Origin of the sequence: Pseudomonas sp. CCI1.1 (genome assembly GCF_034348165.1) — a bacterium.
GTDB classification, from domain to species: Bacteria; Pseudomonadota; Gammaproteobacteria; order Pseudomonadales; family Pseudomonadaceae; genus Aquipseudomonas; species Aquipseudomonas paracarnis.
Genome location: NZ_CP133780.1, coordinates 749006 through 806676, shown reverse-complemented (window position 1 = coordinate 806676; position 57671 = coordinate 749006). Strand labels below are relative to the sequence as shown.

Sequence of the window (57671 nt, the reverse complement as noted above, 5' to 3'; positions counted from 1 at the left end):
GGTTCCAGTCGTAAGCAGATAAGGTTGGCTGGGCTATAGCGGCTGAGGTAGTTGGCATCGAAGGTGATTCTTCATGGCTTTTGGAAGGGGCGGCACAGCCTTGGATGAGTGCAGCACACACGGCTACAAGAAGAATTTTTTGTTTCATGGGTCACTCTGTCAGCTTTGATGAGTGCGGGCGTTATCTTGCGCTGGCAGGATAAGCGCGCGGCTAAACCGGCATGAGGAGGTCGCTTGAGGCCTTACTGAGCGTAGACCCAATGCGCGCTTGGCGGACCTCTTCCTTGGCCGATAGCAATCGGACATCATTTGCTTCGATCAGTTTCACGCATGACGCGCCGTTATCAACCCACGGCTGCCCTTGATGTATGTGTGTTGTCGCCCTATGTTATTGGCATTCATGGAGGATTCTGACTGATGCCACGCGTGGGATTGATACTGACACCCGGTTTTTCGGACTGGGAATACGCTTTCATTGCTGGAACTGCGTCTCCGTATTACGGGATCGACGTCAGGTTTTTCGCTTCTGCTACGGGGCAATTTCGCTCGCAGGGTGGATTGGCGGTAACGGTCGATAGCAGTTTGCAACAATGTCTGGACTGGAAGCCGGACGTTGTAGCCGTGATTGGAGGAATGGTCTGGGAGCGTGCAGAAGCACCCGATATTCGAGCGTTTCTTCATGCTAGTCGTTCAAGTGGAGCGACAATTGCCGGTATCTGTGGAGGAACGCTGGCACTCGCCAGGGCCAGCCTTCTCGACACCGTTCCTCATACATCGAACAGCGCTGACTTCCTGCAACAGAATGCCGTGGGTTATAAGGGGGGCACGCTTTATCGAAGCAGTCCAGTGGCTGTGGTTGCAGACCGCATCATAACTGCTCCAGGCCCTGCACCCGTTAGCTTCACCTGCGCAGTGTTCGAAGCTGCCGGGCTATCTTGCGAGACCACTTCTCAATTCAGATCAATGTTGGCAGCGGAACATCGGTGACTGCGTCGTCCTACAAAACAGCCGGTTAGGTGATGTGTTCGAGTCGCCGCCCATGGACGATTTTTGCCTATTGTGAACGACTGAAATCGCCATTCAATGAACCGGATTCCGAGAACGTTATCCAGGAATACTGGAAGGATTTAGGCTCGACTTGATGGCTCCGCCGCCGATAGCTGCCCAGATCAGCGCTGTGGCAATAAGTACAATGTTCGAGCACCTGAATCTGTTCAATACTCACACCGCTCGCCACCAAGTGGCGCAGCGCATATTTTCGTAGATCAAACCAGGCTTCATTATGTGTGATCTCAGGTTCGACCCAAGGCACACTCGCCGGTGGCACGCGATAGGGGGTCCACGGCGCAGAATCGTTTTGCCAAAGATGGCTGTCGACATGTTCAATACCTTCGACAAACTTCCTGCTCACCTCATAACAACAGGGGCCGATAGATGGGCCTATCGCTATTCTCAATCCCGCAAGAGAAGCACCTTCTTTCTCTAGCCGGCCGATTGAATGACCGAGAATACCTGCTTTCAAACCCTGCCATCCGGCGTGGATTGCCGCTACAAGTGGTTGATCAACCGAAGCAACCAGAACAGGCAAGCAATCGGCAGTAATGACCGCTATCGCACCCTGGACTCCTCTTGAGAATAGTGCATCGGCGACAGGACGTTCATCTCGTCCTTTCCCGTCAGCATCGACGATGTGCGTACCGTGAACCTGAGCACAGTAAAGTGTTCCTTCCGGCAGCGTTAAATTTCCCGAAGTCTCGAAACCGTGGTCCACGCCGGGGATTTCGAGCAGCAACGAAGACAGGTAGGTCATAGAGCAGATCCTATCGACGGCAACCCGGGTACCGGCATATCATCCGTAAGAGGGATGGGTCAAGTTCGCTTAGAACTCTATGTTTCGGATGAGGTGAGCCCACGTTTAACGGCGTCTCAAATTTGCTGAAAAAAGGCAGGGTTACGCAAGCGATCCGGAAAATTGCGGAAGCGATGACTAAATCGCAGGCATTAAAAAACCCCGTAGACGCTAATCTACGGGGTTTCTAAGAGTGGAGGCCGAGGTCGGAATCGAACCGGCGTAGGCGGATTTGCAATCCGCTGCATAACCATTTTGCTACTCGGCCTCAAACGATCAATGCCCTTGTTGCTGACATTCACCGCATACAAACTTGAGTGGGCTACGTGATGCCTGCCTCTACTCTAAACCATTGAATACATTGAAGTTTTTAATGCTTCATTGCGTTCGATGGGCGCCATTATGTACTCATTTGCCTAGGCCTGCAACCCCTTGATTTCAAAAAATATTCTGCCTTGGCATCAAGGGGTTGCGCGTCTGCCCTACTCCTTCACTGTTTGGATTTGGTAGTGCGGGTCGGCCTTGATCTGGGCTTCGGTGAAGGGCAACGGGTGCAGTTTTTTCTCGGAGAAGGCTTGGGTCTGGTCCTTTGAATAAGCGGACGCCGGGTTGCTGGACTCGGAGAATGCCAGGACGCCGACTGCGTTGGGGCCTTTGTCGTCGAAGCTGACGATTTGCAGGTAGCTGGTGCCGCTGACGACTTCGCGTTTGCCGTCGGCGCGGGGCACGGTTTGCATGGCGTTGTAGATGCCCACTTCTTGCGGGCCGCCGTGGATGGGGGTTTGGCCGGAGACTTGGATATCGCCCCAGCGGGTCTGCCCCAGTTTGCTGACCTCAGCGCTGGAGGCCAGCATGGCTTCCAGCAGGGCCTTGGCGACAGGGGCGCGGTCAATGGCGAGGCCGCTTGGGGTGGTCAGTGGATGGGCCGGGTCGAAGGCCACGCGCCAGGCATCGGGGATTTGCTGCAGGTGTTGCATCAGGTTAATGAAGTGCACTAGGCCCACGCCGCTGTCGAGGTTGGCGCGCTGGTCCCAGTTTTTCAGGCTGGTGCACAGCGGTTGCAGTGCAGCGGCATCGGCCCCGAGGTTTTTGGCGCAGAACGCCAGCAGGTCGGGCATGACTTGGCCCGCCAGGTACACCTCGTTGTCCATGACCATGTCTTGCAGATCAGTGACGGTGATCGGCTGCTGCTCAAGGGTTTGCAGGCGCTGGAGCGCGAAGCGCGCGCGCGGGCCGAGGCCGATGTTGTCCTGGCTGATCACCGGCGAGAAGCCTCTCAGCGGCGCCTTGGGGTTGGCCATCCAGGCAGAATCATTGGAGTGCTGCACGTAGTCAGTGCGTTGCAGTTGGGGCAACTGGTCGGCCGGAAAGATACCGGGCTGGGCCGCGCGCGGGTCGATATCCCAGGCGCAGGCGCTGTGGGCGCCGTCAAGCATGATCATTTGCAGGCCGGCCCGTGGGTCGCTGCATGTTGCCAGTTTAGCGGCGCTGACGTTGGGCACCACCGACAGGTTCATGTACAGGCTCTGGCCCTGGTCATCGGCGGCCAGGGTGTTGACCCAGGGGATGCCTTGCAGGGTATGCACCGAGCTTTGCAGTTCCTTGAGGCTGCTGGCGCGGTTCATGGCGTACCACTGTTGCAGCACCCGGTCGTTGCCCAGGTTGGCGTCGCGCAGGCTGAAGGCGTAGTGGCTGTCCCAGTCGAGCTTGCCCGGCCATTGCACCACGGGGCCGAACTGCGAACTGTAGACGTTGTGGGACACGGCCTTGAGGCTGCCGTCAGCTTGCTTGACCTGGACTGTTACGGCCGTTTTTTCCAGTGGGATGGACTTGCCGTCCAGCAGATAACGGGTGGCGTCCTTGGGGTCGAGGGTCAAGCGGTACAGGGTGAAGTGTTTGGAGGTGTCGACGGTGTGGGTCCACGCCACATGCTGGTTGAAACCGATGTTCACCACGGGCAGCCCTGGCAATGCGGCGCCCATCACATCCAGCTGGCCAGGGATGGTCAGGTGCATCTGGTAAAAACGCATGCCGCCCAGCCAAGGAAAATGCGGGTTGGCCAGCAGCATGCCACGGCCATTGAATGAGCGGTCACGGCCCACGGCGACGGCATTGCTGCCTCGGTCCAGCGTGAAGCGTTGCTGGTTGGCCGCGGCCAGTGCAAAGCCTTTGGCGTCGGATTGGACATCGGCGGTGGCTTGGGGTGGTGTTGCCCCGACCAGGGCTTCGGCGAATTGGCCGACGCCCCCTTCCACCAATAGCCTGCGGGTCAACTTGACCAGGTCTTGCACTACCAAGGGCCGTACCCACGCGGCCTGGCAATGCGCGGGTGCGCCCTGCTCCTTGAGGTAACGGTTGTAGCCGGCCACGTACCCTTCGAGGCGCTGTTGCATCTGCGGGGTCTGCGCTTTCCAGAATGCCGCCACGGCCTCGGGGGTATTCAACCAATTGAAGAACACATCGCTGGCGAGGTTGTTGCGCTCTTGCAGGGTCGCTTGGTCCGGCCCGAAAAACTTGGCGCGCTCGCCATTGACCGTGACCACTTCATTGGCCAGCAAGCACAGGTTGTCCTGGGCATAGGCGTACCCCATACCCACCCCCAGGCCACGCTCGTCAAAGGCGCGAATATGCGGCACGCCATAACTGGTACGCCGGATATCCACCGACGCCTGCGTTACCTGTTCCCGTGCCGATACGGCCAGGCTCAACCCCAGCAACAGCCCTGCCACGCCCACTCTGGACAACCCGTAGGAAATAATCACGCCGACTCCACAGTCAAATTGAACACCCTCACAAGGGATGGTTACCCCACCGTAAGAACGCAAATCGACCGGAATAATTTAGCCGCACAAGGCTGTATATCGTCAGCGCTTGAAAGGTGACAAATCTGATACCGACAAATTTTCTACATTCATCGTTTCATGATTTGCCTCACTCGTTCGTCTTATTACTCAAGAGCACCATCTTTTCCTGATCAGGCTCTGAAAAGAAAAGGAGTTTTTGCATGTATAACCCGCAAGTGCCCACGGATGGACATTCAAAGGCCACCGATACTCACTTTGGCAACGATACACAGGCGTTCGGCAACGCGCCCGAACAGCAAGGCAACCAGCGCATACGCCACTTACTCAAGTGTTTCGGTTTGCGCACCAGCCTGATTCGACTGAAGGTCATCGACGCCCTCCTCACCGCTGCCGCCAACCAGCGCACCCTCGGGGTACGCGGCGTGCACAGCCACCTGCTGGAGCTGGGCATTCCGTTGTCGTTTCTCAGCGTGCGCGAGGTACTCAAGCGTCTGTGCAGCGAGGGTGTGATCACCCTGAACGCCGACAAGAGCTACAGCCTCCATGAAGAGGCTGCCAAGGTACTCGAAGGTCGTGCCTGACTGACACGCGTCAGAAGTTAGGCTTGACCTTGCGGCGCATGATGCCGTTGATCACCACGACGACCACGGCGATCGCGATGGCCAGGTACTGGAAGGTTTTCTCGCTGATCACGCCAGTGTTCTGCAGATAAGACAGGCCGAACATCGCGCCCAGTACAGCCAGGGCAATCAGAAGCGAGTATTTCAAGCGTTGCTTTTGGGTCATGACGAATTCCTGGACCTGAAGGATGTATCCACTGTGTATCGCCGCGCATGCCAAGCACATACCCAACTACGGGGATGGCACGGCGTCGGCGGGGTCTTATGTTACAGGCGATGAACAGATTTGGCTTGTCCTACGCCTGACAGACCTTTGAAGCCCCTTGGAGAATTGTGAAATGCTTCGACGACTCATCCTGCTGGTTCCCTTGATGATCATGCTGAGCCTGGGCGGTTGTTTCTTCTTCCCGCGCGGCGGTGGCTGGCATGATCGCCACGATGATGGCGGCCGAGTTTACGAACGTCGCTGATCCCCTCGGGAGTACTCCGCCCTAACGAGCTGCCCCTGCGTGCTCACTGTGTGCAGCAAGCCCACTTTCCCCGTGTTGCTGCACCGACGCGTTACATATTCGTTAATAACATTTCCCCGGGCGCCTTCGGAACCTTCCGACGCTCTCATCCCAATCATTCGAGGCCCAAACAAGGAAGAATCATCCCTCGGATTATCATCAGGACGCGTGGGCCAATGCCATTGGAATAACTCACTTGATTTCAGGTATCGCCCACCATCGCCTGCGCCGAAACGTCTCCAGCGATGAAATCGCCGCTCCTGCCCACACCCGTCCGATGCCAGGGACGGTCCAGACGATAGCCGTTCCGGACGTGGATGCGATCACGCCGGTCAGTGCGATTCGTTCTGACCTGATCAAGGGCCTTCAAATAACTGATCAACGCTTGTTGCTCAATCAATACCAACAACTCAACCAGGACATCCAGGCACTGCTGCTGCGCCAGCCGACGCTCAGCAGTGTTATCGAGCAGCAATTGAATCGCAGCTTCGGTACTACACCGCCTGTAGACGCCTCGTCACTGTATGTGCATCGCTATCACACTGATGAACACGGCCAACGCACATTAATCTCGGTGCAGAGCATCACCGAAGCCCTGTTCAACGCACTGCGCCAGCTCAAGGCACCTCCCGGCGCCCAGGCCTCGACCAGTACTGCCAGCACGGAAGTCGGCTTCTACACCAGCGCCTCGCCAAGCGAAAGCAGCCAGCAATTGCACGCTCGCGACACCCTCCTTTCGATTGCACAAACCATCGAAAAAGAACTGCCCCTGAGCCTTTCCCGATTCTGGACCGAGCCACGCACGGGCGAACCCAACCCCGAGTCACCCCAGAACGAATTGCTCAGTATCCACCGAGAGATGCTGTCCACCCTCGCCGCCTTGGGCGTGGAAGACGGTGCGTTAACGCCCGCCGCCAAATCATTGATCGACAAGGCGCTTGAGTATCCAACCCTGCAGGCTCGGGAAAGCGCGATGAGGGATGGCGAAAGGCCCGGTGTCTACCCGCTCAAATTGGATACCCCAAGCCCAGAGGGAAGCCTGCTGGCAGGGGCCTTCCTGATCACCAGCAGCGATGGATCGTCGGCGACACGCCCATTCAGTAGCGCACAGACAGACCGCACCTTACTTCCTGGCCAACAGCAAGGCCTGACGGTGCTCTACACACCTCGCGATGGCTACGAAACCTTCGACAGCCCGGCCAAGGCACTTGCGACCTTGCGTCAACGCATTAATGACGACCCCGAAGCCGCAGCGCAGCTACTGCAGAGTTTGCCGGTGGAGGTTCAAAACGGCTTGAAGGATGACTGGAAAAACCACTTGAGCCAGGACCTCTCCCCAGTGACCGGCGACGTCATTGCCACAGGCGTGCCGCAGTTGCTGGAGCGCCAGCGGCATCAGGTGAGTAACGCACTGCAAGCGTTGTATGAGTCGAACAACGTTGAGCCGACGCTTGTCGACCCGTGGGGGCATCTTCTGACTGAGACGGGCCTGCCTGAGGCTGCCGACCTGGGACCGCATTTCGACGGCAACAGCGCCCTGTTGGCGCGTGCGCAATGGCTGGACGAGCGCGCGAACAGCATCGACGCGCGCCAGGTATTGGATCAACGCCTGGGTGATCAGAAAAACTGGCGATACCTTGCGCAAAAACTCAACGAGTCTGCCCAGGCCTTGCCGCAAAGCCCAACAGAACGTGAGGTGTCGGCCCTGCTGAAAAATACGCCGATGAATATCGCGCCAGACTCAGCCCATTACCAAGCCTACATACGGACACCTGGCATGTCCGTAAGCCTCGAAGCCTTCCTGCTTGAAAACGGCGTGCCATTGCCCAAGACCGTGGTCGACTTGCTGGCCTTGGCGCAAAGCGCAAAAGCACGCGCACAGCAACACCCCTTGGGCAACTTCGCAGGGGGCCTGTCCTGGCCGATCCCCTTGGATGTCAGCCAACAAGACACGCTGCGCACGGCCGCCGTCGAACATGCCAACAGCGATCCCGACTTACCGCAGGGGAATCCCAAGCGCGGCGTACTGGAACATCTGGGTAGAAACCTGAGTTTCTCCGAGCAGGCACTGGCGGACCCGGTCAAGGTGCTCGAAACCCTGATCAGCTCCAAGGATGGCCAGGCTCTCGGCCAAGCCATGCAAACCAAAATGAATGGTATCGCCACCGACACCAGCGCAAACGACTATGCCCTGGCGGCGATCCAATTGATGCTGGACCCCGAGTCGTTGACGGCGCCTGTGCGAAACCATGTGGCGGGTTTCGACCTGGCGCAGAAAAGTCATTGGGGCAAACCGCTTTCGACTATCACCAACAGCCTGCGCCAACACTTGATTGACACGGGGCGCGAATCCCCTGAGCTCGCTGGCGCGGCCGCACATCTGTTACTCAGACGCACTGCGCCGCAATTGCTGGTCAAGGACATTCCTGATTCGGTAGTTTACGGCAGCGCCGCGTGGGCGAACCTTTGCATTGCAGTAGCCGCCATTGAAGCCAAGACTCCAGGCCGCGTGGCCGCCCTGTCTTATGCCGAAGTGATGATCACCGCCGACACTGCTGGCGCCGTGCCCGCCTCTGCGCAAGCCGCAGTGATGTTGGATTGGGCTGTGGCCAATGACATTCTTCCAGCGAAAGACGATGCCCTGTATCAGCCAGCCGACCTGGAAAAAGCCCAGGCGCTGTTCAAAGCACAACTCGATACGCTGATAGAAGCCTCATCGCTCATCGGTGGGAGTTTTCCAAGCCGTAAACACATGGCGCTGGACCTGCTCGTGAAGACATTCGGCCCCGGCATGGACTTCGAGCTCAAGATGTTCTCCAGATACAATGGCGATACGCCCAGCGCGCCGCGCTCACTGGTGGAAATCGTCATGGAAGAACGGGTCATGGAGGGTCGCTGGGTACTCACGAAAGAAAATACCGGCGTGGACCTTGATGCCGTTATTGCCTTCACCCACAGCGCGCCATTCAATATTCAACGAGCGTTTGAGGATGCCTTTTCTACCGCCTTGGACAATCATAAGACCGTTAAAAAAACAGCTCTCCTCAACGCGCTCAGCAACCTGCTGCCCGAAGACAGAAAAAACTTGACCCAGGGCAAGCTCAATTATTTTCAAGAAAAAAGTTACAAGGTGGGCATGATCCCTTTCGAAGGTGACACCTTGTTTCACACCAGCCCTACGGTACTGGTCACCGCGCAAAAAAATGGACAAACCACCACCTATGAGTTCGATACGGTAAACGGCGTTATCCGAAGCCGGGGCAACCGAAAAACACCGGCGGCCCCTGTCAAGTTCTCCAACGAGATAATCAGGGAAGAGCCATTTTATCCGGACAGAGACAACGTCAAGATCGTTGACAGCGGGCAATCGATTCTCGCAAGTATCCCGGCCAACCCTGTGCCGATTTCATGGTTTGACCTGGGTGATTTGAAGGAAAGCAAGCTGGATCGCGAACAGCCCTCCACGGCACCCCAGCCGTATATGTTCCTGAACCCACGCACTCACCATATCGCCGACTCCGTGCTCAAGGCGTTGGACCTGGACAATCCCGCCATCAAGAAAGCCGCTGCGGGGACCACGACCTTTGAGCGTAATCATGAAAAGCTGACGAACTTCAAAGAGTTTTTGCTCGACCTTATTCCCTTCCGTTCCGCAATCGTCAATTTCATGGACGGCAACTACGGCGAGGGGATCACTGACGTCACCCTGGATATTTTCGGTTTGGTCACCGCCGGCATCGGCTTGGCGGCCAAACTCGGAAAAGTACTGGGTACGGCTGGGTCAGCAGTGAGCAAGGCGCTCAAGGCAACGAAAATCATGGTGCCAGCCCTGCTCAAGGAGTTGAACCCGTTAAACGGCGTGGGTGATCTGCTAAAGGGCTCGGGTAAATTCATTTACGAAAGCGTTGAAGCGATAGCTGGTGCGGTGCCATCCCTGAAGGGAAGCGCAAGCCACGAAGCGCTGATCAGCGCCGCAAGCCGCTACGAGGCAGCGGCAACCGGGACCTTCAAGGTGGGCAACCAGCGGGTTCATGGCTCTGCCGTCAAACACAACGGTAAATGGTACCCCTACGATGTGCATAAGCAGGAGGCTTACGGTGCGCCTCAAGCTTTTGATCCTGCACATACGCTGATGCCACCCTCACCCCATGCTGACTTTTCCCCTCGGGGGCACATGAACGCTCGGCAAAACACGCGATTTCAACCCTACAAAAGACCCACCCCAAAAGCGCCGAACATCAATGGACACACGCCGACGATCGTAAACAAAACCGATCATCTGGACGCCATCAAAGACGAATACGTAAAACATATTAAAGGCGCCCCCAACGAAGGCCACTTCACACCCAGCCGAAGGCAACCGACACAAGAGCGGTTCAACGCAGAAATGGAAGCTTTCCATCAAAAACTGGACCCGTTGAACCCACAAAATCGCCCCATAATTCCAGAAACGAAACCTTACGAGACAGTGCCCGACCTGATCGAAAAAGCCTTGGACAATTCCGACGTGGTGGTATTCGGCGAGAGTCACCAGCATTTGGCCATGTTCCGCGAAATTGACGCAAGCATCGACCTGTTCAAGCGCAAAAATGTAAAGGTGGTCGGCATTGAAGGTGTCGTCTATGACAACAATGGACTACTCAAGGACGATGGCATGGGCCATACCGGCCACGGTTTGCGACCCGCCCACCCTCAATTCAATCTGCAGACACTGATCAGAAAATTCAAGGATGCCGGAATAGAAGTCGTGCCCCTTGACCACTTTTATCTGACACGCCACCGGCATGACCGTAAGGCCTACACGACGCTAAGCGAAACCGAACGAAACCTGAAAAGACTCAAAGAGTTCAACTACTACGCCGCACGCGTCATTGAACAACACAAGCATAAGGGTAAAGTGATCGCCTTGGTGGGCCGCCAGCACATCAACTCCACTCAAGGCGTCACCGGCTTGGCTGAGGCGACCGGAGGCATTGGCATCGGTGTTTACGAACGAACAGGCATGAAGGTGGGCTACGGCACGAACTCCACGGATGCCAAACCGGGCCCGCTGGGTACCCTGAACGCTGACAACGATCTGGCGGGAGATCTGCAAATCTTTTCGCCAGCAACCTGATAACACGCTAAATAGTTGCCTGCGTAGCACGCAGGCAACGTTCGAGCCCATCAGCCGCCATGCACCCACCGCTGGTGCAACCAACGCGCTAACGCATCCAGCGCAAACCCCAGCACCCCAATCACCACCACCATCGCCATCAACTCCGAATACGCCAGGCGATCACGCGTATCGAGGATGTAATACCCCAGTCCCGCACTGACCCCAAGCATTTCGCAGGGCACCAGTACGATCCACAGGATGCCGATGGCCAGGCGCACGCCGGTCAGCACATGGCCGACGACGCCAGGAATGATCACCCGACGCAATGTCTCCCAACGCGTCGCGCTCAAGCTCTTGCTCAACTGCAACCAGCGCGGGTCGAGCTGACGCACGCCCGCTGCGGTGTTGAGCATGATCGGCCAGACAGCGGCAAAGGCCAGAAGGAAGTAGATAGGCTGATCGCCCACACCCATCAGCATCACCACGATCGGCATCCAGGACAGTGGTGAAATCATCCGCAGAAACTGGAACGCCGGCGTGGTCGCCGCCTCTAGGTTACGCGAACTGCCCACCAGCAACCCGAGGGGTACGCCTACCAACAACGCGATAAACAGCCCGACGAAAATACGCTTCAGGCTCACGGCGATATGCAGGTACAACTCACCCCGCCCGAGCAATTCCCACAAGCTGCTGGCGGTGGCCTCCAGGGAAAAGCGCGCCGATAGGCCATCAGCCTCGCCGAACACGTTCACGCCCAGCCACCACAGCACCAACAAACCCGCCAAGCCAATCAGCCCCAGCCACCAGCCGGGGATTCTGCTGTTGTTCAAACGCCGATCTCCTCGTGCCGCTCATAACCATCCGGCAAACCGAAGGTCTGCATGCCACCCACGGCTTCGATCGCGTTGCGCACGAAGCGGTCGTCCACCAGGTCCTTGGCCACGAAGGCAGGGTCCAGGCCTGCGAGAAACTTCTTGTCGCCTTCGATCAAGGTGTCCTTCAAGCGCCGCACCAGTTCTTCGGTGTAGCTGGGGAACGGGTACGGTTGGAAGTCGATGCGGTGCTCGTCCCAGTTGGCGTGCTGGATCGCGCCGTCGGCCACGTAGGAGGCGCGGTCGCTGGCCGCCGGCGCCAGGACTTTGCTCAACACCGGCTCGGCATGGGGCGTGTAACGGTTCGGGCCATCCTTGGACAGCAGCTTCACTGCCTCTTCACGGTTGTCGCGGGTCCACACCTGGGCCTTGACGATGGCGTTCACCACCTTCTGCGACCACTCCGGACGGTTGGCCAGGTCGTGCTCGTGCATGAACACCACGCAGCAGGCATGGTTTCGCCACACGTCACCCGTGAAGCGTTGCACGCGACCGACCTTGAGGTTTTCTGCCAAGGCATTGAACGGCTCGGCGACGATGTAGCCGTCGATGCGTTTGCTCGCCAAAGCCGGAGGCATGTCCGAGGGCGGCAACACGATCAGGTTGACCTCATTGGCAGCAATCGAACTGCCGGTGGCACGGGTGACCGGCGTGAGGCCGTTATCGCGGAACAGTTGCTGCACCACCACGTTATGGATCGAGTACCAGAACGGAATCGCCACCGACTTACCGCCCAGTTGCTTCACGTCGGTAATGCCTGGGGATACGGTCAAGCCCGAACCGCCCACATGGTTCCATGCCACGACTTTGGCCGGGACCTTACTGCCGTAGCGCGCCCATACGGTCATTGGCGACAGCAGGTGTATCACGTTGACCTGGCCGGAGATAAACGCCTCGATCACCTGGGCCCAGCTACGCAACAACACCGGGCGCTCGGCCTTGATGCCTTCGGCTTCGAACAGGCCGTTGTTGTGGGCAACCAGCAGTGGCGTGGCGTCAGTGATGGGCAAGTAGCCGATGCGGACCGGCGCGTCGGGCTCATTGGCGGCGCGCGCCTCCAGGCTGCTCAACAGGGGCAAGGCGCCCGCGGCACTGAGCACGGCAGAGAGCTTGAGAAAGTCACGGCGCGAGTGGGTCAGGTCATCCAGACACATGGGTAAACTCCTGTTGTTCAAGGGGGTTGGGTTGAGGGCGGCTCGCCTGCCGTAAGGTTTTCAAAATCTCGATACGCAGCGCGCCAATGGCCTCGACCTGCTCTTCCCGAGGGTGCGGCAGGTCGATAGCCCACTCGCCCAACGTCCGCGCCGGGCGGTTACCCAGTAGCAGGATGCGGTCCGACAGCAACAGCGCTTCGTCGATGTCGTGGGTGATCAATACGGCCGCCGAGCCTTGCTCACGATTGACCTTGAGCAACAGGTGCTGCATATCGGCGCGAGTCACTTCATCGAGCGCGCCGAAGGGCTCGTCGAGCAGTAACACTTGTGGCTGACGCGCCAGGCAGCGGGCCAGTGCCGTGCGCTGTGCCATGCCACCGGACAATTGCGCCGGGAACTGCTGACGCGCAGGCTCCAGCCCCACCGCTGCAATGGCGTGGTCAACACGACGGCGGCGTTCTTCACCACTCAAGTGCGGTTGGCGAGCGAAATCCAGGCCGAAGGCAACGTTTTTTTCCAGGGTCAGCCAAGGCAACAGGCTCGGGTCTTGAAAAGCCACCACCACGCGCGGATGCGGGCCGCTCAACGGCTCGCCCAATACCTGCACGCGGCCAGCCTGAGGTGCCTGCAAGCCGGCTAGCACGCGCAGCAGGCTGGATTTGCCCACGCCGCTCGGGCCCAGGATCGACACCACTTCACCCGGTTGCAAGTGCAAGTCGAAGCCTTGCAACACCGGCCCGCTGCCATACCCCAGGCAAATGCCCTGGGCCGTCAATACCGCCTGGCTCATAGATTGGCCTGGCGGTGTAGCTCGGTACGCAGTTGCACCAGGCTGGGCGTTACGATCGGTACAAAGGCCGACTCCCGCCAGCGCCGGGCAAAGCCGCTGCCGTGGGCGGTCAGGTAGGCCTTGCCACCGCTGGCTTGCAGTTCAAGCTGCACAGCGCTGGCGGCGGTTTCGGCCAGCGCGATACGCAGCTTGAACAGCGGTATCGGCTCGGCGGTAAAGCGCCCGGCCAACAGCCCGCTTTTAAGCTCGCTGACCAGATGATCCAGGGTCACGCGCAGGGCTTCCAACTCGTCGCGCAACACGGTGCGACTGGCGCCCAAATGGTGGGCTACTTCAGCCAGGGAACGCCGCGCCAAACCAATCGACATGCCGCACTGCAAGCCTAGAAACGCCGGGCGTACCGCCGGTAAAAACTTGCGCGCATCCTCGTGCAGCAACCATTCGCGACTCAGCTCCACGCCTTCCAGGCCAAGCGCTGCGGTGTTGCTCGATTGCAGCCCGAGCAGCTCCAGGTCGCGGGAGCGCTGCAACCCGGCCACCGAATCCGGAATCGCCAGGATAAATGGCGCGCCGCCCCCTGCATGCTCGATGGCCGCCGCAGCGACAAAGCCATTCTTGCGCAAGTTGGTCACCCAGTGCAGGCGACCGTTGAGGGTCCAACCGTGGTCGTTGGGCTCGGCGCTGATCTGCAACGACTCGATACCCGACAGAAACTTCATCGCATTCGACAGCCCGGTGGCCCCAGCCAACTTGCCGCTGAGCAGGTCAGGCATCAGTTGCTCGCGCAGACGCTGATTGGGACTCTGCAGCAAGTACTCGATAAACGAGCGCTGGCCCCAGCACACAAACGCCGCCGCCAGGGAATGGCTGGCTACATTGGCGATGGCCTCGACCGCACCCGCCACGTCACCGCCCAGGCCGCCCAACTGGGTGGGTACACCGATTTTCAGAATATTGGCTTCTGCCAGCCGCGGCAGCACTTCCTGTGGATCGCAACTGCCCACGTCCAGGGCCTGCGCTTGAACATCGAGCCAACGGCTCAAGATTGGGTCAAGCATTCATGTTTCTCCTTTTACAGCGGGTGGGCCAACGCCAAATCAGTTGGCCGGTTTTTCCCAACGGTATTGCGCCAGCTCCGGGTTCAGCGGGGTACGGGCAAACACGTTGGCGAAGTTGCACAGGGTTGCCAGGCTGACCCCCAGGATGACTTCCAGCGCGTGGCCGTCGGTGTAGCCGGCGGCGCGGAACGCCTCAAAGCCCGCGTCACTCACATCCCCACGGGTGGCGATCACCTCACGCGTAAAGGCGGCGAGTGTCTCATAGCGTGCGTCAGGCAACTCACCCCGGCGGCGCAAGGCCTCGATCACCTCCTCGGGCAGCTTCGCTTTGTTGCGGGCAACCGCGGTGTGGCCAGCGACACAGAAATCACAACCGTGGCTGGTGGCGGCAATCAATTGCACCACTTCACGGTCGGCCAGGCTCAGTTCTGCCTTGGCATTCAAGCCGGAGACGGTGATGTAGGTTTCCAGCGCGGCCGGTGCGTTGGCCAGTACGCCCAGCAGGTTAGGAATAAAACCCGAGGCTTTGAGCGCGTTTTCCAGGAAGGGTTTGGCGGCTTCCGGTGCGGTTTCAGGCGTGAGCAACGGTACACGGGACATGAAGTGGACTCCTGTTGGGTTTCAATGCCCCAGTCTGTTGGTTCTAAAAAAAGCGCTCAATAGGCTAAAGTAGCGATTACTTGCTCTTGAGTCTTTCCATTAGATGAATTCGTCCGATGTACTTGTCGATTGGTTATTAGATAGCCTCGAACTCAACACCAGTTTGTTTCACGTCGGCCGTTATTGCGGTGACTGGCACGCGAGCACCCACGGCCTGGCACAGGCAAGCTTCCATTTGATTGTGCAAGGCGAATGCTGGCTGCATATCGACGGCGATCCAATGCCCCACCACCTGAATAATGGTGACGCGGTGTTTCTGCTGCGTGACTTTGCTTTTCGCCTGTCCGGCCAAGCCACGGCAGCCGGTGCCCAGGAGTGCCCACGCCGTGCGATGCTGCCCCTCGACAACACGGCCACCGACGGTGTGGGATTAGTCTGCGGTTTCTTTCACTTTCAATCCGGCTTGTCGACACTGATCGTCGACACCCTGCCCAGCTGGATCATCCTGCGCGCCGGCGACCCGTCGCTGACGGCCGCACGCAGCCTGTTCGAGTTGATCCTGCACGAATGCGCACGCACGCCAGCGCCCTCTTCCGCGCTGCTGGAGCGCCTGTGCCACCTGCTGTTCTTGTATGTATTGCGCCAGCAAGTACTCGACAACACCGAGCTTGGCGGCTTGGCGGCGCTGGGCCGGGCACCGGCGTTTGCGCATTTGCTGGAACAATTGATCGCCCGCCCGGCCGAGCCCTGGAGCCTGGAAAGCATGGCGGCCTGTACCGGGTTGTCGCGCTCGGCGTTTTTCAAGCGCTTCAGCGAATTGTGCGGGCAGTCACCCGGGCAAGTACTGCTGATGATCCGCATGCGCCACGCCTGTGGGTTGCTCAAGGCGGACCAGACCGTGGCCGAGGTTTCGCTGGCAGCCGGGTATCAATCGGTGGCGGCGTTTACCCGAGCCTTTCATAAAGTTACCGGGCAACAGCCTGGCGCCTATCGCAGGGCGCAAGCCTAGCCTTGTAAACCGGTGCCGGGCCGGGCGCACAACTGCACCAGCCAATCGACGAACACCCGCACCCGCTGCGACAATTGCCGATGGGGCGGGTACAACGCAGTCAGCGCCATCTTCGGCACGGCCACATCAGGGAGCACCTGCACCAGGGTGCCCTCGGCCAGTTGGCGCAGGGCGTGATAACGAGGTGCCTGGATCAGCCCGTAGCCGGCTTCGCACGCAGCGAAGTAACCCGCGGAGCTGTTCACGGCAACCACTTTCGGCAGGTTGATCGGATGCAACTCGCTGCCCAGCAGAAATTCCAGGCCAAACCGTTTACCGCTGGCACGGGAAACATACTCGACCATTTGGTGACCCGCCAACTGCTCCAGGCAGGTGGGCGTGCCCATGCGTTCAAGGTACGCGGGGCTGGCCAGCGTCAGTTGTTCCATCATCGCCAAGGGCCGCGCCACCAGCGATTCGTCCAAGGCCGGACCGCCCCGCAACACACAATCGACGCCTTCGCGAATCAAATCCACTGGCCGATCATTGAGGCCGATCTCCAACTCGATCTGTGGGTACAACGCGGTAAACGTTGGCAAAGCCGGAATGACAATCAAGCTCCCAATGCCTGAGGGCATATCGATGCTCAAGATGCCCCGAGGGTTCTGGCGCCGCGTGGAGAACACCGCCTCGGTTTCCTCAAGATCGGTCAGCAACTGCACGCAACGTTGATAGTACGCCGCGCCATCCAGGGTCGGGCTGACGTGGCGCGTGGTGCGCTGCAGCAGTTGCACGCCGAGATGGGCCTCCAGTTGCTTGATCAGAATTGTCACGGAGGCGCGTGGCAATTGCAGGCTGTCGGCGGCCTTGGCAAACCCGCCCAACTCGACAATCCGAGTGAACACGCGCATGGCGTTAAAACGATCCAAGAGAATGCTCCTGTGGGAGATTGTTTAGATATTACGAACAGTGATAGCATTTTTAGCGGGTTTATCTGCATTTTTTCAAGGGTAACAATGGGCTCCTCATCACCAGGAGCTTCCCTATGCACACTCGACAACTCGGTAAAAACGGCCCGCATGTATCTGCCATTGGCCTTGGCTGCATGGGCATGACCGACTTCTACACGCCCGGCAGCGATACCACCGAAGCCACCGCAACCTTGCACCGCGCCCTAGAGCTGGGCGTCAATTTTCTAGATACCGCGGACATGTACGGCCCGCACACCAATGAGCAACTGATCGGCAAGGCTATTGCCGGCAAGCGCGACCAGGTGTTCCTGGCCAGTAAATTCGGGATTGTGCGCGACCCTGCCAACCCCATAGTGCGCGGGGTGAATGGCCGGCCCGAGTATATCCGCAACGCCATCGACGGCACCTTGCAACGCCTGGGGGTGGATACGCTGGACCTGTACTACCAGCACCGTATCGACCCCGACGTGGCCATCGAAGAAACCGTGGGTGCCATGGCCGACCTGGTAAAACAGGGCAAGGTGCGCTATCTGGGCCTGAGCGAGGCGTCCGCCGCTACTCTGGAACGGGCGCATAAGGTCCATCCCATCAGCGCCCTGCAAAGTGAATATTCGCTATGGAGCCGCGACCAGCAAGACAATGGCTGCCTCGCGGCCTGCCAGCGCCTGGGCATCGCGTTTGTGCCGTACAGCCCACTGGGCCGAGGCTTTCTCACCGGCGCCTTGAAGAGCCCGGATGATTTCGGCGCCGATGATTACCGACGCTTCAGCCCGCGCTTTCAGGGTGAGAACTTTGCGAAAAACCTGCGGCTGGTAGAACAGGTCAAGACGCTGGCGGCAGACAAAGGTGTGACGGCCGGGCAACTGGCGCTGGCCTGGGTCTTGGCTCAAGGCGATTACATCATCCCGATTCCCGGCACCAAGCGGCGCACCTATCTGCAAGAGAATGTGGAGGCGCTGTCGATTTCTCTCAGCGCGGACGAACTGGCTGCGCTGGATGCGATCTTCCCTGCCGATGCAACCGCAGGCCTGCGTTACCCCAAGGACGTGCTGGCCATGCTGGATATCTAGTGCCTGCTGGGAGCCCTTGTCCGGGCCGTTCTCAGCGGGATTGACGAACGGCCTGCCGACGCCCGTGCAAAGCGCGGGCGTCAGACTATCCTCACAGCTCCTAGTGTAAAAACCGCCACACAGGAGGTGTGTCATGCACGCGACTGAGCATTCGGTCCGCTTGGAGCAGATCAGTCAGGAACGCTTCATCCACACGCCGATCGAGGCGGTTTATGACTATGTGACCCAGCCCGACCGCTGGCACGAGTGGCACCCCACTTCCCTTAGCGCCGACACCGGCAACACCGGCTCATTGCCGATCGGCACGCGCTTTACCGAAATCATCGACCTGCTGGGCATACGCGTCCCCATGAGTTACCGCGTACAAATCGCCCGCCGCCCCAGCGAGTTCAAAACCGTGTTCACCTCCTTGCCGGTTGATGGTTCCATTCATTACTACTTGCGCGCTCATCAGGGCGGCACGCTGTTCAAGCGGGTGCTGACTTATGAAACCGAACTGCAACTGGCGTCTTTGCACGAGCGCATGGTCGCGTTGTCGGCGATTGCGTTGGACCGGCTCAAGCAGCGACTGGAAAACCAGCGCTTCGTATAATTTAGAAACATTACAACGGCGTCACATTGCAAACATACCCGCAAAAGCAGGGAGAATGCCCGGCTTATCGCCGCGCCTTCAGTGAGACCCACGATGAAAACCCCATTGCGACTGGCCCTGCTCAGTGCCTTGTTCACCACTACCTTGGCCCAGGCCGCCGAGTTGATCCCCATCGACGTCCACCGCGACGCCAACTGCGGCTGCTGCAAAAAGTGGATCAGCCACTTGGAGAGCAACGGTTTCAAGGTCAACGACCACGTTGAAGCCGACATGAGCGCGGTGAAACAGCGTCTGGGCGTCGCGCCACGGCTTGGCTCCTGCCACACCGCGGTCATCGACGGCAAATTCGTCGAAGGCCACGTACCCGCCGAGCAGGTCCTGGCCTTGCGCAAACGCGACGACCTGCTGGGCCTTGCCGCACCGGGTATGCCCTTAGGCTCACCAGGCATGGAAGTGGACGGACGCAGCGAGGCCTATCAAATCATTGGCCTGACCCGAGACGGCAACGATGTGGTGGTAGCGGACTACCCGGCTCACTGACCGGTGTTGATGGGTTACCTGGGGCTGTTCGTCGCGGCATTTGGCGCCGCGACGTTATTGCCCCTGCAATCGGAAGCCGTGTTGGTAGGCCTGCTGCTCAGCGGGCATTACAACCTTTGGCTGCTGCTGGGCATCGCGACTTTGGGTAACGTGCTGGGCTCGCTGGTCAATTGGCTGCTGGGGCGCTCGGTGGAACGCTTCAAGGAACGGCGCTGGTTCCCGGTCAGCACCAGGCAGCTGGACAAGGCTCGCAGCCATTACGCGCGCTGGGGGCATTGGACGTTGCTACTCAGTTGGGTGCCGATTATCGGTGACCCGCTGACGTTGGTGGCTGGGGTGATGCGTGAGCCGTTGTGGCGTTTTCTACTGCTGGTAACCCTGGCGAAAAGCCTGCGGTATGGCGTACTCGCAGCACTGACGTTGCAGTGGGCGTTAATCCCCCGTTAATCGCGAGCAAAGAGCATCCGGGCATCTGTCTCGGAGCCAAAACCCATGCCTTTTATCCGTACATTGTGCGTAGCCGGTTTGTTTTCGGTCAGCGCGGCGCCCGTGTTAGCTGACACCTACGGTCCTGAGTTGCAGGGCTTTGCATACCCCTACCCTTTGAATCATTTTGCCTTCCAATCCCAGGGCAAATCCCTGCAAATGGGCTACATGGACGTCCCCGCCACCGGTACTCCAAACGGTCGCAGCGTGGTGCTGATGCACGGCAAGAACTTCTGCGGCGCCACCTGGGAAGGTTCGATCAAGGCGCTGAGTGACGCCGGTTACCGCGTCATCGCCCCAGACCAGATCGGCTTTTGCACCTCCAGCAAGCCCGACCACTACCAGTACAGCTTCCAGCAACTGGCGACCAACACCCATCAACTGCTGGAAAAGCTCGGCATTCAAAAGGCCACGGTGATCGGCCATTCCACCGGCGGCATGCTCGCCACACGCTATGCGCTGATGTACCCCCAGCAAACCGAACAGTTGGGGCTGGTGAACCCCATTGGGCTGGAAGACTGGAAAGCCCTCGGCGTGCCTTACCAGAGCGTCGACCAGTGGTACCAGCGCGAGCTGAAACTGAGCGCCGACGGTGTACGCAACTATGAGCGAAACACCTATTACGTGGGGCGCTGGAAACCTGAATACGAGCGCTGGGTAGACATGCTCGCCGGCTTGAACAAAGGCCCGGGGCATCTTCAGGTTGCCTGGAACTCGGCGTTGATTTACGACATGATCTTCACCCAACCGGTGTACTACGAGTTCAAGGACTTGCAGGTGCCCGCCCTGCTCCTGATCGGCACCAGCGACACCACCGCCATCGGCAAAGATGTGGCGCCGGCGGCGGTCAAGGCCAAAATTGGTCATTACGAGGTACTGGGCAAGCAGGTGGCCAAGCTGATTCCCCGCGCCACGTTGGTGGAGTTCCCCGGTCTGGGCCATGCACCGCAGATGGAAGAACCTGAGCAGTTTCATAAAGCCCTGTTGCAGGGGCTGAAGGCCCTTTAATTGCCACTTTTCGAGGTCCGCGTGCATGTCGATACAGATCGCAGTGTTGGATGACTGGCAAAACGTGGCCAGTGACGTGGTGGATTGGTCGGCGCTGGACAGCGTGGGCAAGGTGCATTTTCTCCACGACTACCCCGCCGATACCGCCACCATGATCGAGCGCTTGAAAGGGTTCGAGGTGATTTGCCTGATGCGCGAACGCTCAACCTTTGACAAACCCCTGCTGCAAGGGCTGCCCCAGCTCAAATTGCTGGTGACGGGCGGCATGCGCAATGCCGCCATCGACCTTCCCGCAGCCAAGGCCCTGGGCATCCAGGTGTGCGGCACCGACAGCTATAAACACGCAGCTCCGGAACTGACCTGGGCCTTGATCATGGCCTCTACACGTAACCTGCTCGCCGAAGCCAACTCACTGCGTGCGGTCGGATGGCAGGTCGGTCTGGGCGGCGATCTGCATGGCAAGACCTTGGGCATTCTGGGGCTGGGCAGCATTGGCCAGAAAGTCGCAAGGTTCGCCCAGGTCTTTGGTATGCGGGTGATTGCCTGGAGTGAGAACCTCACGCCCGAGCGAGCGGCGGAATCAGGGGTGACCTGGGTCAGCAAGCGCGAGCTGTTTGAGCAGGCGGATATTCTGACCATCCACCTGGTGCTCAGCGAGCGCAGCCGTGGCCTGGTGGATGCGCAAGCGTTGGGCTGGATGAAACCCACCGCGCGGCTGGTGAACACCGCACGCGGGCCGATTGTGGATGAGCAGGCGCTGGTGCAAGCGTTACGCAGCGGTCGTCTGGCCGGGGCGGCGCTGGATGTATATGCCCAGGAACCGCTGCCGGCTGACCATCCGTTTCGCCACTTGCCCAATGTACTGGCGACGCCACACGTGGGGTATGTGAGCGAGCAGAATTACCGGCAGTTCTATCAGCAGATGATCGAAGATATCCAAGCCTGGGCCAAGGGTGTGCCCATTCGCGGGCTCACCTGACGCACCACTTTAGTGCGTTATTTCACCCTGTCTTTTGGTAGGAGCGAGCTTGCTCGCGAAAAACGCCAACGATAACGCGGTCATTCTGGTTTTACTCGGCGGCCTTTGGTTTTTCGCGAGCAAGCTCGCTCCTAAAGAGGCAGCGCGGTATATCGATAAAAGTTTTTTGTCCTACAAAATCGGCTTGAAAACCCAGCAGGCGCTGGGATCTGTCCTAGACTCATGACCGATGGGTCCGTTCCAAAACAAAAACCCCGCAAAAAATCTAAACTTTCGAAACCTGCCGCTGGTCAAGTTTTAGGTAAGGGCGAGCACGCGCGCTTCAGGCCGAATGCCCGCTCATCCAATCTTTTTAAGCCGACGTCGCAACTGGCATACGCCTTGCCAGCTTGTATAGCGCTTGTGTGCCTGGCCGCAGGATGCGGTCACTCGGAGCCAATGGCAGCGGGCCATTAGCCAACCAACAGATGGGAGTGCATTATGATCAGTGCCGCAGTAGATACTCAGGGAGAGCGTTTTAGTCAGCCGGCAGGAGGGCCAAAGTCTTTGGCCGACCTGCCCAACACTGTGCGGCCGGTCGTGAGTCAGAATCCGAATCGAAAGAAAGTCTTGTTTGTCACCTCCGAGTTCGCGGACTTGGTGAAAACCGGTGGCCTGGGCGACGTCTCCGCTGCCCTGCCCCGCGCCATGGCCCACCTGCATGATGTGCGAGTACTGATTCCGGGTTACCCGCAAGTGATGGAAAGCGACAACCCGATTCATATTGTCGGTGAACTGGGCGGCCACGCTGCGTTGCCACCGTGCAAGATCGGGCGCATGGACCTCAAGGACGGCCTGGTCATCTACGTGCTGATCTGCCCCGAACTGTATGAGCGTGAAGGCACGCCCTACGGCGCCAACAACGGTCGCGACTGGCCGGACAACCATATCCGCTTCGCCCGTCTGGGCCTGGCCGCCGCCGACATGGCCGCCAACCTCGCGCAAATCCACTGGTGCCCGGACCTGGTGCATGCCCATGACTGGCCTGCGGGCCTGGCTCCGGCGTACATGCACTGGCGTGGGTCGCGCACGCCAACCCTGTTCACCATTCATAACCTGGCCTACCAGGGCGTGGTCAGCCTGGCCTCGACGCCAGAGCTGGGCATTCCGCCCCATGCCCTGCAACAAGAAGGCATGGAGTTCTACGGCAAGATGTCGTTTCTCAAGGCGGGCATGGCGTATTCCAGCCATATCACCACCGTGAGCGCCACCTACGCCCAGGAGATCACCACCCCGGAATTCGGTTGCGGCCTGGATGGATTCCTCGCCAGCAAGACCCAGCAAGGTCTGCTCAGCGGCATTCCCAACGGTATCGACGAAAGCTGGGAGACGTCCACCGACACGCATCTGATCCACAACTTCAATATCGGCGACTGGGAGGGCAAGGCTATCAACGCCGCCCATGTGCGCGAGTTGTTTGAGCTGCAGCCATCCAGTGGCCCGCTGTTCGCTGTGGTTTCGCGCCTGGTCTACCAGAAAGGCCTGGACCTGACCGAAGCCGTCGCCAGTTTCATCGTCGAAAACGGCGGCCAGATTGCGATCATCGGCCGTGGCGAGCCGGAAGAAGAACAGGCCATGCGCGAATTGGCACTGCGCTTCCCGGGCCAGGTGGGGGTACGTATCGGCTTCAACGAGACCGATGCGCGCCGCATGTTCGCCGGCAGCGATTTCCTGCTGATGCCGTCACGCTATGAACCCTGCGGCCTGAGCCAGATGTATGCGCAGCGCTTCGGCTCGTTGCCGGTGGCGCGTAACACCGGCGGGCTGGCGGACACCATTGAGGATGGCGTCACCGGCTTCCTGTTCAATGAATCCACCGTGCAAAGCTACGAAGAGGCGCTGCGCCGCGCCTTCAAGGTGTTCGCCTTCCCCGGTCTGCTCAACGCCATGCGCAGCCGTGCCATGACCCAGCCGTTCAACTGGTGCCAGGCCGTGGAACCCTACGCCGAACTCTATGAACGACTGGTGGCCAAGGCCTTGGGAAAATCGAACAAGTAACGACTGGAACAACTAAGGGAGGTCTTCATAGATGCCGTTACGGACTCTGGAAACCTGGCCCCACGGCGCAATCATGCTGGACGCGCACCGCACGCGCTTTGCGTTATGGGCGCCAGACGCATTTTATGTCAGCGTTGAATTGGAACAGGGTAAAACCATCGTCATGCTTCCCCAGGCCGGTGGTTGGTTCGAAGTCGAAGTCGCGTGCCCTGCCGGCACGCTTTACCGCTTTAATATCGATGGCGAAAACACGGTGCCCGACCCCGCTTCCAGGGCCCAGGCGCTGGATGTGCATGGGTGGAGCCGAGTAGTCGACCCCCTCGCCTATGAATGGCGCCACAGCCAGTGGCAGGGTCGCCCGTGGCACACGGCGGTGATCTACGAACTCCACGTCGGCGCCATGGGCGGCTACGCTGCCGTCGAGAAACACCTGCCCCGCCTGGCCGAACTAGGCGTCACCGCAATTGAATTGATGCCTTTGGCGCAATTTCCCGGCGAACGCAATTGGGGCTATGACGGCGTGCTGCCCTATGCGCCCCACGCCACCTACGGCACTCCCGAGCAACTCAAGCAACTGATCGACAGTGCCCACGGCCACGGTTTGGCCGTGATCCTCGATGTGGTCTACAACCACTTCGGCCCCGACGGCAATTACCTGGGCCAGTACGCCCAGGGGTTCTTCCAGGAGGACGTGCACACCCCCTGGGGCGCTGGTATTGATTTCGAGCGCCGTGAAGTGCGGGATTTCTTCCTCGATAACGCCCTGATGTGGCTGCTCGAATACCGCTTCGACGGCCTGCGCCTGGATGCCGTGCACGCCATTGACAACCCCGGGTTTCTACAGGAACTGGCACAACGGGTACGCCAGCAGGTGGACGGCGGACGCCACGTGTGGCTGATGCTGGAAAACGAACTGAACCAGGCCAGCCTGTTGCAGCACGATTTCGACGCCCAATGGAATGACGACTTTCATAATGTGCTGCACGTACTGCTCACCGGTGAAACCGACGCTTACTACAGCGATTTTGCCGAGCAGCCCACCGCCAAGCTGGCGCGCTGCCTGGCCGAGGGGTTCATCTACCAGGGCGAAACGACACGCCATGGTCATGCACGGGGCGAACCCAGTGCGGAACTGCCCCCCAGCGCCTTCGTCGCATTCCTGCAGAACCACGACCAGGTTGGCAACCGCGCTCTGGGCGAACGCCTGCACCAGTTGTGTTCGCCCCAGGCCCTGAAAGCCGCGACCGCCCTGCTGCTGCTGTGCCCCATGATCCCGATGCTGTTCATGGGCGACGAAGTAAATGCCGCCGAGCCCTTCCTGTTTTTTACCGACCATCATGGCGAACTGGCCGAGGCGGTGCGTGAGGGGCGGCGCAATGAATTTGCCGACTTCGCGGCGTTTCACGACCCCGAGCAACGCCAGCGCATCCCCGACCCCAACGCGCTGCAAACCTTTTTACAGTCGGTGCCCTCCTTCGTCGAGAACGACCACACGCAGCTCTACCGTCACCTGCTGAGCCTGCGTCACACACACGTGGTGCCGCACTTGCCCGGCACGGTGGCCCTGGGCGCGCAGGTGCTGGCTGACCATGCCGTCACCGCGCGCTGGCGTCTGGGCAACGGCCGTGTGCTGCAGATCGACCTGAACCTGAGTGAACAGCCCCTGGATCATCCGGCACCCCACCCGATTATTTTCCAAACGCCTGCCCAGCAAGGTGCGCACTTACCGCCCTTGAGCGCACGCGTTTGCTTATCCCCTGTTGGAGACATTCTTTGAGCGAAGCGAACCTGGAAATTCTCGCCAGCCGCGCAGGCCTGGCCGTCGATTGGATCGATGCCAACGGTCGCCCGCAGCATGTAAAGCCTGACGCCCTGCGCGCTGTGCTCAAAGGCCTTGGGCACCCGGCCGACAGCGATGCCGAGATCGACGCCAGCCTGCAGCAACTTGAGCAGGCGCAGCAAGACACCCACCTGCCGCCGTTGATGACCACCGACAGTGGTGCGGGCCTGGACCTGGCGCGTTATTTCGCCCCCGATACCCCGTGTCGCGTCAGCCTGGAAGGCGGCGAAACCCTGGAGCTGCGCCTGGACGGCGAGGCTGTGCTGCCCGGCGTGATCGCCCTGGGCTACCACCAGGTGCATATCGACGGGCAAACCTTCACCCTGGCCGTCGCTCCCAGCCACTGCTACAGCGTGGCCGACGCGGTCGACAGCCAACCCGCTCGTGCCTGGGGCCTCAGCGCCCAACTCTATGCCTTGCGCCGCCTCGGCGATGGCGGTTTTGGCGACACCCTGGCTCTGGAGCACCTGGTGCGTTCCGCCGCCGAGCGCGGCGCCGACGCTGTGGCGATCAGCCCGATGCACGCGATGTTCAGCGCCGACACCGAGCGTTTCAGCCCTTATTCACCCTCCAGCCGCCTGTTTCTCAACAGCCTGTATGCTTCGCCAGCGTGCATCCTCGGTGAACGTGAGGTGCGCAACGCCATCGAAGCTGCCGGGTTGGCTGACGAGTTGCATGCCCTGGAACAGCTCCCGCTGATCGACTGGCCGGCCGCCGCCAAGGCCAAGCAACGCCTGCTGCGCACACTGTATGAAGACTTCCGCCACGGCGCGCATCCCCAGCATGCCGACTTCCAAAGCTTCCGCCAGACCGGCGGCGAAGCCCTGGAAAACCACTGCCGCTTCGAAGCCATACAGGCCCAGCGTGCTGCCGCCGGTGAGGACCTGGACTGGCGCCAATGGCCCGAAGCCTGGCGCACGCCGCAAAGCCCGGCCCTGGCGCAGTTCGCCGAGGAAAACCGCGACGAAATCGGCTATTTCGCCTTCACCCAATGGCTGATCGCCCGTAGCCTTGAGCGCGCGCAACAAGCCGCCCGTGGCAGCGGCATGGGCATCGGCCTGATCGCCGACCTGGCGGTGGGTGCCGATGGCGGCGGTAGCCAGGCCTGGAGCCGTCAAGACGAACTGCTGGCCGACCTGACCGTGGGCGCGCCACCGGACATTCTCAACCGCGCAGGCCAAGGTTGGGGGATCTCTGCCTTTTCCCCAGAGGGCCTCAAGCGCAATGGCTTTCGCGCCTTTATCGAAATGCTGCGGGCCAACTTCGCCCATGCCGGCGGCTTGCGCATCGACCATGTGATGGGCCTGCAACGCCTGTGGGTGATCCCTCTGGGCGCGTCCCCCCGCGAAGGTGCCTACTTGTATTACCCGGTGGACGACCTGCTGCGTTTGCTCGCCCTGGAATCGCACCGCCACCAGGCCATCGTCCTCGGTGAAGACCTGGGCACCGTGCCTGAGGGCCTGCGCGAAAAGCTCAGCGCCCGCTCGATCCTGGGTATGCGTGTGCTGCTGTTCGAACAGAACCATGACGGCCAGTTCAAGCCCATCCTCGATTGGCCCGACAACGCCTTGGCCACCACCAGTACCCACGACTTGCCGACCCTCAATGGCTGGTGGCACAGCCGCGATATCGAATGGAATATCCAGCTGGGCCTGATCGATGCGCCCACCGTGGACCAATGGAGCGAACACCGCCTGCGCGAACGCCAGGCACTGCGCCAAGCCTTGAGCCAGGACCCGCAGAACTTCATCGATGAGATCCGCAACGACACCGACCATATGATCGACGCCAGCGTGCGTTACCTGGGCCATACCCGCGCGCCCCTCGTATTGTTACCCCTGGAAGATGCTCTGGGCATTGAGGAGCAAGCCAACCTGCCGGGTACCCTCGACACCCACCCCAATTGGCGCCGCCGCTTGCCCGGCGAAGCCGCCAGCCTGCTCGACAATGACAGCGCCGCGCGTCGCCTCGAACTGCTGGCCGTGGCGCGCAACCAAGCCTATGAGCGTGACCGATGAACGCACTGCCCCTGCGCGCCACCCAGCGCCTGCAATTTCATAAAGGTTTTACCCTCGATGACGCGGTGCCACTGGTGCCGTACTTTGCCCAACTGGGTATCAGCCACCTGTATGCTTCACCACTGTTAAGCGCCCGCGCAGGCTCCATGCACGGCTACGATGTGGTAGACCCGACCCGCGTCAACCCAGAGCTAGGTGGCGAAGCGGCGTTGCGTCGCCTGGTCGCCGCGCTGCGTGAGCACGACATGGGCTTGATCCTCGATATCGTCTCCAACCATATGGCCGTGGGCGGCGCGGATAACCCTTGGTGGCTCGACCTGCTGGAGTGGGGCCGCCTGAGCCCCTACAGCGAGTTTTTCGACATCCAGTGGCACTCCCCCGACCCGCTGCTCAAGGGCCAGTTGCTGATGCCCTTCCTCGGCAGCGATTACGGCGAAGCCTTGCAAAACGGCACGCTCCCGCTCAAGTTCGATGCCGCCCAGGGGAGTTTCTACGTCGAGCATTACGAACACCGTTTTCCGATTTGCCCCAGGGACTACGGCCTGATCCTGGGCAACGATGAGTTACTCAAACCGCTGGCCGAACGTTTCGCCGCCCTCGCCTATCAGCACGACGCCTACGCCGAAGCCACCACGCTCAAACAAGCCTTGGCCGAACGCGCCAGCGAGCTGCTACCCGCTATTGAACAACGCCTGGCCGCATTCGACAGTCGCCAGCCCGAGGGCTTCGAGCGCCTGCATCACCTGCTGGAACAACAGACTTATCGCCTGGCCAGTTGGCGCACCGCCGCGGACGACATCAACTGGCGGCGCTTCTTCGACGTCAATGAATTGGGCGGCCTGCGGGTCGAACGCACGGCGGTGTTCGAAGCCACCCATGGCAAGATTTTCGAGCTGATCAGCGCTGGGCTGGTCGACGGGCTGCGCATCGACCATATCGACGGCCTGGCTGACCCGCGTGGCTATTGCCGCAAATTGCGTCGGCGTGTGGACGCGCTGTCACCCGAGCGCCACTTGCCGATCTTCGTCGAAAAGATCCTTGGCGAAAGCGAAACTTTGCGTGAAGACTGGCAGGTGGACGGCACTACCGGCTACGAGTTCATGAACCAGTTGTCCTTGCTGCAACACCATCCCGAAGGTTTTGCACCGCTGGCCGAGATGTGGACGCGTCACAGCGAACGGCCTTCAGCCTTCAGCGAAGAAGCGCGGCTGGCGCGTCAGCAGATCCTCAATGGTTCGTTGGGCGGCGACTTCGAAAGCGTGGCCCAGGCCCTGCTGCAAGTGGCCCGCGATGACGTGATGACCCGCGACCTGACCCTGGGCGCCATCCGCCGGGCCCTGCAGGAACTGATTGTGCATTTCCCGGTGTACCGCACCTACATCAGCGCCAAGGGCCGCAGTGCGGCCGACGACAAGGTGTTCCAGCAGGCCATGGAGGGTGCACGCAGTACCCTCAACGAAGGCGACTGGCCGGTGCTCGACCATCTGGAACAATGGTTGGGTGGTCAGCCCTGGCGCAATCGCCCGGTAGGCCGGGCGCGCAAGATGCTCAAGCATGCCTGCGTGCGCTTCCAGCAACTGACCTCGCCCGCCGCCGCCAAGGCTGTGGAAGACACCGCCTTCTATCGTTCGGCGGTGTTGTTGTCGCGCAACGATGTGGGTTTCAGTACCGAGCAATTCAGTGCGCCGTTGGCAGATTTCCATGCGGCCAATCAACAACGCCTGAAGACCTTCCCCGGCAACCTGCTGGCCACCGCCACCCACGACCACAAACGCGGCGAAGACACCCGTGCGCGCCTGGCGGTACTCAGCGAGTGCGCCCCCTGGTATGCCGAACAGGTCGAGCACTGGCGCCGCCTGGCCGAGCCTTTGCGCGAGAGCGCCGAGAGCCCCTCGGCGGGTGATGAACTGATTCTTTATCAGGTGCTGCTGGGCAGTTGGCCGCTGGAGCCCAACCCCGATCTGGAGGCGTACCAGCAACGCCTGTGGCAGTGGCAGCAAAAAGCCCTGCGCGAGGCCAAGTTGCAGAGCAGTTGGAGCGCGCCCAACGAGGCTTACGAAAAGGCGGTGGAAGCGTTCCTCAAGCGCCTGCTGCTCAGTGAGGCCGGTGCGCCGCTGCGCAGTGCGTTGGACATCGCTGCGCAGGCCATCGCCCCCGCCGGCGCCCTGAATGGGCTGGCGCAAACCTTGCTTCATCTGACCGTGCCGGGTGTGCCGGATATTTACCAGGGCGATGAGTTCTGGGACTTCAGCCTGGTCGACCCGGACAACCGGCGCCCGGTGGACTTCGCTGCGCGGCAACGTGCATTGCAGGCACCACCGGACATCGGCGAACTGTTGTTCAACTGGCGCGACGGGCGTATCAAACAGGCAGTGATCGCCCAGGTACTGGGCCTGCGTAAAGCCTGCCCCGAGCTGCTGCGCCATGGCAGCTATACACCGCTGGAAGTGCTGGGCCAGCACGCGGAACGGGTGGTTGCGTTCTACCGTGAACATCAGGGCAGGCAGTTGCTGGTGGTGGTGCCGCGCTGGTCTTATCCGCTGCTTGAAAACGGGATGTTTCCCCAGATCAATGCCCAGGTTTGGGGCGATACGCGGGTGAAATTACCGTTCGCCGCCCCTGCACAAAACTGGAAGGGACTTTTTCAAACGGGCGTAGTCACACCCAACAAGGAGCTGTTGATCAGCGCTGCCCTGGGGGATCTCCCGGTCAATGTCTTTATCAATCCTGATAATCAAGAAAGCTGAAAATTTTCTGTGAGGAGTTTGTGATGAGTAAAGAAGACAAACGCATTCGCGAACTGGCGCATCAGATCTGGGAGTCTGAAGGCAAGCCTGATGGCGCCCATGATCGCCACTGGGAGATGGCGCGCAAGCTGGCGGAAGCCGAGGCGCTGACGCCGAGCAAGCCTAAACCGGCCGCCAAGCCGAAAACCGCGCCCAAGGCTGCGGCAAAGCCCAAACCTGCTGCGCCTGCCGCCGCCAAACCTGCGGCGAAGAAACCCGCCGCCCCGAAGAAGCCCAAACCGCCCGCCCCATGATTTCCCGGGCCTGCAGCACGCATTACGCGCTGCAGGCCCTTTTCCGTCCAAGCCATGCGCTGAAGCACCGTCAGTACGGCGGCGTTCGGCCCGAAAAAAGACCCCTTGCAGGAGCAACTCGATGAGCAAACCCGACAACACCACAGCGACGCCGGTTCATGAGCCGTCGCGGATCCGTGAAGGTTTGCCCTTCCCCCTCGGCGCCACCTGGGATGGCCTGGGTGTGAATTTTGCGCTGTTTTCCGCCAACGCCACCAAGGTGGAGCTGTGCCTGTTTGACGATACCGGCGAGGTTGAGCTGGAACGCATCGAACTGCCCGAATACACCGATGAAATCTTTCATGGCTACCTGCCCGATGCTCACCCCGGGCTGATTTACGGTTATCGCGTATACGGCCCCTATGACCCGGCCAATGGTCATCGCTTCAACCACAACAAGCTGTTGATCGACCCCTACGCCAAGCAACTGGTGGGCGAACTCAAATGGTCCGAAGCGCTGTTTGGCTACACCATCGGCCACCCGGACGACGACCTCAGTTTCGATGAACGCGACAGTGCGCCCTTCGTGCCCAAGTGCAAGGTCATCGACCCGGCGCACACCTGGGGCAACGACCAACCGGTACGAGTGCCGTGGGACCGCACGATCATCTACGAAACCCACCTGCGCGGCATCAGCATGCGTCATCCTTCGGTCGGCGAGTCGGTGCGGGGGACCTGCGCCGGTTTGATGGAAGATGACGTGCTCAAGCATATCCGTCAGTTGGGCATTTCCTCGGTCGAGCTGTTGCCCGTGCACGCCTTCGTCAACGACCAGCATCTGCTGGAAAAAGGCATGACCAACTATTGGGGCTATAACAGCATTGCGTTCTTCGCCCCTGACCCGCGCTACCTGGCCAGCGGCAAGATCGCCGAGTTCAAGGAGATGGTCGCGCACCTGCATGAGCAGAAGCTGGAAGTGATTCTGGACGTGGTTTACAACCACACCGCCGAAGGCAACGAGCGCGGCCCGACCCTGTCGATGCGCGGCATCGACAACGCCTCCTACTACCGGCTGATGCCCGACGACAAGCGTTTCTACATCAACGATTCCGGCACCGGCAATACCCTGGATCTGAGCCACCCGTGCGTGCTGCAAATGGTCACCGACTCCCTGCGCTACTGGGCCACCGAGATGCACGTGGACGGCTTCCGCTTCGACCTGGCGACCATCCTCGGTCGCTACCGCGACGGGTTCGATGAGCGCCACAGTTTCCTCGTGGCTTGCCGCCAGGACCCGGTGCTGCGCCAGTTGAAACTCATCGCCGAACCCTGGGACTGCGGCCCCGGTGGCTACCAGGTGGGCAACTTCCCACCAGGCTGGGTGGAATGGAACGACCGCTTCCGCGACACCGTGCGTGCGTTCTGGAAAGGCGACGATGGCCAACTCGCCGATTTCGCCGGGCGCATGACCGCCTCGGGCGAGATGTTCAACCACCGCGGGCGCAGGCCGTACAGCTCGGTGAACTTCATCACCGCCCACGACGGCTTCACCCTGCACGACCTGGTGTCGTACAACGACAAACACAATGAGGCCAACGACGAAAACAACCAGGACGGCAGCAATAACAACCTGTCCTGGAACCACGGTGTCGAAGGCCCTACCGACGACCCGGAGATCAACGCGCTGCGCCTGCGCCAGATGCGCAACTTCTTCGCCACTTTGCTGCTAGCCCAGGGCACGCCAATGATCGTCGCCGGGGACGAGTTCGCTCGCACTCAACACGGCAACAACAATGCCTATTGCCAGGACAGCGAGATCGGCTGGGTCAACTGGGACCTGGACGATGACGGCAAGGCCCTGCTCAAGTTCGTCAAGCGCCTGATCAAGCTGCGCCTGGCGTACCCGATCCTGCGGCGCGGGCGTTTCCTGGTGGGCGACTACAACGAAGACATCGGCGTGAAGGACGTCACCTGGCTCGCGCCGGATGGCAACGAAATGACCACCGAGCAATGGGAAGACAGCCAGGGCCGCTGCCTGGGCATGCTGATGGATGGCCGCGCCCAGGAAACCGGGATTCGTCGTGCCGGGGCCGACGCCACGCTGCTGCTGGTGGTCAACGCCCATCACGATCAGGTCAATTTCCGCCTGCCGCCGGTGCCGGAGGGCGAGTTCTGGACATGCCTGCTCGACACCAACGACCCGGCTGTGCGTGGCCAGGAACGCTTTGATTTCGAGCATGAGTACGCGGTCACCGCTCGCTCGCTGCTGCTGTTTGAACTGCAGCACGAAGGCGAGGTGTGAAATGGCGTTGCACGGTTTCCTTCAGGGCTACCGAGGCTATGCCGACACGCAAGCCCTGGGTAATGCCCTGAGGGCCCTTCAAGAAGAAGGCCTTGATCAACTGCCGTTGCCGGGCAGCGGCCAGACCCTGTCCCGCTTGAGCCAACTGGCCCAGGTGGCCGGGCATGACTTGCGCCTGTGCAAGTTGTTCGAAGGCCATACCGATGCCCTGGCGATCATTGCCGAACTCGACAGCCCCTTGCCGCCGCTGGGCAGCACCTGGGGCATGTGGGCGGCCGAGCCGCCGACTGCCAAGGTGCGCGTGCGTCGCGACGGCCAGCGGCTGCTCGTCGAGGGGCGCAAGGCCTGGTGTTCCGGTGCGGCGGTGGTCAGCCATGGTTTGCTGACGGCCTGGGACGAAGAGGACCGCCAGCAATTGGTGGCCGTGGCGATGGATCAGCCGGGCATCACGGTGACGAATGAGGGTTGGAAGGCGGTGGGCATGGCGGCGACCGGTAGCGTCGACATCCTGTTCAGCGCCGCCAGGGGAATTGCCGTGGGCGGCCCGGGGGACTATCTGTCCCGTCCGGGCTTCTGGCACGGTGGGATCGGCATTGCCGCATGCTGGTACGGCGCGGCGCAACGCCTGGGTGAAGTGCTGCGCGCCCAGTGCGCCACACGTGCAGAGCCCCATGCGCTGGCCCACCTCGGCGCGGTCGACAGCGCCCTGAACAGCGCCGCCTGCGTGTTGCGCGCCAGCGCCGCGCAGATCGACCGCGAGCCACGCGCCGATGCGCGGCAACTGGCGCAACAGACGCGTGCGTGTATCGAGGACACCGTCGAGCAAGTGATCCAGCATGTGGGCCGTGGGGTCGGCGCCGGGCCGTATTGCAAGGACCCGCACTTTGCCCAGTTGATGGCGGATTTGCCGGTGTATGTGCGGCAAAGCCATGCCGAACGCGACTTGGCCGCCCTCGGCGAACAGGTCGCCGGCGAGCCCACAGGGAGATGGGCGCTATGAAGCCCAATCCGATTGTTGGCCAGGGCACACCGCTGAGCCACTGGCAAAACAGCGCACGATTGGCCGAGTTGCCGCACATCAGTGTGGCGCAGTTGGTGCCGCCAGGGCATCGAGCGGTGATCGTCGCCCCGCACCCGGATGATGAAGTGCTGGGCAGCGGCGGCTTGCTGCAAGGGTTGGCTGCGCTGGATCGCCCTATCCAGCTGATCTCCGTCACCGATGGCAGCGCCAGCCACCCGGGCTCCCGGCGCTGGCCGGTGGAGCGTCTGAGTGTGGTGCGTCCGCAGGAATCGGCCCAGGCCTTGCACCGCCTTGGCTTGCCGCTGCACAGTTTGAAATGGCTGCGCGGCGGGTTTGCCGACAGCCATGTGGCCGAGCGCGAAGCCCAGCTTTGCGAGTTTATCCAGCGCCACCTCAAGCCCAACGACGTGGTGTTCGCCACGTGGTGCGAGGACGGGCATTGCGACCATGAGGCCGTGGGCCGCGCCAGTGCCAAGGCAACCAAGGCCGTCGGCGCAGTGTTGTGTGAGCTACCGGTGTGGACCTGGCACTGGGCCACCGCCGAAGACCACAAGGTGCCCTGGCATCGGGCGCGCAAGATCCCGCTGACCGCCGAGCAAGTGGCGCGCAAACGCCATGCGATCCACGCCTTTGCCAGCCAATTGGAGGGCGACCCGCAAATCGGCCTGCCACCGGTGCTGGCGCCCTATGTGGTGGAGCGCTTGCTGCAACCTTTTGAGATGGTATTCGTATGAGTGTGGCAACCCCCTACTTCGACCAGTTGTTTGCCGGCAATGACGACCCTTGGGCTTTTCGTCAGCGCTGGTACGAACAACGCAAGCGCGCCCTGACCTTGGCCGTGCTGACGCGGCTGCGCTATGCGTCGATATTCGAGCCGGGTTGTGCCAACGGCGAACTGAGTGCCGAGCTAGCGCCGCGTTGCGACCGCCTGCTGTGTTGCGACACCGCCACCGCTGCGGTGCGTCTGGCACAGGCGCGGCTGGAGCATTTTCCTCATGCCCGCGTGGAGCAGCGTCGCCTGCCAGAACAATGGCCCGGCGGGCAATTCGAACTGATCGTATTGAGTGAGCTTTGTTATTACCTTGATGTCGATGATTTTAATCGTCTGATCGATTGCGCCCTCGCCGCCTTGACCGCTGACGGGCAAATTCTGGCCTGTCATTGGCGAGTGCCCATTGACGGTTGCCCGCAAACCGCCGAACAGGTGCACGCCGTGCTCCAACAGCGTCTGGGTGTAGCACCATTGGTGCAGTACCAGGACCCGGATTTCCTGCTCAACCTGTGGAGCCTCGATGGCACCTCGGTCGCTCGCCACGAGGGTTTACGATGATCGGTATTCTGATCCCGGCACATAACGAAGAAGCCCTATTGGATGATTGCCTGAGAGCTGCGCGGATCGCCGCCAACCACCCGGGCTTGCTGGGTGAAGCGGTACAGATTCTGGTAGTACTCGACAGTTGCAGCGATGCCAGCGCGGCCATTGCCCAGGCCCACGAGGTGCATTGCCTGCACGTGCAGGCCCGCAACGTCGGGCACGCCCGCGGCGTGGGTGCAGGGTACTTGCTGGAGCAAGGCGCGCGGTGGATTTCCTGCACCGACGCCGACAGCCGTGTCGCCCCTGACTGGTTGGTGGCCCAACTGGCCCAAGGTTGCGACGCGGTGTGCGGCACAGTCACCGTGGACGCCTGGAGCGAAGGCTTCGACCCGGCCGCGCAGATTCGCTATCAGCAGGCCTACCAGGCCCACGACGGGCATCGGCATATCCACGGTGCCAACCTGGGCGTGAGTGCCCGCGCCTACGTAGAGGCCGGTGGGTTTGAACCGCTGGAATGCCACGAGGATGTACAACTGGTACGTGAATTGGAGCGTTGCGGTGCCTCCATTGCCTGGAGCCATGCACCGCAAGTGGTGACCAGTGCGCGACTGGATTGCCGGGCTGAGGGTGGGTTTGGTGATTACTTGAAGAGCTTGATGCGGGCTGGGTAAAAACAAAATCGCAGGCAAGCCAGCTCCCACAGGGACCCATGCCAGGCGCAGATTTTGTGGGCAACATAGACCCTCTGTGGGAGCTGGCTTGCCTGCGATGACGTCAGCCCAGCAAACATCGCATCAAAGTTGTGCAGATACCCATGCCTGTCTATGCTCCTAACGCCTCGCACAGCATTCCAGTATTGGCATGCCACGCACTCACCTCAGCGGAGCCTGCGGTGAAGACAAGAGCGTCGTCCCGTCAACGGAGCACGACCCGGTATCAACCGACAAGGATGTGACACCCCATGAAGCCTGCCTCCTTAAGCGAAGGCCGTCGCGGCCCCGCGCAAATCTGGAACACTGCGCCGCAGTTGGCGCAAACCCCCATCATCTCCCTGAACACCCTGGTACCGCCCGGCGCTCGCGTCGTGGTAATCGCACCCCATCCTGGCGATGAAGTGCTGGCGTGCGGCGGTTTGCTGCAACTGCTCAGCACCCACGAGCATCCGCTGCAATTGATCTCCATCACCGACGGCAGCGCCAGCCATCCCGGCTCTCAAGTATGGCCGGCCAGCCGTTTGAGCGTGGTGCGCCCCCAGGAAAGCGCCGAGGCCCTGCGCCGACTGGGCATGCCCTTGCACAGCCTGAAATGGATTCGTGGCGGATTTTGTGACGACGCCCTGGCCGCCCGTGAATCGCCGATGAGCCAATTCATCGCGCGCTACCTGCAACCCGGCGACGTGGTGTTTACCACCTGGCGCAACGACGGCAATGACGACCACGATGCCGTCGGCCGCGCGAGTGCCAGGGCGTGCAGCCTAGTAGGTGCCCAACTGTATGAACTGCCGATCTGGGCTTGGCATTGGCCGGCCCGGGAAAGCGCGGTAATGCCCTGGCAGCGTGCACGCAAGGTCCGCCTGGATACCTGGACCGTCGCGCGCAAGCTGCACGCCGCCCACGCCTACGCCAGCCAATTGGTGGGTGACCCGCAGATCGGCTTACCACCGATGCTCGCGCAGATATTGCTGGAGCGCATGCGCGAGCCCTACGAAATCCTGTTCACCTGACCACCACCCTGTAGGAGCGAGCTTGCTCGCGAAAAACCTCAACGATAACGCGGGCTTACTGAATTAACGCGGCGCTTGCGCGTCTTTCGCGAGCAATCGCGCTCCTACAAACGTTGGGCTTTTCCCTACAGACTCAATCTGCCAAACTGATGCGAATAATTATCAACAGATTTACTATTCGCCACGGAAGGCACTTGGGGAGCCCTACTTTCATGTTTGTGCAACAACGCGGCGGCAACGTTTTTACACCCAGTCTGATGGCAATCACTATCGCTTTAGCAACCTCCAATGCGGCCATTGCCGCCGACGCACCGGCCACCATCGAGCTGGGCGCTACCGAGGTTTCGGGCCAACAGCTTGGCGCAACCACCGAAGGCAGCGAGTCGTACACCACCGGCTCGATGAAGACCGCGACCAAACTGCCGCTGACCTTGCGCGAAACCCCGCAGGCCGTCACCGTGATCACGCGCCAGCGCATGGATGACCAGGCCATGACCAGCATCAACAACGTGGTCAACGCCACGCCGGGGCTGTTCCTCAATTACTCCAACGGCCCTGGGCGACAAGGCTTTACCGCACGCGGTTTCGATATCGACAACCTCATGTATGACGGTATTCCCAGCGGCTACAACGGTGCGTCGGTAGGCGCCCAGCCGAACCTGGCGATGTTCGATCGCGTCGAAGTGGTACGCGGCGCTACCGGCCTGGTGACCGGCGCAGGCAACCCTTCGGCCGCCATCAACCTGATCCGCAAGCGGCCACTGGATGAGCAGAAAGTCACGCTCACCGGCGCCGTCGGCAGCTGGGACGACTACCGTGGCGAGTTCGACGCCTCCAGCCCACTCAATGACAGTGGCACCTGGCGTGGCCGTGTCGTCACCTCTTACCGCGATGCCAACAGTTTTATCGACAAGGCCGAGCAGGATCATGGCCTTTTCTATGCCGTCACCGAAGCCGACCTGAGCGAAGACACCACCCTGACCCTCGGTTACTCGAACCAGAAGGACAAGACCAACTACTTCTGGGGCGCTTCGATGGTCGGCCTGGATGGACGCCACCTGGGCCTGTCGCGCTCTTACAACCCAGGCACCGACTGGGAAAACAAGGACCAGGAAATCAACACCGTGTTCGCAGAGCTGCGCCAGCGCCTGGCCAACGACTGGAGCCTGCAGGTCAACGCCAACTACGCCGAACAGAACGCCTTGTTCTCCGGCTCCTACCAATCGCGCTGGACCAACGACACCCTGGCCCGCACGGTGTACCAGGCCACCTACGATGAAAACCAGGCCGGGCTCGACGCCTTTGCCAGCGGCCCGTTCGAGGCGTTCGGCCGCACCCATGAACTGGTGGTGGGCGCCAGCAAGCGCATCTACGACATGACCACCCACAACTACAGCCCGTACGACCTCAACTGGCCGATCAATGCGGGCAAACCGAACTTCACCCGCACCAACAACGTTCGCGAAGTCACCACCCAGGACGGTTTCTACCTGACCAGCCGCCTGAGCCTGGCCGACCCGCTGAAGCTGATCCTCGGCGCTCGCCTGGACTGGTACGACTACGACAACCGTGATGCCGCTGGCGACTACAAGGTCACCCGCAACCTCACCCGCTACGCCGGCCTGATCTACGATCTGGACGACCAGCATTCGGTTTATGTGAGTTACAGCGACATCTTCACGCCGCAAAAAGACAAGAGCACAGCCGGCACTCCGCTCAAACCCATCGTCGGTAAAAATTATGAGGTGGGCGTCAAAGGCGAATACTTCGGTGGCACGTTGAATGCCAGCGTAGCGCTGTTCCGTGTAGACCAGGAAAACCGCGCCGTGGCCGTGGTGGTGCCCAACTGCCCGCAGGCGTCCTGTGCCGAGGCCTCGGGCGAAATCCGCAGCCAGGGTATCGACTTCGAATTGCAAGGCGCCTTGACCGAAAACTGGCAGGTCGGCGGCGGCTATACCTATGCGCGCACCCACACCATCAAGGACGACGCCAACCCGCAGAAGGTCAACAAACAGTTCGATACCGACATCCCGGAACATCTGTTCAAAGTGACCACCCGCTATAACTTCCAGGGCCCGCTGGAAAAACTCCGCGTCGGCGGCAATATCTCCTGGCAGAGCCGCATGTACAACGACATCAAGCTAGCGGATGGCAGCAACTACCGGCTCCAGCAAGGAGGCTACGCCGTCACTGACTTGATGGCAGGCTACCGGGTCAATCAGCACCTGGATTTGCAACTCAACGCCAACAACATCTTTGATCGCCACTACTACCAGTCCATCTCCAACTCAGTGACTTATGGCGGCGACTCCTATGGCAGCCCCCGCAACATGATGTTGACTGCCAAGTACAGTTTCTGAGCCTCATGCCCACCTCGGCTGCCCGCTCGGGCAGCCGTTCTTAAAGTCCCGCGCCCGCGTGCCGATAACGCGTGGGTAACCGGCAACAATCCTGAACATCTGCTTCACTCCACAGCGGCGCGCCTGTATGGCACACCGCGTGCTTGCTTGACCTCGACGCCCCCTCTCATGGAGTAAGAGTGAATGCCCGTCCGTTTTCTCGAGCACTATCGCAAGGCCGACCGCATCATGCTGGCATTGATCTGGCTGATGTGCCTGTTCTCCCTCGGCCTGGCGTTCTGGCACGACACCCTCATGCAGGCCGTGATCGTCGGTGGCGGCACCGGCGTGGTGCTCACGGCGCTGTATCGCGTGATTGGCGGCACCCGGGTGATGCGCTGTGCACTGGGCGCCGGCTTGATGGTGATGGCGGCGTTGCACATCAACCAGGCGCACGGGGTGATCGAATCCCACTTCGGTATTTTCGCGCTGTTGGCGGTGCTGACCTTCTACCGTGACTGGCTGCCGATCCTGGTGGCGGCACTGACCATCGCGGTGCATCACGTGGTGTTCCATGCCTTGCAACACCAGGGCTTCCCGGTGTTTGTGATGGAGCATCACGGCGGCTGGACCATGGTGTTCGTTCACGCCTTCTATGTGGTGATGGAGACCGTTGCCCTGCTCTACCTGGCCGTCCATAGCCAGGCCGAAGCGGTGGAGAGCCAGGAAATGCTTGAGAAAATGCTCGCCGTCACCTCGCAGTTCACCGTGGAAACCGCCCAAGGTGAAGGCAAGGCCCACGTATCCCTCGCCAAGCGGTTCGACCACTTCCTGCAGCAACTCACCCACCTGATCGACGGCGTCGCTCGCGACTCCCATGGCCTGGGCCAGCTCGGCCAAGAACTGGCCAGCGCCAGCGGCACCCTGGAAAAAGGCGCACGGCATCAACTGGCGCAGATCGGCGAAATGACCGGCTCGATGCAGCGCATGGAAGACGCCATGGGCCACATTACGGTGCAGGTCGAACAGGCGGTGGAGCATGCAGGCCAGGCCAGCCAGCAGATTGTGCGCGGCCAGGAAAGCGTCGGCCGCGCCCAGCATGAAATCAGCCAACTGGCTTCGCGTATCAACGGCACCGAATCGACAGTGGAGTCCCTGGCAGTGCAGGCAGAGCAAATCGGCTCGGTGCTGGAAGTGATCAGCAGCATCGCCAACCAGACCAACCTGCTGGCCCTCAACGCCGCCATTGAGGCCGCCCGCGCCGGCGAGCAAGGCCGTGGTTTTGCCGTGGTGGCCGATGAAGTGCGCAGCCTGGCCCAGCGCACCGCCCTCTCCACCCAGGAAATCAAGAGCATCATCGAGGGCCTGCAACACGGCAGCCGCCAAGCCGTCGAAGCCATGCACGCCAGCCGCGAAGGCGTAGAGCGCTGCGTGGCAGACAGCCAAGAGGCGGTGGACATGCTACGGGCGGTGGGCGAGGACATCGCGCACATCGACCAACTCAACGGCCACATCGTCACCACCACCCGCGAGCAGACCTCGGCCAACCTGGAGATCGTCGAGCGCTTGCAGTCGGTGCAAAGCATCGCCCAGAACACCGCCGACGACGTCGAGACACTCGCCCGCAGCAGCGAACGCCTGCCACCGATCGCGGTGCGGCTGGATGCGTTGGGGCGCAGGTTTCATCCTTGAACCCAATCCGAAACACGGCGAGTCAAAGAGAATAGGTGGATATACCGCTGGAGTGCATCAAGGTTCCAGATGCGGAGCCATCAAAGCGGCAAACCAATCGATGAACGCGCCAAGGCGACGAGAGCGTTGGCGGCGAGTCGGGTACAGGGCTGAAACGCACATGGGGGCCGGCCGATAGGCCGTCATCACCTCAACCAATTCGCCGCTGTCCAATAAATGCTGAACATCGAACAACGGCACCTGAATCAAGCCAAGCCCTGCACAGCATCCTGCGATATAGCTTTCGGCATTGTTGACCACCACGCGGCTCGGCATCATGACAGCCTGCGCGGTGCCATCGACGCAATATTCCCAGGCCGTTTCCTGGCCGCCTGCGCTCGTGCTGTAGCCGATACAGACATGCCGGTTTTGCAGATCGCAAGGCTGTGTGGGCACCCCGAATTCCGCCAAGTAGGCGGGGCTCGCGCAATTGACCAGCAACACCTTGCCCAACGGTTTCACCACCAGGCTGCTGTTCTGCGGGGTGCCAAAACGAATGACACAGTCCACGCCTTCCTGTACCAGATCAATGGCGCGATCGGTGGAGCCCAGGCCGAGTTGGAGCTCAGGGTAGCGGCGGAGAAACTCGCCCAACGCAGGCATCACCAGGCGCCGCGCTATGCGGCTGGGCACGTCCACTTCCAGACGGCCCATGACCTGTTCCTGATGGCGGTTAAACAGTTGGTCGATATCATCGATGTCCAGCAAGACCTGGCGCGCCTTCAGCAGTAACTGGGTGCCATCGGCGGTCAGGGAGACCTTGCGGGTTGTCCGGTGCAGCAGTCGAGTGCCGGCATTGGCCTCCAGCTGTTGAATGGCGGCCGACACGCTCGCGCGTGGCAGCCTCATCAGCCGTGCCGCTTGTATAAAACTGCCAAGCTCTGCGACCTGAACGAAGACGCGGTACTGTTCGATTCTATCCATGGACTCTCAATGCTCGGGGGGCACGGATCGATCGGCGCTCACCACGTCTGCGCCAGCGCGTTAACCGTTTACTTGGTGGTGTAGCCGCCATTGATCAAAATTGTCTGGCCCGTCACCCACCACCCGTCACTGACCAGGTTACGGATGAACGGGACCACATCCTCGATATCTGTCAGGCCCGTGCGCGAGAACGGCGACAGCGCAGCAGCCGTCTTGTGGTAACTGACCGCATCCTCACCTTCGGCCGGGTAGAAGAACGGCGTGTCCATGGGACCCGGCCCTACTGCCGTGACCGAAATCCCCCGAACGCCCAGCTCCTTCGCCGCCGCCCGCGTGAATTGCTCTACCGGCGCCTTGCTGCCGGCATACGCCGCGTAGAAGGGGGTGAAAGCGCCCAGCAATGAAGTGACGATAGTGCAGATCTTGCCATTGTCATTGAGGTGGTTGCCGGCTTCCTTGATAAAAAAGAACGCAGTCTTGGAATTGACGGCCATCATCTCGTCGTACTCCGCCTCCGTGATTTCAGCCATTGGCTTTTTCAGCACCTTGCCCACGGTATTGATCGCGATGTCCGGCCTGCCAACTGCCGCGACGGCATCATTGAAGAGTTTTTCCATCGCCCCCGCCGTGGTCAAGTCCGCTTGCAAAGCGACAGCCTTCGCGCCTAGCGCCTCGATTGCGGCAACGGTTGTGTTCGCGTCAGCCTGGCTGGAGGCGCTGTTGTAGTGCACGACCACAGCCTTGGCGCCATGCTTGGCCAGATCGCGGGCGATCAACCCTCCGAGGTTCTTCGCACCACCCGCGATCAGTGCAACCTTGCCGTTGATTGAATGATTAGGCATGACAACATTCCTTTAATTGGGAGAAGTACGCCGCCATTCTAGAGTGCCCCTCGACAAAGATAAGCACACCTTGGCTGGATGCAGTGTCCAGAGATATTGCCTAATCACAAAGGCCCTATCGGTGAATGAAAAGGATGTGAGGTACGCTACACTCCGGCCTTGCACACCGGCCAAGGAAGCCCCCATGAGTACTCGTGGCAGAGACCGACAGATCGACAATATCGAATTCAACGTAAGCGACATTGCCCGCAGCAAAGCCTTCTACGGCGCTGCATTCGGCTGGACATTCGTCGACTACGGCCCCACCTACAGCGAGTTCAGCGATGGCCGGCTCACGGGTGGTTTCACCACCGGTGAGACTGTGCGGCCGGGCGGGCCCTTGGTTATCTTGTATGCCGATGACTTGGACAGTGTGCAGCAGCGGCTTCAACAACTGGGTGCGGTGATTACACGCCAGACGTTTGCGTTTCCAGGAGGCCGCAGATTCCACTTTACCGACCCGGATGGGTATGAACTGGCGGTGTGGAGCGTTGCGCCGTGATCCAGCGCTTTCGCTGTATCGCTGAAGCTCGACATCTCCAACCGAGAACAGGTTGCGTTGTGTGAGCCTGTTCTGGGTTTCAAAGCTGTTGCAGCTTGCGCTGCAAGCGGGCCATGTACCGATTGACGATCAGTTTGTGCGCCGGCCCCACCGGCAGCATGTAAAGGCGCCCGAAGGTGTTGTGGGTGATCACCGATGAAGTGATCGTCAGCACACGATCAGCAATTGAAAGGCAAATCATCACATCCAGGTGCCGGTCACGCTCAGTCAGCACCAGCCTATCCGGCGCGCAGTCCTCTACCAGGAAAAATCCAGCCGCTCACCCGCTTGCACCGTCACGCGCCGATTGCCGGAGAACCCGCCGATGCGCTTTACGCCAAATCTTGAAGAAATCCCATCCCTGATCCGAAAGGCCAATCGCAACAGCGACCCCGGTTCAGCGGTCATGATGTTCCAGGCTTCCAGCGCGCTGATCTCAGTCGGCAATAGCACCGACCTGCAATCGTAATAATCGAGTTCAGACGGTGCACCCAACGTGTGACTGACAGAGTTAGTCGCCAAGGTTTTTCCGTCCATGACCAAAACAGGGATTTGCATCATAACGCTTCAAGCGAGATGCTGCGCTAAGCTCGACAGGGTCTGTGTAATCCAAACGGAGTACCCATTATGGAATACGACGAAAAACTGATTGAGGAAGCCGTACTTGCCCTGCTGACCACCTTCAGCTTTGATAACGGCAACTCATGGCAAGGCCACGACTTTCAAATAATGAACCGACTCCACGAGCAAGGTTTTATCAGTAATCCGGTGAACAAAAACAAATCCATTTGGTTGACGCAGGAAGGCTTGGAACGGGGCAGGCAAATTGCCGATCGGTTGTTTGGCGCGGCACCTGAAGCGCTCGCGGGGCCATAAGCCCAGCTACGGAGTGTTAAACCGCGCTTCATGCGTTTATCCTCAAGACTCCCCGACCTGCCAACCCGGAGCCGCCATGGACCTCGCCACCCTCGCCCTCTTCCTCCCCGCCTGCTTCGCCCTGAACATGGCCCCCGGCCCCAATAACCTGCTATCCGTGAGCAACGCTACCCGCTATGGCTACCGCACCTCCTGCCTCGCCGGTCTCGGCCGTCTGCTGGCCTTCGCCGGCATGATCGCCCTCGCGTCCGCTGGCCTGGCGGTGGTACTGCAAACCTCGGAGTTGTTGTTCTACGGGATCAAGATTCTCGGCGCGGCGTATCTGTTTTACCTGGCGTATCAGCTATGGCGCGCAGACCCGCAGCAGCAGGTGGACACCGCAACGGGGAAGGTGGGCCTGTGGGCCTTGGCACGGCAGGAGTTTCTGGTGGCGGCGGGCAACCCCAAAGCGATCCTGATTTTCACCGCCTTCCTCCCGCAATTCGTGGTGCCCGGCCAACCTATCACCGCGCAATTTGCCCTGCTGGGTGTGATGTTCCTGGCCCTGGAATGGGTCGCCATCAGTGCCTACGCCTATATGGGCCTGCATATGCGTCGCTGGTTTGCCGAGCCGAAGGGCAAGCGCCTGTTCAATCGCTGCTGCGCAGGTTTGTTGTCAGCGGCCGCGGCGGTATTGTTGACTGCGCGCAGGGCGTAACCGCGGTGGGAGCGCCCCTGGCAGCCGACGCCGATCGAGCTGTGCCCCGCGATCCAAATGTGGGAGCTGGCTTGAACTGGCCTAATGATTTTGGACACTTCAATCGGGCGTTATGATAGCGCCCAAATCTGAGGTGTTTGGATATGCGTAAATCTTATTCGAGTGAGTTCAAGCTCAAGGCTGCCAGCATGGTGCTGGATGAAGGCCAGCCGGTTACTGAGGTCTGTGCCAGCCTAGATATCGGCCCCACTGCTCTACGCCGCTGGGTCGATCAAGTGCAGAAAGAACGCCTGGGTTCGACCCCGGTAGGGGCCAAGGCGATTACCGCTGATCAGCGAGAAATCCAGAGGCTCAAAGCCCTACTCAGGGAGAAAGACCTGGACATTGAAATCCTAAAAAAGGCCAGTGCTCTCCTGCTTTTGGACGCCAAAGATCATTCACGCTGATCGATGAGCTGGACGAGCAATACGGCGTTAAAAGGTGTTGCCGGGCGTTTGGGATCAACCGTAGTAGTTTCTACGCCTGGCGCCAGCGCCAGGGCAGAGCAAATCCTGAACGGGACAAGCTCAAAGCCGCGCTGGTCAAGCACCACAGGGCGTCCAGAGAGTCGGCCGGCGCACGTACTTTGTCCAAGGAGCTAAAAGCCAAAGGGCATCGTATCGGACGTTATATGGCTCGCAGTTTGATGCGCGAAGCTGGCATCGCTAGTCGTCAGCGCAGGCGCCATAAGTACAAGTCGCCGGGCGTTGAGGCATTGGTTGCGCCGCACGTGCTCAAGCGAAAATTTGATGTAACGGCGGTTAACCAGGTGTGGTGTGGCGACGTAACTTACATCAAGGTCGGCAAGCGATGGATGTACTTCGCCGCCGTTCTGGATTTGTACGCTCGGAGGATCGTGGGTTGGTCGTTCTCGATGATTTCTGATGCCAATCTGACCTGCGAAGCGCTACGCATGGCGGTTGAGCTACGCGGCCGCCCCCAGGATGTGTTGTTTCATTCAGACCAAGGTTGTCAGTACACCAGTCATAAATTCCGAAACGAGCTTGTGAAACACGGATTTAGACAAAGTATGAGCCGTAAAGGCGAGTGCTGGGACAACGCCCCCATGGAGCGTTTCTTTGGTAGTTTGAAATCAGAGTGGGTTCCTGAAACGGGCTACAAACTGGAACATGAGGCCCGGGCAGACGTGCAGCGCTATGTCTCGCGCTACAACATCAGCAGGCCTCACAGCTACAACGACTACCGGTCGCCGGTCGCGAAGGAAAGGTTGGCGGCGTGAACCTTAATCGGTGTCCAAGATTACTTGACCAGTTCAGCTTGCCTGCGATGGCGGTGGTTCAGTTGAAAATTCAGTGACTGACACACCGCCTTCGCGGGCAAGCCCGCTCCCACAGGGGATCTGTGCCAGGCACTGATTTTGACGGCAATGCATGACCAATGTGGGAGCGGGCTTGCTCGCGAAGGCGGCCGGGCAGCCGACGACGATTCAACTGATGCCCAAGTTGCGTAGATACCTATGCTATCTCAACGGCAAACCATACCTCACCTCCACCAGCGCCACACCGCCCCTCTCAAGATGGTGCTCAGTCCCGGCCTCCTCGACACACCCCGCCCGGCGATAAAATCGAATAGCCCGTTCATTACCGGCCAAGACCCACAGCGTTAAACGCTCATAGCCTTGCGCCAACAGGTCTTGCAGGCCGGCATTCCACAAGGCCAGCCCGACGCCGGAGTGCCAATGCTCGGCGAGCACGTAGATGGCCATGACCTCACCTGCATTGGCCTGCACGGCGTCTTCGTCACGGCTGGCGCCAACGGATATCCAGCCGACAATCTGCTGGCCCACCTCGGCAACCCATACCGTCGACTCACCCGAGGCAAGCGAGCGAGCCCAATGGGCTTCGCGCCGAGCAAGCGTTACTTGCAATCCGCTCAAGAACTGGGCGGGCATCAGGTCACGGTAGGCGTCTTGCCAACTGCTGATATGCACCTGGGCAATGGCCTTCGCGTCGGCGGGTAATGCTCTGCGAATCACGGATAGGCTCCTGAAATACGGTTATTTCAGTATGCATGCCCATCGATGACAGTTGCAGGGCGCGGGTTCCGGCGTCGATGAAGAACGCCGGGGCCCGCGTGAAGGCTCCAGCCAATGTCACCCCTTGGTCAGATCCACCAAAGGCGTCTGCCGCACCTCAGTCTCCCGCCCACCCTGAATCTCGCTGACCTGCTTCAAGGCCTTTTCAACAGCCGCCTTATCCGCCAACAAGCTGTAGCTGATACGGAACTGCTTATGTTCCTTCGCCCCGATCGTAGGCACCAGGTTCAGTGGCCGCTGATAACGACGGTTATAGGAAAAACTCGTCCCCGGCTCCAACCCCGTGACATAGCCCTGCCCTTGGGTATCAGTGTTCTTCCACAGCGAAAACACCGGCAGTGTTTGCGTATTGAAACCAACCGAAACCCCCAGGCTGCCAGCCTTGTTATGCAACACCGTCAAGGTATCACCCTTGGCATCGGCATACGGCACCACGTTGTAAACCGTTTCGTCATAGTCCTTGGTCGGTGCGCGATAGGTTTGCCAATCGGCCAGTTCGCCCTTGGCCTTGTCGTTGAACGGCGACACCTGCTTCACCGGCGCAACGAACCGCGCGCCTTGCTCCAAGAACGGGGTGCTGAAGTTACTGTGATACAGCGCCTGGTATTCCTTCGGATAATCGCCATTGTTGGTCAGCGTGTCGTTGAGGGCGAACACCACACTGCCAGACTCGGTGACCAGTTCGGTCGCAACAGAGAAATCGACCTTCTTGAACGCCTGCTCTTTCAACTCGCCACGCAGGGTGATCGCGTACGGCGGTTTTTCATCGATATGCAGGGTGACTTTGTTCGCAGGGATATTGGCCGCCCGCCCGTGCAGGGTCAACAGCTCGCCGTTGTCGATACCAGGGTGCCCGACCCATTCGTAGCCGCAGCGGGTGACCAGCTCATTGAAACCTTCCAACCATCCCAGACCACCGCGGCCATTGAGCTCGATGAAGGAAGGATTAACCACTTCCTTGACCGGCGAATCCCAGCCCATCCGCACATCGCCAACCGACGCCTGCAACACGTTCATGCCACGAGTCGGCACTACCGAGAGCTTCATCGTGCCGTTGTCGATATCCACGATGCTCACACCCTCCTGCCGACCACCGTGCAGGGTGCGCAGGGTAACGCTGAAGGGCTTGTCGGTTTGGATGCCGAGCTGCTGGCTGGTGACCTGCCAGTTCTGGGCGGCTTTGTCGGTATCGAGCAGCACGTAATCCCAGGCTAGGGCTTGGGAGGCGGCAGAGAATGCGCTGAGGGCGACGAGGAGTTTGAGCGGGATCATGGCGGTGGCCTTTATTGGAGTTGTTTGCGCTTTATAAACTCGATGAAACGTTTCAGCAAGCTGAAAAAGCGACACCATCGCTACACCCGAAAATTACAGAGGAAAGCATTGAATCAGCCCGATCGGAATTCGACCGTCAGATGACTGATCTCATGAACCAGCCTGAGTCGCTCACGAATATTGTCTGCATTCGTACTGACCTTACCCACGACACTGACGATGGCGGCATGGGCTTGCGGTCCAACCCGCCAGACATGCAAGTCCGTGATAGTGGCATCGCCCGGTTTCTCGACCAGTTCGCGAATTTCCTCGGCAACGTGCGCATCGGTCTGATCCAGTAATACGCCTGCGGTAACTCCCATCAAGGTCCATGCCCAACGCGCGATCACCAGAGCCCCCACGATGCCCATGACCGGGTCCAGCCATACCCAGCCGAGATAGCGCCCGGCCAGAAGTGCGGCAATGGCCAGAACAGAAGTCAGCGCGTCTGCGATGACGTGGATATACGCTGATTGCAGGTTGTTATCGTTTCCATGATGAGCATGCGGATCATGGTCATCATGATCGTGCCCATGACCCAGTAGCAGGGCACTGATGATATTGACGATCAAACCGGCAATGGCGATGAGCGTAGCGGTGCCGAACTGTACTTGCGTGGGCTGTAGAAGACGCATGACTGACTCAACGCCAATTGCCAGGGAAACCAAACCGAGAATCAGCGCCGAAGCGAACCCGCCCAGCTCCCCTACCTTTCCCGTACCAAAACTGTACCGCTGGCTGGACGCGTGACGTTTAGCATATGCGTAAGCAGCCGCCGCGATGCCCAAAGCGCCAGCATGGGTTGCCATGTGAAAGCCATCAGCCAATAACGCCATTGAGCCCGTGATATACCCGGCGGTGATTTCGCCAATCATCATCACCACAGTCAGCGCCACCACCCAAAGCGTGCGCTTGGCATTTTCGTCGTGTGCTGAACCGAGGAACACATGATCGTGTGTGTAGTTGATGCTGGTGTTATTCATGAGGGTGAGCTCAGAGGTTTTCATTTGGAGTAACGGCGAATAGCTTCAAGAAGCTCTTCGACACCCTTGTTGCGCTCCTCTTCACTGAGCCCAGGGTTCGCAACATGCTCGCGCGCATGCTCCTCGATGATTTCTTCCATCAAGCCGTTAATGGCGCCACGAGTGGCAGCCACAAGATGCAGTGTCTTGGCGCAATCAAGGTCAGATTCCAATGCCCGTTCAACCGCCTGGATTTGCCCGGCGATACGTTTTACGCGTTTGAGAAGATCGTCTTTGTTTGCTGCGATATGGCCCACGGGATACCCCCCTACCTATGTTGGAGGTAGTATAGGTATACCCCCTACCCCTATACAAGAACTCCCGGTATTGTTTCCGTATCACACGCAATGCCTCTCCACCAAAAAATCCACAAACGCCCTAACCCGCGCCGGCATCGCCCCTCCCCCCACAAACACCGCATGAATCGGTTCCACATCTCCAGGATTAAATTCCTCCAACAACACCACCAACTCCCCCAATCTCACTTCCTCCACCACACTAAACGCCCCAATTCTCGCCACCCCCGCCCCCAGCTTCGCCAACTGCGCCAATGCCTCGCCGCTATTTCCCTCAATCGTCCCGGCCACCTTCAACGAAAACTCCCGCCCCTCCACCCGAAACGGCCAATCCGGCGCCGCCCTACGGAAGTTGAAGCGCAGACAGTTGTGTTGCAGTAAATCCTGCGGCGTCACGGGGGTGCCATGCCGTGCCAGGTAGTCCGGTGAAGCAACGATAACCTGCCCGGTAGAGCCGATAAGGCGAGCAGTCAGAGGGCTGTCGGCGAGGGGACCGAAGCGGATGGCGACGTCGGCTTGGCCGCCGAGGATGTCCACGACTTCGTCGCCGAGCATCAGGTCGACGACGATGGCGGGATAGCGGGCGCTGAAGGCGGCGATCAGGGGGACGATGGTCATGCGGCCGTGGGCCAGTGCGGCGCTGACGCGCAAGCGTCCGCGTGGGGCGCCCTGGTCGGTGATGGCGTCTTCGACTTCGGCCATGTCGGCGAGGATGCGTCGGGCGCCGCGCAGGTAGGCTTCGCCTTCGGCGGTGAAGGTGATGGCGCGGGTGGTGCGCAGTAGCAGACGGGTGCCGATGCGCTGTTCGGTGCGGGTAATGATGCGGCTGATGGCCGATGGGGTCAGCCCCAAGGCCCTGGCCGCGCCCGACAGGCTGCCGTGCTCGGCGACCATGGTGAACACTTCCATCTCTCCCGAACGCCCGCCGATGTCCATTTGTGCCTCCTGCGCAAAGCTGTAGTTCCCAACCAAGGGCTACTGCTGCAAAAGGCAGGATTGTAGCATTTGGCTCACAGATGAGGAGTCACCCATGCGTATCAATCCCCCCCTTGTAGCATTGTCCGTCGGTGCCTTTGGCATCGGGGTCACAGAGTTTGCCCCTATGGGCATGTTGCCCGGTATCGCCGCTGATCTTGACGTCTCCATTCCTGCTGCGGGGCTGTTGGTAAGCGCCTACGCCATGGGCGTGTTGATTGGCGCGCCGATCATGACCCTGGCGACGGCCAGGGTGCCCCGCCGTTATCTGCTGATAGGGCTGATGGCGATTTTTACCCTGGGTAATTTGCTGTCGGCGTTGGCCAGCAACTACCAGACATTGATGATCGCCAGGCTGGTGACGTCGCTCAATCACGGAGCGTTCTTCGGGATTGGCTCGATCGTGGCCGCAAGCCTGGTGGCGCCCGAGAAGCGCGCGGGGGCTGTGGCGGCGATGTTCATGGGGCTGACCCTGGCAACCATTGGCGGCGTACCCCTGGCGACCTGGTTTGGCGAGAACTTTGGTTGGCGCACCGCGTTCTGGGGCATCAGTGGGCTTGGCGCGGTGGTCATGGCGGCGCTGTGGTGGGCCTTGCCCAATGCGCCGGCACCCAAAGGCGGCGGGCTGATGGCGGAAATCCGTGTGCTGGGGCGCGGGCCGGTGCTGGCCGCGCTGGCCCTGACCGTGGTGGGCTCGAGTGCGATGTTTACGGTATTCACCTACATCGCGCCGATTCTGCGCGATGTCACCCATGCCTCGACCAACTTCGTCACTGGAATGCTGGTGCTGTTCGGAATCGGGCTCACCCTGGGCAATGTGTGGGGTGGCAAATCTGCGGACCGCTCAGTGGACCGCACTTTGATCATCTCGCTGGTGGTGTTGATTGCCGTGCTGTTGGCCTTTTCGGTGCTCATGCAATGGCCGCTGCCCGCTGCGCTGTCGATCCTGCTGTGGGGCGCTGCCAGCTTTGCCCTGGTGCCGCCGCTGCAGATGCGGGTGATGGAGGCCGCCAAAGACGCGCCTAACCTGGCTTCGGCGATGAACATCGGTGCGTTCAATTTTGGCAATGCGATTGGTGCGGCATTGGGTGGCGCGGTGATCAATGCCGGGCTGGGCTACCCGGCCATTTCCCTGGCAGGCGCACTGATGGCGGGCCTGGGCTTGCTGATGGTATTGGGGCTGAGCTGGCGTTCGCGGCGGGCAGATTTACGCACCTGCCGGAAAGTTATAAAGGTATGAAGAAACGCTTTTTTAAGCTCATCTAGACAGACAGCCAACTATTCCAGTTCTGAATCATCCCGCTATCGTCTGCTCATCGTTTTAGTCACTTTCTAGCCAGGGAGGGCGTCGTATCTGTACGGAAAAGTTGTCCAAGAGAAAACGCCTGCTCATCCTAGCAGCATAGATTGAGCACACTTCCAAGGCGACGTCGTAGAAGCGCCATAAATCGTTCAAAGAGGGAACACCACCTTCCTGATAGCGCCACTTCATCACGCGTTGCTCCGACGGAAAGTGTCCTAGTACCGTTTTTACTGCAGACCAATCATGCGTTTTCGGTGAAGTCGCAACAAGATCGCGGAGATTATGAGTTTGCTCATATGGGATACCTTGCTGATTCAGATACGCCTTCATGACCTTTTCACACGCCATATGAAGGTCCCAAACGGAGAGCGACAATGCCTCCGGGCCTGGAGCACTAAGGTCAGCGGCTGCTTTGTCAAGGTGGCGCAAAACAGAGTTAGCCATTGCTCTAACAGCCACAACAGGCAGATCCGCAGTCATTAGGGAAACTCTGAAAAAGACTTTCTGATTTGGCAAAATACCGCGACCCCACCCACCGAGTTTCCCGATGAAGCAGATGACCTTCGCCGACGCCGAGTACGCTGGCAAGCGCAAGCAAACCCGCAAGGAGTTGTTCCTGATCGAGATGGATCGGGTGGTGCCGTGGAAGGGCTTGATTGCTTTGATCGAGCCACATTATCCGAAAGGTGAAGGTGGCCGTCCGGCCTACCCGTTGATGGCGATGCTGCGTGTGCATCTGCTGCAGAACTGGTTCGGCTACAGCGATCCAGCGATGGAGGAAGCGCTGTACGAAACCACGATCCTGCGCCAGTTTGCCGGGCTGAACCTGGAGCGCATCCCCGACGAAACCACCATTCTCAACTTCCGCCGCTTGCTGGAGAAACACGAGCTGGCGGCCGGCATCCTCGCTGTCATCAATGGCTATCTGGGCGACCGCGGCCTGTCGCTGCGCCAGGGCACCATCGTCGATGCAACGCTGATCAATGCGCCCAGTTCGACCAAGAACAAGGACGGCAAGCGCGACCCGGAAATGCACCAGACCAAGAAGGGAAACCAGTATTATTTTGGCATGAAGGCCCACATCGGCGCCGATGACGAATCGGGTCTGGTGCACAGCGTAGTGGGCACGGCGGCCAATGTGGCGGATGTCACCCAGGTGGACAAATTGCTGCATGGCGACGAAAACGTGGTCTGCGCCGATGCAGGCTACACCGGTGTCGAAAAGCGGCCCGAGCATGAAGGACGTGAAGTTATCTGGCAGGTGGCGGCACGCCGCAGCACCTACAAAAAACTCGATAAGCGCAGCGTGCTGTACAAAGCCAAGCGCAAGATTGAAAAGGCCAAGGCTCAGGTGCGCGCCAAGGTCGAGCATCCGTTCCGGGTAATCAAGCGCCAGTTCGGTTACACCAAGGTGCGCTTTCGCGGCTTGGCCAAAAACACGGCGCAACTGGTGACACTGTTCGCTCTGTCGAACCTGTGGATGGCGCGCCGACATTTACTGACGAATGCAGGAGAGGTGCGCCTGTAATGCGGGAAATGGCCACCGGAGTGGGGTCCGGGTGGCGAAAACGTAAGAAATACTCGTCGAATTGATTGTTTTTTGATCATTTGGCGAGTTTAAAAGTTGCGCTAGGTGGTATGCCGGGGAAATACATGGCTACTTCAGACCATCCTTAGGTGATTTCTGATACCGCGTAGTCGTGTCGCCGTGTTCGTGGCCTCTTTTCGGAGTGCCGCTAGCTGCTTCGGGGGCATTTGCTCCAGCGATGGACCGTTAGTCATCCAAGACGCAGGATCCTCTCCTGGAAGCACATCCTTCGCAAATGTGACCCAGCACGTTCCATCGCCCTGAGGCTTGGCGACTGTCAGCGGAATATGTAAAAGGAAAAACGCGCCGTGATGTTTTAAGACTCCTGCCAAGAAGCGATTGGGATGAACCTTCGTCTGCCCATAACGTTTTTCATACCAATATTGTATGTGGCCGAATATCGGCTTAAACCAGGACTTGAGCAGATAGTTTTCTTTCGTATCACCTTCTACATCTAGGACGAGATGATCAACAAAAAACATTGCAGCCTTCATCGAACGTTCACTTACCTCAACTCCTGCCGCGGACAGCGTTTGGTCAATCCCAGGTAAGAATTCGTTGATGTGTGATATCAATGTCTCCTGTTGTTGCATGGCAGGCCTATTTCGTTTAGCAGAATACCGGTCAGTTAAGCGTACATGGCGCCTATAAAAAAGCCTTATCTTCCGGCGAGCATTGGTCAGCCTAATCCCGCTCCTTATGCTCACACTATAAAACCCCACCCAACTGCCTTATAACTACGCTCTTCAGTCAAGGAGACGCGTAATGAAAACCATGGTAGTTGGCGCCAGCAAAGGCCTGGGCAAGGCCCTGATCGAGGGGTTGGGCGAAGCCGGAGATACGCTGATCGGTGTATCCCGTAGCCGTCCTGACCAGCTCAACCACAAGGCTGATGTGCAGGTGCACTGGGTCGAAGCCAACCTGGCCGAACCCGCCAAAGCAGCGCAGGCCATTGAGGCCTCGGTAGCCGAGAGCGGGCTGGATACTCTGATTTACAACCTGGGTATCTGGGAAGAGTTTGCCTTCGATCCGGCGTACCACTTTTTGGCAGACAGTGATGAGCAACTCGAAGCCATTGTCACGTGCAACATCACCTCTACTTTGTTGTTGATCAAACGCCTGCTGCCGGTGCTGCTCAACAGCGCCAACCCACGGATCATCCTGACCGGTTCCACCTCAGGCCTGCCGCAAAGTGGCCGCCCGGAGGTGGCCTTCGGTGCCTCCAAGTTTGCGCTGCGCGGGATTGCCGATGCCTTGCGTGAAGGTTATCGGCATCAACGCCTGGGCGTGACCTGCCTGAACCTCGGTTACCTGAACACCGAAGACCCGTTGAGCGCACCGCTCGCAGTGGCGGCGCAACGCGGTGAAGGTCAATTGATCCCTGTACACGACGTGGTTCGGGTGGTGCGCATGACGCTGAGCTTGTCGCCGGCGAGTTTCGTCAAGGACATCACCTTGCCGGCGATTCTGGATGAGCGGTTTTAGACGGGGAAGAACGTCTGTGGCTATCGTCTAGACTTCATGCACCTTTCAACCCGAGGAGCCTTGCCATGAACAACAAGAATACGATCTGCCTCTGGTACAACGGCGATGCCCTGGCGGCAGCGACCTTCTACGCCAACACCTTCCCCAACAGCGAAGTAAAGGCCGTGCACCGTGCGCCTGGCGACTATCCGGCTGGCAAGCAGGGAGATGAGTTGACCGTGGAGTTCACCGTGCTGGGTATCCCCTGCGTGGGTCTCAATGGCGGCCCCCTGTTCAAGCACAGTGAAGCGTTTTCCTTTCAGGTGTCCACGGATGACCAGGAGGAAACCGACCGGTTGTGGCATGCCATCATCGACAACGGTGGGCAGGCGAGCGCTTGCGGTTGGTGCAAGGACAAGTGGGGGCTGTCGTGGCAGATCTCGCCGCGGGTGTTGGTCGAAGCAGTTACCAGTAAAGATCCTGCCGTCGCCAAGCGTGCATTTGAAGCGATGATGACCATGACCAAGATCGACATCGCTGCCATCGAAGCCGCCATTGCCGGGAACTGAACGGTGGGAGCGCTCAAGCCCTAGCGAGGCCGCGATGGCGGTGGGTCAGGCAGCGCAAATGCCAACTGCACCACCGCCATCGCAGGCAAGCTCCCACATCTGGATTGCGCGCCCTCTCCCATGCGGCAAAAAAAGTCATACAACGGACGCCCGGTTGCGACACGGGCGATACCGGCCTATGTTCCAAGCCATGCTGTTTTTTTGCTGCCCCCCGCCCTACGTCCATCCCGTAACCAGGAGACGACATGCCCACGCCTTCACGCCCTGCCGTACTTGAACTGATCGGCAATACCCCGCTGGTCAAGGTCAGCCGCTTCGATACCGGCCCCTGCACGCTGTTTCTCAAGCTTGAATCGCAAAACCCCGGTGGTTCCATCAAGGACCGCATCGGCCTGGCGATGATCGACGCCGCTGAACGCGACGGTCGCTTGCGCCCAGGCGGTACCATCATTGAAGCCACCGCCGGCAATACCGGCCTGGGCCTGGCGCTGGTGGGCCGGGCCAAGGGTTACCGGGTGGTGTTGGTGGTGCCCGACAAGATGTCCACGGAAAAGGTGCTGCACCTCAAGGCCATGGGCGCCGAGGTGCATATCACCCGCTCCGATGTGGGCAAGGGCCATCCCGAGTATTACCAGGACGTGGCGGCACGCTTGGCCAAAGATATTCCAGGCTCGTTCTTCGCCGACCAGTTCAATAACCCGGCCAACCCCTTGGCCCACGAGACCAGTACCGCACCGGAGATCTGGGCGCAGACCCAGCACGATGTGGACGCGATTGTGGTGGGCGTCGGCTCGGCCGGCACCCTCACCGGCCTCACGCGTTTCTTCAAGCGCGTGCAACCCGAACTGGCCATGGTGCTGGCCGACCCTGTCGGTTCGGTAATGGCCGAATACAGCCGCAGCCGCACCCTGGAAACTCCCGGTTCCTGGGCCGTGGAAGGGATAGGCGAGGACTTCATCCCCTCGATCGCCGACCTGTCCAGCGTGCGCCACGCCTACTCCATCAGCGATGCCGACAGCTTCGACCACGCCCGCCAATTGCTCAAGGCCGAAGGCATCCTCGGCGGCTCATCCACCGGCACCCTGCTCGCCGCGGCCTTGCGCTACTGCCGCGAGCAAACCGAGCCCAAGCGCGTGGTGACCTTTGTTTGCGACACCGGTACGCGCTATCTGTCCAAGGTTTACAACGACCAGTGGATGAACGACGCGGGCCTGTTGCAGTACAAACACTACGGCGACCTGCGCGATCTGATCGCGCGCCGCTTCGAAGACGGCCGGGTGATCAGCGTAAGCCCCGACGACACCCTGCTCACCGCCTTCCAGCGCATGCGCCTGGCGGACGTGTCGCAACTGCCGGTGCTGGTCGATGGCCAGACCCTGGTGGGCGTCATCGACGAGTCCGACATCCTGCTGGGCCTGCACCACGACGCCGCAGATTTTTCCATGACCGTCGCCAGCGCCATGACCAACACCCTGCACACCCTGGCCCCCAACGCCAGCCTGGCCGAACTGCAGGCTGAACTGGATCGCGGCCTGGTCGCCATCATTGCCGACGCCTCAGGCTTTCATGGCCTGATCACCCGCGTCGACCTGCTTAACCACCTACGGAGATCCCTTGCATGAGCCAGTCCGATAAAAGCGCGTTTGCCACCCGTGTGATCCACGCCGGGCAGTCACCCGACCCGACCACGGGCGCGCTGATGCCGCCGATCTACGCCAACTCCACCTACCTGCAAGACAGCCCCGGCGTACACAAGGGTTTTGACTATGGCCGCTCCCACAACCCCACGCGTTTCG

Annotated in this window: 55 protein-coding genes, 1 tRNA gene and 1 pseudogene (2 of these 57 running past the window's edge); 36 read left to right on the top strand and 21 right to left on the bottom strand. The window is 60.1% G+C overall.

The genetic code is table 11. The annotated features are described in order from the left end of the window. Positions 1–58, bottom strand: partial view of an META and DUF4377 domain-containing protein gene (locus RHM69_RS03550; RefSeq protein ID WP_234452053.1) — the 5' end (the start) only. Its footprint begins 662 nt before the window's first position; only the first 58 of its 720 coding nucleotides appear in the window; the start codon lies at positions 56–58; the stop codon falls past the left edge of the window. A gap of 359 nt (positions 59–417) precedes the next feature. Here RHM69_RS03550 and RHM69_RS03545 point away from each other — a divergent pair, with 359 nt between their 5' ends. Next, positions 418–987 (top strand): DJ-1/PfpI family protein, encoded by a 570-nt coding sequence (locus tag RHM69_RS03545; RefSeq protein ID WP_019817124.1) that lies wholly within the window; start codon positions 418–420, stop codon positions 985–987. Positions 988–1054: 67 nt separating this feature from the next. Here RHM69_RS03545 and pgeF read toward each other — a convergent pair whose 3' ends face one another. From pgeF to RHM69_RS03530, 3 genes are all read right to left on the bottom strand, one after another. Beyond that, positions 1055–1810 (bottom strand): peptidoglycan editing factor PgeF, encoded by a 756-nt coding sequence (pgeF, locus tag RHM69_RS03540; protein ID WP_073452387.1) that lies wholly within the window; start codon positions 1808–1810, stop codon positions 1055–1057. Positions 1811–2043: 233 nt separating this feature from the next. Continuing rightward, positions 2044–2117: transfer RNA gene (locus RHM69_RS03535), tRNA-Cys, on the bottom strand. Between the two features lie 214 nt (positions 2118–2331). Beyond that, positions 2332–4611, bottom strand: coding sequence for an acylase (locus RHM69_RS03530; protein WP_200599714.1), 2280 nt, complete (start codon positions 4609–4611; stop codon positions 2332–2334). A 242-nt stretch (positions 4612–4853) separates the two neighbouring features. Between RHM69_RS03530 and RHM69_RS03525 the strand changes: the two genes are divergently transcribed. Further along, a complete protein-coding gene (locus RHM69_RS03525; protein WP_019817127.1) occupies positions 4854–5234 on the top strand; it encodes a hypothetical protein in 381 nt (126 codons plus the stop codon). A gap of 10 nt (positions 5235–5244) precedes the next feature. Here RHM69_RS03525 and RHM69_RS03520 read toward each other — a convergent pair whose 3' ends face one another. Then, on the bottom strand, positions 5245–5439 hold the full coding sequence (locus RHM69_RS03520) for a hypothetical protein (RefSeq protein WP_014718591.1): 195 nt from the start codon (positions 5437–5439) through the stop codon (positions 5245–5247). A 172-nt stretch (positions 5440–5611) separates the two neighbouring features. Here RHM69_RS03520 and RHM69_RS03515 point away from each other — a divergent pair, with 172 nt between their 5' ends. Both RHM69_RS03515 and RHM69_RS03510 read left to right on the top strand, forming a co-directional pair. Next, complete coding sequence (locus RHM69_RS03515; RefSeq protein WP_019817128.1) at positions 5612–5743, top strand: hypothetical protein; 132 nt, start codon at positions 5612–5614, stop codon at positions 5741–5743. A 235-nt stretch (positions 5744–5978) separates the two neighbouring features. Further along, positions 5979–10898: a membrane-targeted effector domain-containing toxin gene (locus RHM69_RS03510; RefSeq protein WP_200599716.1), complete on the top strand. Its 4920-nt coding sequence runs from the start codon at positions 5979–5981 to the stop codon at positions 10896–10898. Between the two features lie 50 nt (positions 10899–10948). Here RHM69_RS03510 and RHM69_RS03505 read toward each other — a convergent pair whose 3' ends face one another. From RHM69_RS03505 to RHM69_RS03485, 5 genes are read right to left on the bottom strand one after another with little or no spacing between them, the layout of a single operon-like run. Beyond that, entirely contained in the window at positions 10949–11710 is a 762-nt protein-coding gene (locus RHM69_RS03505) for an ABC transporter permease (protein WP_032902405.1), read from the bottom strand. Further along, positions 11707–12906 carry an ABC transporter substrate-binding protein gene (locus RHM69_RS03500; protein WP_060767719.1) on the bottom strand — a complete coding sequence of 400 codons (1200 nt, stop codon included), beginning with the start codon at positions 12904–12906 and terminating at the stop codon, positions 11707–11709. Before RHM69_RS03500 ends, RHM69_RS03505 begins: the two co-directional genes overlap by 4 nt. Continuing rightward, positions 12893–13696, bottom strand: coding sequence for an ABC transporter ATP-binding protein (locus RHM69_RS03495; protein WP_014718595.1), 804 nt, complete (start codon positions 13694–13696; stop codon positions 12893–12895). Before RHM69_RS03495 ends, RHM69_RS03500 begins: the two co-directional genes overlap by 14 nt. Further along, on the bottom strand, positions 13693–14754 hold the full coding sequence (locus RHM69_RS03490) for an acyl-CoA dehydrogenase family protein (protein WP_014718596.1): 1062 nt from the start codon (positions 14752–14754) through the stop codon (positions 13693–13695). Before RHM69_RS03490 ends, RHM69_RS03495 begins: the two co-directional genes overlap by 4 nt. Positions 14755–14793: 39 nt before the next feature. After that, positions 14794–15354, bottom strand: a complete 561-nt coding sequence (locus tag RHM69_RS03485; protein ID WP_032902407.1) for a carboxymuconolactone decarboxylase family protein — start codon at positions 15352–15354, stop codon at positions 14794–14796. Positions 15355–15457: 103 nt separating this feature from the next. Here RHM69_RS03485 and RHM69_RS03480 point away from each other — a divergent pair, with 103 nt between their 5' ends. After that, a complete protein-coding gene (locus RHM69_RS03480; protein ID WP_058409931.1) occupies positions 15458–16363 on the top strand; it encodes an AraC family transcriptional regulator in 906 nt (301 codons plus the stop codon). Here RHM69_RS03480 and RHM69_RS03475 read toward each other — a convergent pair. Further along, on the bottom strand, positions 16360–17271 hold the full coding sequence (locus RHM69_RS03475) for a LysR family transcriptional regulator (protein ID WP_058409930.1): 912 nt from the start codon (positions 17269–17271) through the stop codon (positions 16360–16362). The two genes, RHM69_RS03480 and RHM69_RS03475, sit on opposite strands and share 4 nt — an antisense overlap. Positions 17272–17387: 116 nt before the next feature. Here RHM69_RS03475 and RHM69_RS03470 point away from each other — a divergent pair, with 116 nt between their 5' ends. From RHM69_RS03470 to RHM69_RS03375, 20 genes are all read left to right on the top strand, one after another. After that, complete coding sequence (locus tag RHM69_RS03470) at positions 17388–18383, top strand: aldo/keto reductase (RefSeq protein WP_019817132.1); 996 nt, start codon at positions 17388–17390, stop codon at positions 18381–18383. Between the two features lie 133 nt (positions 18384–18516). Beyond that, positions 18517–18975, top strand: coding sequence for an SRPBCC family protein (locus tag RHM69_RS03465; RefSeq protein ID WP_200599718.1), 459 nt, complete (start codon positions 18517–18519; stop codon positions 18973–18975). A 93-nt stretch (positions 18976–19068) separates the two neighbouring features. After that, positions 19069–19515 (top strand): DUF411 domain-containing protein, encoded by a 447-nt coding sequence (locus RHM69_RS03460; protein WP_032902412.1) that lies wholly within the window; start codon positions 19069–19071, stop codon positions 19513–19515. Positions 19516–19518: 3 nt separating this feature from the next. After that, positions 19519–19962, top strand: coding sequence for a YqaA family protein (locus RHM69_RS03455; protein ID WP_032872364.1), 444 nt, complete (start codon positions 19519–19521; stop codon positions 19960–19962). 45 nt (positions 19963–20007) lie between these two features. Further along, positions 20008–21009, top strand: coding sequence for an alpha/beta fold hydrolase (locus RHM69_RS03450; protein ID WP_200599720.1), 1002 nt, complete (start codon positions 20008–20010; stop codon positions 21007–21009). A 25-nt stretch (positions 21010–21034) separates the two neighbouring features. Next, complete coding sequence (locus RHM69_RS03445; RefSeq protein ID WP_200599722.1) at positions 21035–21988, top strand: D-2-hydroxyacid dehydrogenase family protein; 954 nt, start codon at positions 21035–21037, stop codon at positions 21986–21988. Between the two features lie 49 nt (positions 21989–22037). Further along, complete coding sequence (locus RHM69_RS03440; RefSeq protein ID WP_234452054.1) at positions 22038–22214, top strand: hypothetical protein; 177 nt, start codon at positions 22038–22040, stop codon at positions 22212–22214. 254 nt (positions 22215–22468) lie between these two features. Continuing rightward, on the top strand, positions 22469–24025 hold the full coding sequence (glgA, locus tag RHM69_RS03435) for a glycogen synthase GlgA (protein ID WP_014718606.1): 1557 nt from the start codon (positions 22469–22471) through the stop codon (positions 24023–24025). Between the two features lie 31 nt (positions 24026–24056). Next, positions 24057–25802 (top strand): malto-oligosyltrehalose trehalohydrolase, encoded by a 1746-nt coding sequence (gene treZ, locus RHM69_RS03430; protein ID WP_200599724.1) that lies wholly within the window; start codon positions 24057–24059, stop codon positions 25800–25802. Then, the gene (gene malQ / locus RHM69_RS03425; RefSeq protein ID WP_014718608.1) at positions 25799–27883 is read left to right on the top strand and encodes a 4-alpha-glucanotransferase; all 2085 of its coding nucleotides are present in this window, start codon (positions 25799–25801) and stop codon (positions 27881–27883) included. Before treZ ends, malQ begins: the two co-directional genes overlap by 4 nt. Further along, positions 27880–30630 carry a malto-oligosyltrehalose synthase gene (locus RHM69_RS03420; RefSeq protein ID WP_200599726.1) on the top strand — a complete coding sequence of 917 codons (2751 nt, stop codon included), beginning with the start codon at positions 27880–27882 and terminating at the stop codon, positions 30628–30630. Before malQ ends, RHM69_RS03420 begins: the two co-directional genes overlap by 4 nt. A 23-nt stretch (positions 30631–30653) precedes the next feature. Next, a complete protein-coding gene (locus RHM69_RS03415) occupies positions 30654–30923 on the top strand; it encodes a DUF2934 domain-containing protein (protein ID WP_003191595.1) in 270 nt (89 codons plus the stop codon). A 121-nt stretch (positions 30924–31044) separates the two neighbouring features. Then, entirely contained in the window at positions 31045–33204 is a 2160-nt protein-coding gene (gene glgX / locus RHM69_RS03410; protein ID WP_014718610.1) for a glycogen debranching protein GlgX, read from the top strand. A 1-nt stretch (position 33205) separates the two neighbouring features. After that, positions 33206–34204: an acyl-CoA dehydrogenase family protein gene (locus tag RHM69_RS03405; protein ID WP_200599728.1), complete on the top strand. Its 999-nt coding sequence runs from the start codon at positions 33206–33208 to the stop codon at positions 34202–34204. After that, positions 34201–34959 carry a PIG-L deacetylase family protein gene (locus RHM69_RS03400; RefSeq protein WP_038450289.1) on the top strand — a complete coding sequence of 253 codons (759 nt, stop codon included), beginning with the start codon at positions 34201–34203 and terminating at the stop codon, positions 34957–34959. The genes RHM69_RS03405 and RHM69_RS03400 overlap by 4 nt, the downstream gene beginning before the upstream one ends. Beyond that, a complete protein-coding gene (locus RHM69_RS03395) occupies positions 34956–35555 on the top strand; it encodes an SAM-dependent methyltransferase (RefSeq protein ID WP_014718613.1) in 600 nt (199 codons plus the stop codon). Before RHM69_RS03400 ends, RHM69_RS03395 begins: the two co-directional genes overlap by 4 nt. Beyond that, positions 35552–36211, top strand: coding sequence for a glycosyltransferase (locus tag RHM69_RS03390; RefSeq protein ID WP_014718614.1), 660 nt, complete (start codon positions 35552–35554; stop codon positions 36209–36211). The genes RHM69_RS03395 and RHM69_RS03390 overlap by 4 nt, the downstream gene beginning before the upstream one ends. A 290-nt stretch (positions 36212–36501) precedes the next feature. Further along, positions 36502–37263 (top strand): PIG-L deacetylase family protein, encoded by a 762-nt coding sequence (locus RHM69_RS03385; protein WP_014718615.1) that lies wholly within the window; start codon positions 36502–36504, stop codon positions 37261–37263. Positions 37264–37475: 212 nt separating this feature from the next. Then, positions 37476–39623 carry a TonB-dependent siderophore receptor gene (locus RHM69_RS03380; protein ID WP_200599730.1) on the top strand — a complete coding sequence of 716 codons (2148 nt, stop codon included), beginning with the start codon at positions 37476–37478 and terminating at the stop codon, positions 39621–39623. Positions 39624–39806: 183 nt separating this feature from the next. After that, positions 39807–41294: a methyl-accepting chemotaxis protein gene (locus RHM69_RS03375; protein ID WP_133633661.1), complete on the top strand. Its 1488-nt coding sequence runs from the start codon at positions 39807–39809 to the stop codon at positions 41292–41294. A gap of 57 nt (positions 41295–41351) precedes the next feature. Here the strand turns inward: RHM69_RS03375 and RHM69_RS03370 are convergent, their stop codons facing one another. After that, positions 41352–42257, bottom strand: coding sequence for a LysR family transcriptional regulator (locus RHM69_RS03370; protein WP_200599732.1), 906 nt, complete (start codon positions 42255–42257; stop codon positions 41352–41354). A gap of 68 nt (positions 42258–42325) precedes the next feature. Next, positions 42326–43099 (bottom strand): SDR family oxidoreductase, encoded by a 774-nt coding sequence (locus RHM69_RS03365; RefSeq protein WP_014718619.1) that lies wholly within the window; start codon positions 43097–43099, stop codon positions 42326–42328. A gap of 184 nt (positions 43100–43283) precedes the next feature. Between RHM69_RS03365 and RHM69_RS03360 the strand changes: the two genes are divergently transcribed. Next, positions 43284–43640, top strand: a complete 357-nt coding sequence (locus RHM69_RS03360) for a VOC family protein (protein ID WP_003191611.1) — start codon at positions 43284–43286, stop codon at positions 43638–43640. A 79-nt stretch (positions 43641–43719) separates the two neighbouring features. Here RHM69_RS03360 and RHM69_RS03355 read toward each other — a convergent pair. Then, positions 43720–44240, bottom strand: a pseudogene (locus RHM69_RS03355) (DUF2867 domain-containing protein). Positions 44241–44306: 66 nt separating this feature from the next. Here RHM69_RS03355 and RHM69_RS03350 point away from each other — a divergent pair. The 4 genes from RHM69_RS03350 to RHM69_RS03340 all read left to right on the top strand — a co-directional run bounded on the left by RHM69_RS03350 (position 44307) and on the right by RHM69_RS03340 (position 46531). Next, positions 44307–44555, top strand: coding sequence for a DUF6429 family protein (locus RHM69_RS03350; RefSeq protein ID WP_106111201.1), 249 nt, complete (start codon positions 44307–44309; stop codon positions 44553–44555). Between the two features lie 76 nt (positions 44556–44631). Continuing rightward, complete coding sequence (locus RHM69_RS03345) at positions 44632–45252, top strand: LysE family translocator (protein ID WP_133633658.1); 621 nt, start codon at positions 44632–44634, stop codon at positions 45250–45252. A gap of 143 nt (positions 45253–45395) precedes the next feature. After that, the gene (locus RHM69_RS31020) at positions 45396–45698 is read left to right on the top strand and encodes a transposase (RefSeq protein WP_014717988.1); all 303 of its coding nucleotides are present in this window, start codon (positions 45396–45398) and stop codon (positions 45696–45698) included. Beyond that, a complete protein-coding gene (locus tag RHM69_RS03340) occupies positions 45695–46531 on the top strand; it encodes an IS3 family transposase (RefSeq protein WP_069868358.1) in 837 nt (278 codons plus the stop codon). The genes RHM69_RS31020 and RHM69_RS03340 overlap by 4 nt, the downstream gene beginning before the upstream one ends. Before the next feature lie 240 nt (positions 46532–46771). On the opposite strand, the gene RHM69_RS03335 is transcribed toward RHM69_RS03340, so the two are convergent. The 5 genes from RHM69_RS03335 to RHM69_RS03315 all read right to left on the bottom strand — a co-directional run bounded on the left by RHM69_RS03335 (position 46772) and on the right by RHM69_RS03315 (position 50912). Then, positions 46772–47287 (bottom strand): GNAT family N-acetyltransferase, encoded by a 516-nt coding sequence (locus tag RHM69_RS03335; protein ID WP_014718623.1) that lies wholly within the window; start codon positions 47285–47287, stop codon positions 46772–46774. 117 nt (positions 47288–47404) lie between these two features. Then, entirely contained in the window at positions 47405–48619 is a 1215-nt protein-coding gene (locus RHM69_RS03330; RefSeq protein WP_200601166.1) for an aldose 1-epimerase family protein, read from the bottom strand. A gap of 113 nt (positions 48620–48732) precedes the next feature. Further along, positions 48733–49641, bottom strand: coding sequence for a CDF family Co(II)/Ni(II) efflux transporter DmeF (gene dmeF, locus RHM69_RS03325; protein ID WP_014718625.1), 909 nt, complete (start codon positions 49639–49641; stop codon positions 48733–48735). Between the two features lie 20 nt (positions 49642–49661). Next, positions 49662–49937, bottom strand: a complete 276-nt coding sequence (locus tag RHM69_RS03320; protein WP_014718626.1) for a metal/formaldehyde-sensitive transcriptional repressor — start codon at positions 49935–49937, stop codon at positions 49662–49664. An 81-nt stretch (positions 49938–50018) separates the two neighbouring features. Further along, positions 50019–50912 (bottom strand): LysR family transcriptional regulator, encoded by an 894-nt coding sequence (locus RHM69_RS03315; protein ID WP_200601167.1) that lies wholly within the window; start codon positions 50910–50912, stop codon positions 50019–50021. A 94-nt stretch (positions 50913–51006) separates the two neighbouring features. On the opposite strand from RHM69_RS03315, the gene RHM69_RS03310 reads away from it, so the two are divergent. Beyond that, positions 51007–52191, top strand: coding sequence for an MFS transporter (locus tag RHM69_RS03310; protein ID WP_200601169.1), 1185 nt, complete (start codon positions 51007–51009; stop codon positions 52189–52191). Between the two features lie 81 nt (positions 52192–52272). On the opposite strand, the gene RHM69_RS03305 is transcribed toward RHM69_RS03310, so the two are convergent. Next, entirely contained in the window at positions 52273–52734 is a 462-nt protein-coding gene (locus RHM69_RS03305) for a hypothetical protein (RefSeq protein WP_322255476.1), read from the bottom strand. A gap of 67 nt (positions 52735–52801) precedes the next feature. On the opposite strand from RHM69_RS03305, the gene RHM69_RS03300 reads away from it, so the two are divergent. After that, positions 52802–53782: an IS5-like element IS1384 family transposase gene (locus RHM69_RS03300; protein WP_010466230.1), complete on the top strand. Its 981-nt coding sequence runs from the start codon at positions 52802–52804 to the stop codon at positions 53780–53782. 134 nt (positions 53783–53916) lie between these two features. Here the strand turns inward: RHM69_RS03300 and RHM69_RS03295 are convergent, their stop codons facing one another. Next, entirely contained in the window at positions 53917–54435 is a 519-nt protein-coding gene (locus RHM69_RS03295) for a hypothetical protein (protein WP_322255475.1), read from the bottom strand. A 172-nt stretch (positions 54436–54607) separates the two neighbouring features. On the opposite strand from RHM69_RS03295, the gene RHM69_RS03290 reads away from it, so the two are divergent. The 4 genes from RHM69_RS03290 to RHM69_RS03275 all read left to right on the top strand — a co-directional run. Then, positions 54608–55327: an SDR family oxidoreductase gene (locus tag RHM69_RS03290; RefSeq protein ID WP_019817156.1), complete on the top strand. Its 720-nt coding sequence runs from the start codon at positions 54608–54610 to the stop codon at positions 55325–55327. A 65-nt stretch (positions 55328–55392) separates the two neighbouring features. Then, entirely contained in the window at positions 55393–55875 is a 483-nt protein-coding gene (locus RHM69_RS03285; RefSeq protein ID WP_014718629.1) for a VOC family protein, read from the top strand. A 245-nt stretch (positions 55876–56120) separates the two neighbouring features. After that, complete coding sequence (locus RHM69_RS03280; protein ID WP_200601171.1) at positions 56121–57497, top strand: pyridoxal-phosphate dependent enzyme; 1377 nt, start codon at positions 56121–56123, stop codon at positions 57495–57497. Next, on the top strand, positions 57494–57671 hold the 5' end (the start) of the coding sequence (locus tag RHM69_RS03275) for a cystathionine gamma-synthase (protein WP_200601172.1). It continues 989 nt past the right edge of the window; 178 of the gene's 1167 nt are visible here — the first part of the coding sequence; it begins with the start codon at positions 57494–57496; its stop codon lies off the right edge, out of view. The genes RHM69_RS03280 and RHM69_RS03275 overlap by 4 nt, the downstream gene beginning before the upstream one ends.

Excerpts from the sequence above, each read along its gene's own strand:
- RHM69_RS03480 (WP_058409931.1), top strand. The coding sequence starts at position 15,458 with ATGAATTCGTCCGATGTACTTGTCGATTGGTTATTAGATAGCCTCGAA.
- RHM69_RS03415 (WP_003191595.1), top strand. The coding sequence starts at position 30,654 with ATGAGTAAAGAAGACAAACGCATTCGCGAACTGGCGCATCAGATCTGG.
- RHM69_RS03350 (WP_106111201.1), top strand. The coding sequence starts at position 44,307 with ATGGAATACGACGAAAAACTGATTGAGGAAGCCGTACTTGCCCTGCTG.
- glgA (WP_014718606.1), top strand. The coding sequence starts at position 22,469 with ATGATCAGTGCCGCAGTAGATACTCAGGGAGAGCGTTTTAGTCAGCCG.
- RHM69_RS03380 (WP_200599730.1), top strand. The coding sequence starts at position 37,476 with ATGTTTGTGCAACAACGCGGCGGCAACGTTTTTACACCCAGTCTGATG.
- treZ (WP_200599724.1), top strand. The coding sequence starts at position 24,057 with ATGCCGTTACGGACTCTGGAAACCTGGCCCCACGGCGCAATCATGCTG.
- RHM69_RS03390 (WP_014718614.1), top strand. The coding sequence starts at position 35,552 with ATGATCGGTATTCTGATCCCGGCACATAACGAAGAAGCCCTATTGGAT.
- RHM69_RS03280 (WP_200601171.1), top strand. The coding sequence starts at position 56,121 with ATGCCCACGCCTTCACGCCCTGCCGTACTTGAACTGATCGGCAATACC.
- RHM69_RS03515 (WP_019817128.1), top strand. The coding sequence starts at position 5,612 with ATGCTTCGACGACTCATCCTGCTGGTTCCCTTGATGATCATGCTGAGC.
- RHM69_RS03545 (WP_019817124.1), top strand. The coding sequence starts at position 418 with ATGCCACGCGTGGGATTGATACTGACACCCGGTTTTTCGGACTGGGAA.
- RHM69_RS03470 (WP_019817132.1), top strand. The coding sequence starts at position 17,388 with ATGCACACTCGACAACTCGGTAAAAACGGCCCGCATGTATCTGCCATT.
- RHM69_RS03445 (WP_200599722.1), top strand. The coding sequence starts at position 21,035 with ATGTCGATACAGATCGCAGTGTTGGATGACTGGCAAAACGTGGCCAGT.
- RHM69_RS03295 (WP_322255475.1), bottom strand. The coding sequence starts at position 54,435 with ATGCAACAACAGGAGACATTGATATCACACATCAACGAATTCTTACCT.
- RHM69_RS03400 (WP_038450289.1), top strand. The coding sequence starts at position 34,201 with ATGAAGCCCAATCCGATTGTTGGCCAGGGCACACCGCTGAGCCACTGG.
- RHM69_RS03450 (WP_200599720.1), top strand. The coding sequence starts at position 20,008 with ATGCCTTTTATCCGTACATTGTGCGTAGCCGGTTTGTTTTCGGTCAGC.
- RHM69_RS03405 (WP_200599728.1), top strand. The coding sequence starts at position 33,206 with ATGGCGTTGCACGGTTTCCTTCAGGGCTACCGAGGCTATGCCGACACG.
- glgX (WP_014718610.1), top strand. The coding sequence starts at position 31,045 with ATGAGCAAACCCGACAACACCACAGCGACGCCGGTTCATGAGCCGTCG.
- RHM69_RS03330 (WP_200601166.1), bottom strand. The coding sequence starts at position 48,619 with ATGATCCCGCTCAAACTCCTCGTCGCCCTCAGCGCATTCTCTGCCGCC.
- RHM69_RS03395 (WP_014718613.1), top strand. The coding sequence starts at position 34,956 with ATGAGTGTGGCAACCCCCTACTTCGACCAGTTGTTTGCCGGCAATGAC.
- RHM69_RS31020 (WP_014717988.1), top strand. The coding sequence starts at position 45,396 with ATGCGTAAATCTTATTCGAGTGAGTTCAAGCTCAAGGCTGCCAGCATG.
- RHM69_RS03300 (WP_010466230.1), top strand. The coding sequence starts at position 52,802 with ATGAAGCAGATGACCTTCGCCGACGCCGAGTACGCTGGCAAGCGCAAG.
- RHM69_RS03490 (WP_014718596.1), bottom strand. The coding sequence starts at position 14,754 with ATGCTTGACCCAATCTTGAGCCGTTGGCTCGATGTTCAAGCGCAGGCC.
- RHM69_RS03525 (WP_019817127.1), top strand. The coding sequence starts at position 4,854 with ATGTATAACCCGCAAGTGCCCACGGATGGACATTCAAAGGCCACCGAT.
- RHM69_RS03495 (WP_014718595.1), bottom strand. The coding sequence starts at position 13,696 with ATGAGCCAGGCGGTATTGACGGCCCAGGGCATTTGCCTGGGGTATGGC.
- RHM69_RS03420 (WP_200599726.1), top strand. The coding sequence starts at position 27,880 with ATGAACGCACTGCCCCTGCGCGCCACCCAGCGCCTGCAATTTCATAAA.
- RHM69_RS03520 (WP_014718591.1), bottom strand. The coding sequence starts at position 5,439 with ATGACCCAAAAGCAACGCTTGAAATACTCGCTTCTGATTGCCCTGGCT.
- RHM69_RS03305 (WP_322255476.1), bottom strand. The coding sequence starts at position 52,734 with ATGACTGCGGATCTGCCTGTTGTGGCTGTTAGAGCAATGGCTAACTCT.
- dmeF (WP_014718625.1), bottom strand. The coding sequence starts at position 49,641 with ATGAATAACACCAGCATCAACTACACACACGATCATGTGTTCCTCGGT.
- RHM69_RS03500 (WP_060767719.1), bottom strand. The coding sequence starts at position 12,906 with ATGTGTCTGGATGACCTGACCCACTCGCGCCGTGACTTTCTCAAGCTC.
- RHM69_RS03460 (WP_032902412.1), top strand. The coding sequence starts at position 19,069 with ATGAAAACCCCATTGCGACTGGCCCTGCTCAGTGCCTTGTTCACCACT.
- RHM69_RS03465 (WP_200599718.1), top strand. The coding sequence starts at position 18,517 with ATGCACGCGACTGAGCATTCGGTCCGCTTGGAGCAGATCAGTCAGGAA.
- RHM69_RS03485 (WP_032902407.1), bottom strand. The coding sequence starts at position 15,354 with ATGTCCCGTGTACCGTTGCTCACGCCTGAAACCGCACCGGAAGCCGCC.
- RHM69_RS03360 (WP_003191611.1), top strand. The coding sequence starts at position 43,284 with ATGAGTACTCGTGGCAGAGACCGACAGATCGACAATATCGAATTCAAC.
- RHM69_RS03290 (WP_019817156.1), top strand. The coding sequence starts at position 54,608 with ATGAAAACCATGGTAGTTGGCGCCAGCAAAGGCCTGGGCAAGGCCCTG.
- RHM69_RS03345 (WP_133633658.1), top strand. The coding sequence starts at position 44,632 with ATGGACCTCGCCACCCTCGCCCTCTTCCTCCCCGCCTGCTTCGCCCTG.
- RHM69_RS03310 (WP_200601169.1), top strand. The coding sequence starts at position 51,007 with ATGCGTATCAATCCCCCCCTTGTAGCATTGTCCGTCGGTGCCTTTGGC.
- RHM69_RS03315 (WP_200601167.1), bottom strand. The coding sequence starts at position 50,912 with ATGGACATCGGCGGGCGTTCGGGAGAGATGGAAGTGTTCACCATGGTC.
- pgeF (WP_073452387.1), bottom strand. The coding sequence starts at position 1,810 with ATGACCTACCTGTCTTCGTTGCTGCTCGAAATCCCCGGCGTGGACCAC.
- RHM69_RS03385 (WP_014718615.1), top strand. The coding sequence starts at position 36,502 with ATGAAGCCTGCCTCCTTAAGCGAAGGCCGTCGCGGCCCCGCGCAAATC.
- RHM69_RS03370 (WP_200599732.1), bottom strand. The coding sequence starts at position 42,257 with ATGGATAGAATCGAACAGTACCGCGTCTTCGTTCAGGTCGCAGAGCTT.
- RHM69_RS03365 (WP_014718619.1), bottom strand. The coding sequence starts at position 43,099 with ATGCCTAATCATTCAATCAACGGCAAGGTTGCACTGATCGCGGGTGGT.
- RHM69_RS03285 (WP_014718629.1), top strand. The coding sequence starts at position 55,393 with ATGAACAACAAGAATACGATCTGCCTCTGGTACAACGGCGATGCCCTG.
- RHM69_RS03375 (WP_133633661.1), top strand. The coding sequence starts at position 39,807 with ATGCCCGTCCGTTTTCTCGAGCACTATCGCAAGGCCGACCGCATCATG.